31 protein-coding genes, 1 other RNA gene and 5 pseudogenes (2 of these 37 only partly in view) are annotated in these 57,671 nt (G+C 64.2%); 10 read left to right on the forward strand and 27 right to left on the reverse strand.

The window, feature by feature from the left end:
- The 5 genes from prfB to rpfC all read left to right on the forward strand — a co-directional run.
- The gene (gene prfB, locus XdyCFBP7245_RS09680) for a peptide chain release factor 2 (protein WP_104615478.1) occupies window positions 1–450 on the forward strand (it extends 676 nt beyond the left edge of the window). Within the gene, window positions 1–450 belong to an annotated coding region that runs on past the window's edge; the region does not span the whole gene.
- 196 nt (window positions 451–646) lie between these two features.
- Complete coding sequence (lysS, locus tag XdyCFBP7245_RS09685) at window positions 647–2,164, forward strand: lysine--tRNA ligase (RefSeq protein WP_104615479.1); 1,518 nt, start codon at window positions 647–649, stop codon at window positions 2,162–2,164.
- Between the two features lie 139 nt (window positions 2,165–2,303).
- Entirely contained in the window at window positions 2,304–3,440 is a 1,137-nt protein-coding gene (gene rpfG, locus XdyCFBP7245_RS09690; RefSeq protein WP_055846510.1) for a cyclic di-GMP phosphodiesterase response regulator RpfG, read from the forward strand.
- A 10-nt stretch (window positions 3,441–3,450) separates the two neighbouring features.
- A complete protein-coding gene (locus XdyCFBP7245_RS09695; RefSeq protein WP_170068597.1) occupies window positions 3,451–4,068 on the forward strand; it encodes an RpfH protein in 618 nt (205 codons plus the stop codon).
- Window positions 4,069–4,075: 7 nt separating this feature from the next.
- The gene (gene rpfC / locus XdyCFBP7245_RS09700; protein ID WP_104615481.1) at window positions 4,076–6,256 is read left to right on the forward strand and encodes a sensor histidine kinase RpfC; all 2,181 of its coding nucleotides are present in this window, start codon (window positions 4,076–4,078) and stop codon (window positions 6,254–6,256) included.
- A gap of 11 nt (window positions 6,257–6,267) precedes the next feature.
- Here rpfC and rpfF read toward each other — a convergent pair whose 3' ends face one another.
- The gene (gene rpfF, locus XdyCFBP7245_RS09705; protein WP_104615482.1) at window positions 6,268–7,137 is read right to left on the reverse strand and encodes a diffusible signal factor synthase RpfF; all 870 of its coding nucleotides are present in this window, start codon (window positions 7,135–7,137) and stop codon (window positions 6,268–6,270) included.
- Between the two features lie 176 nt (window positions 7,138–7,313).
- Complete coding sequence (gene rpfB / locus XdyCFBP7245_RS09710) at window positions 7,314–8,996, reverse strand: fatty acyl-CoA ligase RpfB (RefSeq protein ID WP_104615483.1); 1,683 nt, start codon at window positions 8,994–8,996, stop codon at window positions 7,314–7,316.
- A gap of 97 nt (window positions 8,997–9,093) precedes the next feature.
- On the opposite strand from rpfB, the gene XdyCFBP7245_RS09715 reads away from it, so the two are divergent.
- On the forward strand, window positions 9,094–9,543 hold the full coding sequence (locus tag XdyCFBP7245_RS09715; RefSeq protein ID WP_104615484.1) for a Cif family virulence factor: 450 nt from the start codon (window positions 9,094–9,096) through the stop codon (window positions 9,541–9,543).
- Between the two features lie 226 nt (window positions 9,544–9,769).
- Here the strand turns inward: XdyCFBP7245_RS09715 and acnA are convergent, their stop codons facing one another.
- Complete coding sequence (gene acnA / locus XdyCFBP7245_RS09720; protein WP_104615485.1) at window positions 9,770–12,538, reverse strand: aconitate hydratase AcnA; 2,769 nt, start codon at window positions 12,536–12,538, stop codon at window positions 9,770–9,772.
- 147 nt (window positions 12,539–12,685) lie between these two features.
- Here acnA and XdyCFBP7245_RS09725 point away from each other — a divergent pair, with 147 nt between their 5' ends.
- From XdyCFBP7245_RS09725 to XdyCFBP7245_RS09740, 4 genes are all read left to right on the forward strand, one after another.
- Window positions 12,686–12,934: an AbrB/MazE/SpoVT family DNA-binding domain-containing protein gene (locus tag XdyCFBP7245_RS09725; RefSeq protein WP_016903180.1), complete on the forward strand. Its 249-nt coding sequence runs from the start codon at window positions 12,686–12,688 to the stop codon at window positions 12,932–12,934.
- Window positions 12,931–13,341 carry a type II toxin-antitoxin system VapC family toxin gene (locus tag XdyCFBP7245_RS09730; RefSeq protein ID WP_104615486.1) on the forward strand — a complete coding sequence of 137 codons (411 nt, stop codon included), beginning with the start codon at window positions 12,931–12,933 and terminating at the stop codon, window positions 13,339–13,341. Before XdyCFBP7245_RS09725 ends, XdyCFBP7245_RS09730 begins: the two co-directional genes overlap by 4 nt.
- A 65-nt stretch (window positions 13,342–13,406) precedes the next feature.
- Complete coding sequence (acnB, locus tag XdyCFBP7245_RS09735; RefSeq protein WP_104615487.1) at window positions 13,407–15,998, forward strand: bifunctional aconitate hydratase 2/2-methylisocitrate dehydratase; 2,592 nt, start codon at window positions 13,407–13,409, stop codon at window positions 15,996–15,998.
- Window positions 15,999–16,190: 192 nt separating this feature from the next.
- A complete protein-coding gene (locus tag XdyCFBP7245_RS09740) occupies window positions 16,191–17,006 on the forward strand; it encodes an alpha/beta fold hydrolase (protein ID WP_104615488.1) in 816 nt (271 codons plus the stop codon).
- A 487-nt stretch (window positions 17,007–17,493) separates the two neighbouring features.
- Here XdyCFBP7245_RS09740 and XdyCFBP7245_RS09745 read toward each other — a convergent pair whose 3' ends face one another.
- From XdyCFBP7245_RS09745 to XdyCFBP7245_RS09855, 24 genes and pseudogenes are all read right to left on the reverse strand, one after another.
- Entirely contained in the window at window positions 17,494–19,863 is a 2,370-nt protein-coding gene (locus XdyCFBP7245_RS09745) for an EAL domain-containing protein (RefSeq protein ID WP_104615489.1), read from the reverse strand.
- 6 nt (window positions 19,864–19,869) lie between these two features.
- Window positions 19,870–20,946 (reverse strand): protein-glutamate methylesterase/protein-glutamine glutaminase, encoded by a 1,077-nt coding sequence (locus XdyCFBP7245_RS09750; RefSeq protein WP_104615490.1) that lies wholly within the window; start codon window positions 20,944–20,946, stop codon window positions 19,870–19,872.
- Window positions 20,943–21,539: a chemoreceptor glutamine deamidase CheD gene (gene cheD / locus XdyCFBP7245_RS09755; RefSeq protein WP_005993860.1), complete on the reverse strand. Its 597-nt coding sequence runs from the start codon at window positions 21,537–21,539 to the stop codon at window positions 20,943–20,945. Before cheD ends, XdyCFBP7245_RS09750 begins: the two co-directional genes overlap by 4 nt.
- Window positions 21,536–22,402: a CheR family methyltransferase gene (locus XdyCFBP7245_RS09760; RefSeq protein WP_104615491.1), complete on the reverse strand. Its 867-nt coding sequence runs from the start codon at window positions 22,400–22,402 to the stop codon at window positions 21,536–21,538. The genes cheD and XdyCFBP7245_RS09760 overlap by 4 nt, the downstream gene beginning before the upstream one ends.
- Before the next feature lie 219 nt (window positions 22,403–22,621).
- Window positions 22,622–22,698: non-coding RNA, sX9 sRNA (locus XdyCFBP7245_RS09765), on the reverse strand.
- Window positions 22,699–22,751: 53 nt separating this feature from the next.
- Entirely contained in the window at window positions 22,752–25,127 is a 2,376-nt protein-coding gene (locus tag XdyCFBP7245_RS09770) for a methyl-accepting chemotaxis protein (protein ID WP_170068595.1), read from the reverse strand.
- 82 nt (window positions 25,128–25,209) lie between these two features.
- Entirely contained in the window at window positions 25,210–25,593 is a 384-nt protein-coding gene (locus XdyCFBP7245_RS09775; protein WP_005993867.1) for a hypothetical protein, read from the reverse strand.
- A gap of 313 nt (window positions 25,594–25,906) precedes the next feature.
- Entirely contained in the window at window positions 25,907–26,392 is a 486-nt protein-coding gene (locus XdyCFBP7245_RS09780; protein ID WP_005993869.1) for a chemotaxis protein CheW, read from the reverse strand.
- 121 nt (window positions 26,393–26,513) lie between these two features.
- Window positions 26,514–27,302 (reverse strand): flagellar brake protein, encoded by a 789-nt coding sequence (locus XdyCFBP7245_RS09785; protein WP_170068596.1) that lies wholly within the window; start codon window positions 27,300–27,302, stop codon window positions 26,514–26,516.
- 1,042 nt (window positions 27,303–28,344) lie between these two features.
- Window positions 28,345–30,874, reverse strand: a pseudogene (locus tag XdyCFBP7245_RS24745) (methyl-accepting chemotaxis protein).
- Window positions 30,875–31,327: 453 nt separating this feature from the next.
- Window positions 31,328–33,592 (reverse strand): methyl-accepting chemotaxis protein, encoded by a 2,265-nt coding sequence (locus tag XdyCFBP7245_RS09795; protein ID WP_104615493.1) that lies wholly within the window; start codon window positions 33,590–33,592, stop codon window positions 31,328–31,330.
- 634 nt (window positions 33,593–34,226) lie between these two features.
- A pseudogene (locus XdyCFBP7245_RS09800) lies at window positions 34,227–36,697 on the reverse strand (methyl-accepting chemotaxis protein).
- A gap of 107 nt (window positions 36,698–36,804) precedes the next feature.
- Window positions 36,805–37,470 (reverse strand): methyl-accepting chemotaxis protein (locus tag XdyCFBP7245_RS09805; protein WP_244907794.1); only part of this gene is annotated, 666 nt, incomplete at its 5' end.
- Window position 37,471: 1 nt separating this feature from the next.
- Window positions 37,472–38,708, reverse strand: a pseudogene (locus XdyCFBP7245_RS09810) (MCP four helix bundle domain-containing protein); the annotation flags it as partial.
- A gap of 850 nt (window positions 38,709–39,558) precedes the next feature.
- Window positions 39,559–41,829 (reverse strand): methyl-accepting chemotaxis protein, encoded by a 2,271-nt coding sequence (locus tag XdyCFBP7245_RS09815; RefSeq protein ID WP_104615496.1) that lies wholly within the window; start codon window positions 41,827–41,829, stop codon window positions 39,559–39,561.
- A gap of 476 nt (window positions 41,830–42,305) precedes the next feature.
- Complete coding sequence (locus XdyCFBP7245_RS09820) at window positions 42,306–44,561, reverse strand: methyl-accepting chemotaxis protein (RefSeq protein WP_104615497.1); 2,256 nt, start codon at window positions 44,559–44,561, stop codon at window positions 42,306–42,308.
- Between the two features lie 202 nt (window positions 44,562–44,763).
- Window positions 44,764–45,927, reverse strand: a pseudogene (locus XdyCFBP7245_RS24895) (methyl-accepting chemotaxis protein); the annotation flags it as partial.
- A 711-nt stretch (window positions 45,928–46,638) separates the two neighbouring features.
- Window positions 46,639–47,244, reverse strand: a pseudogene (locus XdyCFBP7245_RS24900) (hypothetical protein); the annotation flags it as partial.
- Window positions 47,126–47,887, reverse strand: a complete 762-nt coding sequence (locus XdyCFBP7245_RS09830) for a transporter (protein WP_104615499.1) — start codon at window positions 47,885–47,887, stop codon at window positions 47,126–47,128. The pseudogene XdyCFBP7245_RS24900 and the gene XdyCFBP7245_RS09830, both read right to left, overlap by 119 nt.
- 417 nt (window positions 47,888–48,304) lie before the next feature.
- Window positions 48,305–51,088 carry a methyl-accepting chemotaxis protein gene (locus XdyCFBP7245_RS09835; RefSeq protein WP_104615500.1) on the reverse strand — a complete coding sequence of 928 codons (2,784 nt, stop codon included), beginning with the start codon at window positions 51,086–51,088 and terminating at the stop codon, window positions 48,305–48,307.
- A 188-nt stretch (window positions 51,089–51,276) separates the two neighbouring features.
- Entirely contained in the window at window positions 51,277–53,442 is a 2,166-nt protein-coding gene (locus XdyCFBP7245_RS09840; RefSeq protein ID WP_104615501.1) for a methyl-accepting chemotaxis protein, read from the reverse strand.
- A gap of 307 nt (window positions 53,443–53,749) precedes the next feature.
- Complete coding sequence (locus XdyCFBP7245_RS09845; protein WP_104615502.1) at window positions 53,750–54,283, reverse strand: hypothetical protein; 534 nt, start codon at window positions 54,281–54,283, stop codon at window positions 53,750–53,752.
- 296 nt (window positions 54,284–54,579) lie between these two features.
- Window positions 54,580–56,850, reverse strand: a complete 2,271-nt coding sequence (locus XdyCFBP7245_RS09850; RefSeq protein WP_104615503.1) for a methyl-accepting chemotaxis protein — start codon at window positions 56,848–56,850, stop codon at window positions 54,580–54,582.
- Window positions 56,851–57,234: 384 nt separating this feature from the next.
- A protein-coding gene (locus tag XdyCFBP7245_RS09855) for a methyl-accepting chemotaxis protein (protein WP_104615504.1) crosses the window boundary here: on the reverse strand, window positions 57,235–57,671 show its final stretch. The gene runs 1,834 nt beyond the window's last position; 437 of the gene's 2,271 nt are visible here — the last part of the coding sequence; the start codon falls outside the window, past its right edge; its stop codon occupies window positions 57,235–57,237.

Below are 57,671 nucleotides of genomic sequence, written 5' to 3' on the forward strand. Positions count from 1 at the left end.
GTGGACGACAACATCGAGATCGACATCAACCCGGCCGACCTGCGCACCGACGTGTACCGCTCGTCCGGCGCCGGTGGTCAGCACGTCAACAAGACCGAATCGGCGGTGCGTATCACGCATATCCCGACCAATACGGTGGTTGCGTGCCAGACCGGTCGCAGCCAGCACCAGAACCGCGACAACGCGATGAAGATGCTGGCCGCCAAGTTGTACGAACTGGAAGTGCAAAAGCGCAACGTCGAACGCGACGCACTGGAAGCCACCAAGTCCGACATCGGTTGGGGCAGCCAGATCCGCAATTACGTGCTCGACCAGAGCCGCATCAAGGATCTGCGCACCGGCATCGAGCGCAGCGACACGCAGAAAGTGCTGGACGGCGACCTGGACGAATTCGTCGAGGCCAGCCTGAAGGCCGGTCTGGCGGCAGGCTCCAAACGCCTGGACGCCTGACCGCCGCGCGAGGTCGCAGCGGATGCGACGACCTTGCACGACGCTACGCATGCACCGCAGCGCGACCCCGCGTTGCGGCAGCAAAAAGACCTCAGGCGACCCTCGCGCGACACCGTCAATGTCAGAGAACCCGGCGCTGCCGGTGTCTCACTCCCCACCGGGCACGCGCCCGACCTCTAGCAGACCGATTCCCGCCATGACCGAACAGACCCCCGCGCCACACCTTCCCGTCGACGAGAACAGCCTCATCGCCGAGCGTCGCGCGAAACTGGGCGCGTTGCGCGGCCAGGGCATCGCGTATCCCAACGACTTCGTGCGCGAGCACTTCGCCGGCGATCTGCAAGCCGAATTCGCCGATGCCGACAGCTGGACCCCCGAAGCGCTCGAAGCCAGCGGTCGCACCGTCAAAATGGCTGGCCGCCTGATGGCCAAGCGGGTGATGGGCAAGGCCAGCTTTGCGCAGATCCAGGACGAATCCGGGCGCGTGCAGCTGTTCCTGCAGGGCAATGTGCTCGGCGATGCCTATACCGCGTTCAAGGGCTGGGACGTCGGCGACATCGTGGCGGTGGAGGGCGGGCTGACCCGCACCAAGACCGGCGAGCTGTCGGTCAAGGCCAGCGCGCTGCGGCTGTTGACCAAGTCGCTGCGCCCGTTGCCGGACAAGTGGCACGGCCTGTCGGACGTGGAGCAGCGCTACCGCCAGCGCTACGTGGACCTGATCGTCACCCCGGAGGCGCGCGAGGTCTTCATCAAGCGCTCCAAGATCATCCGTGCGATACGCGCCTGGCTGGATGCGCGGCGTTTCCTGGAAGTGGAAACGCCGATGATGCATTACATCCCCGGCGGCGCCACCGCCAAGCCGTTCACCACCCACCACAATGCGCTGGATCTGGATCTGTACCTGCGCGTGGCGCCGGAGCTGTATCTCAAGCGGCTGGTGGTCGGTGGCCTGGAACGGGTCTACGAGATCAACCGCAACTTCCGCAACGAAGGCGTGTCGACCCGGCATAACCCCGAGTTCACCATGCTCGAGCTCTACGAGGCCTATGCCACGTACCACGAGATCATGGATCTGACCGAGCAGGTCATCCGCGACACCGCGCAGTCGGTGCTGGGCACCACCCAGGTGGACTGGGATGGCGCGGCCATCGATCTGGCGCCGGCTTTCCGTCGCTGGCGCATGGATGAGGCCGTCCGTCACTACAATCCGGAAATCACGGCGGCCGATTGCACCGACCGCGCCGCGCTGCTGCGCCATTGCGAGCGGCTGAAGATCCGCACCAAGCCGTCCTACGGCTGGGGCAAGCTGCTGCTGGAAATCTTCGAAGCCACCGTCGAGCACACCTTGGTGCAGCCGACCTTCATCACCGACCATCCGGTCGAGGTCTCGCCGCTGGCGCGCTCCAGCGACACCGAGCCGGGGTATACCGACCGCTTCGAGCTGTTCATCAACGGCAAGGAGATGGCCAATGGCTTCTCCGAGCTCAACGACCCCGAAGACCAGGCCGCGCGGTTCCAGGCGCAGGTGCAGGCCAAGGACGGCGGCGACGACGAAGCGATGCACTACGACGCCGATTACATCCGTGCGTTGGAGTATGGAATGGCGCCGACCGGCGGCCTGGGCATCGGTATCGACCGTCTGGTAATGCTGCTGACCGGCAGCACCTCGATCCGTGATGTCCTGCTGTTTCCTTACATGCGTCCGGAAGCCTGACTTTTTTTGTGCGAACGCGTGCTCACAGCACAGATACTGCATATGCTAGAGCACAGCTCCGGACAGCGTCCTGTCCGGGGGAGTCGACACAGGGGTCGGCGTCACGCTTTTCCGTTCTCGGGATAGAGGAGCAACGGCTATGCAGGATGTTTTAGGGAATCCGGACGGCATGGTGTCGGCGGATACATGGGGAAGCTGGGCGGAAAAGGCGGATCTGGGATTGAACATCGTCATTGTCGATGACCAGATGTCCGCGCGGACGATGCTGCGCCATGTCATCGAAGACATCGCGCCGGAGCTGAAGGTCTACGACTTCGGCGACCCGCTCGACGCGTTGGCATGGTGCGAAGCCGGGCGCGTGGATCTATTGCTGCTCGACTACCGCATGCCCGGGATGGATGGCCTGGAGTTCGCGCGGCGCCTGCGCCGGCTGCCGAGCCATCGCGATATTCCGATCATTCTGATCACCATCGTCGGCGACGAGCCGATCCGCCAGGCGGCGCTGGAAGCGGGGGTGATCGACTTCCTGGTCAAGCCGATCCGCCCGCGCGAGTTGCGGGCACGCTGCTCCAATCTGTTGCAGTTGCGTCAGCAGAGCGAAAGCGTCAAGCAACGCGCGCTGTCGCTGGAACAACGTCTGCTGGCCAGCATGAACGAGGTCGAAGAGCGCGAGCGCGAAACCTTGTCGCGGCTGGCGCGCGCCATCGAATACCGCGATTCGGGTACCAGCGCGTTCCTGGAGCGCATGTCGCATGTGGCCGGCCTGATCGCCGAACAGCTGGGCCTGTCGGAAGAAGAAGTGCGCATCATCGAGATGGCCGCACCGCTGCACGACATGGGCAAGATCGCCATTCCCGATTCGGTGCTGCTCAAGCCGGGCAAGCTCACCGACGACGAAATGAGCGTGATGAAGCGCCACCCGCGGATCGGCTACGAGCTGCTCAGCGGCAGCCAGAACCGCTTCATCCAGGTGGGCGCCTTGATCGCGCTGCGTCACCACGAGCGCTACGACGGCACCGGGTATCCGGACGGCCTGGTCGGCGAGGCGATTCCGCTGGAAGCGCGCATTGTGGCGGTGGCCGACGTGTTCGACGCCCTGCTGTCGCCGCGTCCGTACAAGGAAGCGTGGACGATGGACGCCGCACTGGCCTATCTCTACGCGCAACGCGGCCGCCTGTTCGACCCACGCTGCGTGGATGCGCTGCTGCGCGGCCGCGCGCAGCTGGACCAGATCTGCGGGGAATTCTCCACCGCATCGGCGCGACCCGGGGTGTGAGGTGATGGCGGTGCTCAGCCAGTTGCGTGCTCGACTTGCCCGTCGCGCCGACAGCGAGCATGGTCAGGCCCTGGTGCGCATCACGCTGATTGCGCTGATCCTGGTCTACACGCTGATCTGTGCTCCCAGGTGGCAGGTCTCCGGGCGCCAGTTGCAGCGGCTGTTCTGCCTGATCGCGATCGGTCAGGCGACAGCCTTGCTGATCTTTTGCTGGATTGTGGCAAGTCCGCAGCGCTCGCATCTGCGGCGTACGCTTGGGATGCTCGCCGACTACGGCTTGATCGGGCTGGCAATGACCTGGATGGGCGCACCGATGGCTAGTCTGTACGTCGTGTTGCTCTGGATCACAATCGGCAATGGGCTGCGCTTCGGCAGCGAGGCGCTACATACCGCTGTTGCCATGGCTACGCTCAGCTTCGGCACGACGCTTGCGAACAGTAATTATTGGCAGGGCCAGCTTGGTCTGGGGATCGCGCTTCTGGGTGCGTTGATCGTGGTTCCTATGTCATTGTTGCGTACGCTGCGCGAGCGGGATCAGGCAATGACCGGGTCGACGCCCGCAGCAGGTATCGACGCTGCATTGCAGCACGGAAGGATCCCAACCCCACCGACGCCGCCGCGCGTCTGAGGCGTCTATGAAGTCTCCATTGCCATGGTTGAAGCGGCGCCTGTCAGGGCGAGCAGATTCGGAACACGCACAGAATCTGATCCGCATCATCATCACCACACTGTTCATTTCGTACCTGGGATGGCGCTATCAGCACACCCACGGCGATACGTTGATGGCCACCTGGTTGATCCTGGTCTGCGAGTTGCTGGTCTCGTTGGGGCTGATGGTGGCGATCCTGCTGCGTCCGCAGGTGTCGCATACGCGCCGGCTGATCGGCATGCTGCTCGACTACACCTGCACCGGCGCTATCATGGCCATACAGGGCGAGCCAGCCTCGCCGCTCTATGCGGTGTGCATGTGGGTGACCATCGGCAACGGTCTGCGCTACGGCAGCAACTATCTACGTGCGGCGACCGCAATGGGCAGCCTGTGTTTTCTCAGCGCTATCCTGATTTCACCTTACTGGAAAGCCAATCCCTATCTGAGTTGGGGTTTGTTGTTGGGCTTGATTGCGGTGCCGCTGTATTTCGACTCGCTGTTGCGTGCCATGACCCGTGCGGTGCGCGAAGCACGGCATGCCAACCAGGCCAAGAGCCGTTTCTTGGCCAATATGAGTCATGAGTTCCGCACGCCGCTCAACGGGCTGTCGGGCATGACCGAAGTGCTGGCGACCACGCGCCTGGACGCCGAGCAGAAGGAGTGCCTCAACACCATCCAGGCATCTGCGCGCAGCCTGCTGTCGCTGGTGGAAGAGGTGCTGGATATTTCGGCGATCGAGGCCGGCAAGATCCGTATTGATCGCCGCGACTTCTCGCTGCGCGAAATAATCGGCTCGGTCAACATGATCTTGCAGCCGCAGGCCAAGGGTCGCCGGCTGGAGTACGGCACGCAGGTGGCCGACGACGTGCCGGACCTGCTCAAGGGCGACACCGGTCATCTGCGTCAGGTGCTGCTCAATCTGGTCGGCAATGCGGTCAAGTTCACCGAGCACGGGCATGTGTTGCTACGTGTCACGCGCGTGTCCGGTAGTGCCGACGAGTCCGTCCGGCTACGCTTCGATGTCGAAGACACCGGCATCGGCGTACCGATGGACATGCGCGCGCGGCTGTTCGAGGCCTTCGAGCAGGCCGATGTCGGGTTGTCGCGTCGTTACGAGGGCACCGGCCTGGGCACCACGATCGCCAAGGGCCTGGTGGAAGCGATGGGCGGCAGTATTGGATTCAAGGAAAATCAACCAGGTGGCAGCGTGTTCTGGTTCGAGCTACCGATGGCGATCGGCGAGCCACTGAAATCTTCGCCCGCACGGGTGCAGACCGGAGCGCTGGTGGATGCGCACGACGAGTTGGAATCCTCCAACGTCATCGCGTTTTCCAACCCGTTCTTGCGTCATCGCGCGCGCGTGCGCAGCATGCGCATGCTGGTGGCCGACGACCACGAGGCCAACCGTATGGTGCTACAGCGGTTGCTGGAGAAGGCCGGGCATAAGGTGCTGTGCGTCAACGGCGCCGAGCAGGTGCTCGATGCGATGGCCGAAGAGGATTTCGACGCGGTGATTGTGGATCTGCACATGCCGGGCATGAATGGCCTGGACATGCTCAAGCAATTACGGGTGATGCATGCCAGCGGCATGCGCTACACGCCGGTGGTGGTGCTCAGCGCCGACGTGACGCCCGAAGCGATTCGCGCTTGCGAACAGGCCGGGGCGCGTGCGTTTCTTGCCAAGCCGGTCGTGGCGGCCAAGTTGCTCGACACCCTAGCCGACCTGGCTGTGAGCACCCGGCCGTTGGCGACGCCGGCAACCACGGTGCAGGTGGCGACAAGTTCCGAAGGCGTGCTCGATTCCAGCGTGCTGGACGAACTGGCCGCGCTGGGCATGGGCGAGGAATTCGAACGGCAGTTTGTGCGCCAGTGTCTGGAAGATGCACAGAACTGCGTGGGTCACATTGAACGCGATGGCATGCGCTCGGATTGGGAACAACTGCGCGAGAGCGCGCATGCCTTGCGCGGCGTGGCCAGCAACCTGGGTCTGGCGCAGGTTGCCAGCAGCGGTGGCGAGCTGATGCGCATGGCCGACTGGCAGCTGCAGGCAGAATGGCGGCTGCAGCTGTCTGCAGTGCGCGAGCAATTGAACGCGGGAAAGGATGCACTCAACGCTCGCGTGCAGGGCGTCAAGGACGGCGAGTGCTCCCCCCGTAGTAACGAATAGACCGCCGCGCATCAGCCCGCGTCTAGCCCTGAGCGACGCGACTGCGCGCGCACTAGGCGGTCCATGGTACGCAGTGATTTCTCGCCGAGTTGCATGGCGGTGTCCACCCAGATTTCGGTGATGCGCATCATCTCCTCAAGCGGCACGGCGGTAGTCATTTCGCGCACCTGTTGCATCGCTGCCCACGCATTTGGCTTGCGCTTGCTCTCGCGGATCACATGTTCCACCGCAGCCACGCCTTGGCCACGCGGTACCACGCGATCGACCAGCCCCATGCCGAGCAGCTGTTCGGCCGAATACAGGTTGCCCTCGAGCATGATCTTTTGCGCCAGTTGCGCACTGATGCGCTGGCACATGAAAGAGTAGGCCCCCATGCCCGGGAACAGGTCGAACAGCACTTCGGGCAGCCCCATCATCACCCCTTCCTCGGCAATGATGGTATGGCAGCTCAGTGCCGCTTCGAACCCGCCGCCAAGCGCATTGCCCTGGACCAGCGCAATGCTGTGCGCATGCGCCCCCAGACCGACATGAAAGGCATGCACACCGCGGACGCAGCGTTGGGCGTAGTCGAGCAGGCGTACGCGGTCGCCTTCGCGAATCAGTTGGCCAAACAGTGACAGGTCGCCACCGAGGTTGAACACGTTGCTGTCCGATGCCAGCACCACGTGCGGCGCCAGTACACCGGCGGTGTTCAAGCGTTGTCCCAGGTTGGTTTGGTAGCCGGTGATGTCGTCGACCAAACGTGTCGAGAAACAGGCCCGCCCCGGGTTGATGGCCAAGTCGGCATGCATATGGATCCAATACACGTCACGCTGCGGTTCTTCGATGATGCGTAGGGTCGAGCCGATGTCGGTGCGGATGAAGGGTTGAACTGCAGACATGGTGGTTCTCCGAGAGACCGTCCGGCCGGCCGCCTTGCGGACGGAGATAAGGGTGAACGCCTGAGCGTGCGCCGACATCGGATTCTATGCGTGCAAAAGCAAGCGCCCGCAAGGCCTTGCGGCATTGCGGGCGTCATGACGACTGAACGTCTTCAACTCTGCCGTCGCGCGGTGGGCTAGGCCTTCGGCGCATCCCGCAGTTCGCGGCGCAGGATCTTGCCGACGTTGGTTTTGGGCAATTCCTTGCGGAATTCGATCACGCGCGGCTGCTTGTAGCCGGTCAGATTGGTGCGGCAGTGCGCCTTCACGTCGTCGGCGGTGAGGGCTGGGTCCTTCTTGACGATCACGACCTTGACGATTTCGCCGGACTTTTCGTCCGGTACGCCGACCGCCGCCACTTCCAGCACGCCGGGCATGGTGGCGATCACGTCTTCGATTTCGTTCGGGTAGACGTTGAAGCCGGACACCAGAATCATGTCCTTCTTGCGGTCGACGATATAGACGAAGCCTAGCTCGTCCATCCGCGCGATGTCGCCGGTGTGCAGCCAGCCATCCGCGTCCATTACCTTGGCGGTTTCGGCGGGCTGCTTCCAATAGCCCTTCATCACCTGCGGGCCCTTAATGCACAACTCGCCAATCTCGCCGATCGCCAGCTCCGCACCGGCGTCGTCCTTGACGCAGGCATCGGTGGCAGGAATCGGCAGGCCGATCGAGCCGTTGTAGTCTTTCAGGTCCATCGGGTTGATGCAGGCGGCCGGCGAGGTTTCGGTCAGACCGTAGGCCTCGACCAGGGTCAGGCCGGTGACTTTTTTCCAGCGCTCGGCCACCGATCGCTGCACGGCCATGCCGCCGCCCAGGGTCATCTTGAGCGAGGAAAAATCGATCTGGTCGAACCCGGGCGTGTTGAGCAGGCCGTTGAACAGCGTGTTGACGCCGGTAAATGCAGTAAAGCGGGTCTTCTTCAATTCCTTGACGAAACCGGGCATGTCGCGCGGATTGCTGATCAGGTGATTGCAACCGCCGATCTTCATGAAGACCAGGCCGTTCGCCGTCAGCGCGAAGATGTGATACAGCGGCAGTGCGGTGATCACGACCTCGGCGCCTTCTTCCAGCTTGCCGGTGCCGGACAGCCACTGGTGCGCCTGCTGCATGTTGGCGACCAGATTGCGGTGGGTCAGCATCGCGCCCTTGGCAACGCCCGTGGTGCCGCCGGTGTACTGCAAAAACGCGATGTCGTCCGGTTCGATCTGCAGCGTCGGCACGCTGTGCTTGCGGCCCAGCGCCAGTGCATCGCGGAAGCGGATGGCACCGTTGATGCGGTAGTCGGGCACCAGCTTCTTGACGTATTTGACGACAAAATTGACCAGCACCGCCTTGGGAAAGCCGAGCATGTCGCCCAGCCCGGTGGTGATCACCTGCTTGACCGGCGTGTCGGCGATGACCTGCTGCACGGTGGTGCCGAAGTTGTCGATGACCACCAGCACGCTGGCGCCTGAGTCGATCAGCTGGTGCTTCAACTCACGCGGGGTGTAGAGCGGGTTGACGTTGACCACGGTCAGGCCGGCACGCAGGATGCCGAACGTCGCAATCGGATACTGCAGGCAGTTGGGCATCATCAAGGCGACGCGGTCGCCTTTCTTCAATTGCAGCTCGCCGAGCAGATAGGCAGCGAACTGTTCGACCAGTTGGTCCGCTTCGCGATAGGTGATGGTCTTGCCGAAGCTGTGATACGCGGGACGATCGGCAAAGCGCGCGACGGATGTCGCGAAGACTTCGGCAACGGTGCGGAACTGCTCCAGATCGATTTCGGCGGCAACGCCGGCCGGATAACTTTGCAACCAAGGACGTGCCTGATTCATCTGCCCCCCTCCAGGGAATTTAGTACGTGACGCGGTGTGTTCCACGGCACTACAACACCTGGCAGCATAACGTCATGGATGGAAAAGGCGAAGCGTGATGCACGGCAGCATTCGGCAGTGGAAGTGGCGCTGGTGGCTGGTCATTTGTGCGGTGCTCCTGGCCGCTTGCGCGCGCGATGTGCCGGAGCAGCGCCTGCGTGCGACCTTGCAAGACATGCATGCGGCGATTGAAGCGCGCGATATCGGCGATGCGATGGCGCCGGTATCCGCCGATTTCGTTGGCGAAAACGGTCTGGACGCGGCCGGGTTGCGACGCTTGATGCAGCTGCAGATGCTGGGCAATCGACAGATCGGCGTCACCGTGGGCCCGTTGGAGGTAGAGCTGCGCGGGCAGACGGCGACCGTTCGCTTCACGGCCTTGCTCACCGGTGGCAGTGGCGGCTGGGTGCCCGAGCAGGCGCAGACCTATCAGGTGATCACCGGCTGGCGGCTGCAGCACGGCGATTGGACGCTGTACCACGCGCAATGGGAACCGGCGGGGCAGTGAGGGCGGTTGGGTGCCGCGCATGCGGACCACAACGCCACCAACCACGAGAAACGAGCCGCAACATGAGGCGACGACGCAGTAGACGAATGCGTTGCTGCCTGCCAAGCACGAGCAGTGCATCGGCAGCCCGCGGCATGCGTCTGGCTCCGGTCACACCGGCACCGGACCCAGACACGACATTCCCGCCAATCGGCGGGAATGTCGGTCCAGCGTAAGACGCCAAGGATCAGGCCGTCTTGCGTGCAGCCAGCTGGCGCAGCACGTACTGCAACAGGCCGCCGTGCTTGAAGTACTCCACTTCCTTCGGCGTCAGCAACAGCACCTTGACCTGGAACTGCTTGACGCTGCCATCGGACTTCCTGGCATCGACGGTGGCACGACGGCTGGCGCCATCCTGCAGGCCGGTGATGTCCAAGACCTCGGAGCCATCCAGACCCAGCGTCTGCGCGTTTTCGTTTTCCAGGAACTGCAGCGGCAGCACGCCCATGCCGACCAGGTTGGAGCGATGGATGCGCTCGAAGCTCTCTGCGATCACCGCCTTGACCCCCAGCAGGTTGGTGCCCTTGGCCGCCCAGTCGCGCGAGGAGCCGGTGCCGTATTCCTTGCCGGCCAGCACCACCAACGGCACGCCATCGGCCTTGTACTTCACCGCCGCGTCGTAGATCGCCAGCTTTTCCGGCTGACCGCCAGCTGCTGGGTAATACAGCGTGTTGCCGCCTTCTTCGCCACCGAACATCAGGTTCTTGATGCGGATGTTGGCGAAGGTGCCGCGGACCATCACATCGTCATTGCCGCGGCGGCTGCCGTAGCTGTTGAAGTCGGCTGGTTGTACGCCGCGTTCCTGCAGGAAGCGTCCTGCAGGCGAATCCTTCTTGATGTTGCCGGCCGGCGAGATGTGGTCGGTGGTGATCGAGTCGCCGAACAGGCCCATGATGCGCGCGCCGTGCACGTCCTCCACATGGCCGACCTGCATGGTCATGCCATCGAAGTAGGGCGGGTTCTTGATGTAGGTGGATGCGGCATCCCATTCGTACAACGCGCCATCGGGAGAGGCGATGGTGTTCCAGCGCGAATCGCCCTTGAACACATCGGCGTAGTTCTGCTTGAACATCTCCGGGCCAACGGTCGCGGCGATGGTGTCGCCGATTTCCTTGTTGCTCGGCCAGATGTCGCGCAGGTACACCGGCTGACCGTCGCTACCGGTGCCCAGCGGCTCGGTGGTGAGGTCGATGTCGGTGGTGCCGGCGATCGCATAGGCGACGACCAGCGGCGGGGAGGCCAGATAATTCATTTTGACTTCGGGATGCACGCGGCCTTCGAAGTTGCGGTTGCCCGACAACACCGATGCGACAACCAGATCGTCCTTGGCGATCGCGGCGGATACATCTTCCGGCAGCGGGCCGGAGTTGCCGATGCAGGTGGTGCAGCCGTAGCCGACCACGTAAAAGCCGAGCGTTTCCAGGTCGGCCAGCACGCCGGCCTTGCTCAGATAATCGGTAACCACACGCGAGCCCGGCCCAAGCGAGGTCTTGACCCACGGCTGCGCCTTCAAGCCCTTGGCGGCCGCGTTGCGTGCCAGCAGGCCGGCACCGAGCATCACCGCCGGGTTGGAGGTGTTGGTGCACGAGGTGATGGCAGCGATGACCACCGAGCCATCGCGCAGCTGCCAGCCGGCGCCGCTGTCGGCCGCGCCTTCGGCATGGGCCGCCTTGGCGCCGACTGCGGTTCCGCCACCGCCTTCGTTCTTCAGGCGATCTTCCTGCTTGATGTCGCCCAGCCGCTTGCTGCGCGCCTCGGCGAATGGCTTGAGGCTTTCGCGGTAGTTGGACTGCATGTCTTCCAGCAGCACGCGGTCCTGCGGACGCTTGGGGCCGGCCAGCGACGGCTTGACCTCACCCATGTCCAGTTCCAGCGTGGCGCTGTACTGCGCCGGCGGGGTGGTGGCGTCGTGCCACAGGCCCTGCGCCTTTGCGTAGGCCTCCACCAGCGCAATCTGCTCCTCGCTGCGGCCGGATAGGCGCAGGTAAGTCAGCGATTCTTCGTCGACCGGGAAGATGCCGCAGGTGGCGCCGTATTCCGGTGCCATGTTGCCGATGGTGGCGCGGTCGGCCAGCGGCAGGTGCTGCAGGCCCTCGCCGAAGAACTCGACGAACTTGCCCACCACGCCTGCCTTGCGCAGCATCTGGGTGACGGTGAGCACCAGATCGGTGGCGGTGGCGCCTTCGGGCAGTTTGCCCGTGAGCCTGAAGCCCACCACCTGGGGAATCAGCATCGACGAGGGCTGGCCCAGCATCGCGGCCTCGGCCTCGATCCCGCCGACGCCCCAGCCCAGCACGCCAATGCCATTGATCATGGTGGTGTGGCTGTCGGTACCGAACACGGTGTCGGGATAGGCGACCAGGGTGCCGTCCTTGTCCGCGCTCATCACCACGCGGGCGAGATTTTCCAGGTTGACCTGGTGGACGATGCCGGTATTGGGCGGCACCACCTTGAAGTTCTCGAACGCCTTCTGGCCCCAGCGCAGGAAGCCGTAGCGTTCCTGGTTACGCTGGAATTCGATCTTGCCATTGAGGTCGAGCGCGTCGGGCTTGCCGAACACGTCCACCTGCACCGAGTGGTCGATGACCAGCTCGGAGGGAATCTGCGGGTTGATCTGGTCAGCGTCGCCGCCCAGCTTGACCACCGCATCGCGCATCGCGGCCAGGTCGACCACGCAGGGCACGCCGGTGAAATCCTGCAGCACCACGCGCGCGGGCATGAAGGCGATTTCGATATCAGGCTCGGCCTTGGGGTCCCATTTTGCCACTGCCTCGATGTGGTCCTTGCCGACGGTCACACCGCCGTCCTCGTGCCGGAGCAGATTCTCCAGCAGGATCTTCATCGAGTAGGGCAGGTGGGCAATATCGAAGCGCTCGCCCAGTTTGGGCAGGCTGTAATAGTCGTAGCGCTTGCCGTGGACCTCGAACGAGGCGCGGGTGGAAAAGGAATCGCTCATGCATCACTCCTATGGCGTCGAAGGCTTTAGGTAGGCGCTTATTCTGAGCGATTCAGTGTGTACGCACGGTGTGTCCGAGTCGATCTGCCTGCTTGAGTACGACCGTCCAAGTACGTATCATGCATGCATACTTTCTGGAGCATGCTCATGGAAGCCACCGTTGCCGAACGCGGACAGATCACGCTGCCCAAGGCCGTGCGCGATGCCCTGGGCCTGACCAAGGGCACCACCCTCAAGATCGAACTCGATGGTGGGCGCATCATCTTGCGTAAAGATGTCAGCGAAGCGCTGCGCAAGGTGCGCGGCAAGTTCAAGCTGGTCGATGGCCTGACCAGTACCGACGAGGCCATGCGCGCCATCCGTGGCCGCGCGCCCGGGGACCCGTTCGACCCATGATCGCCCTGGATTCCTCGGTGCTGCTGGATATCCTCATCGGCGACCCGGTGTACGGCGAGGTGTCGGAAATCTGCATCGGCGATGCATTGGCGCGCGACGAGGTCGTGGTCTGCGATGCGGTGGTGGCTGAAGTGCTGGCCATGCTGGACACCCAGGTCGACCTGATGGAAACCCTGGGCTCGATCGGGGTGCGCTACGAAGCCACACAGGAAGCGGCGGCGGTGCGCGCCGGCCATATGAACAAGCGCTTCCGTGCACGTGGCGGCAAGCGCGAGCGGGTGGTGGCGGATTTTCTGATCGGCGCCCACGCGATGCTCCAGTGCGACGGGTTGATCACCCGCGACGAGGGCTTCTTCCGCGACTACTTCAAGGGTTTGAAGATCACCGTCCCCAAGCCCGTTGCCTGATCCACGCCTTCTGATCCACGTCTGACGTTTTTACACATTCACTGCTGTCCTTTTGGAGAACCCGCATGTTGGAAGCCTACCGCCACCACGTTGCAGAGCGCGCCGCGCTCGGTATCCCGCCGCTGCCGCTGACCGCGCAGCAGACCGCCGAGGTCATCGAGCTGTTGAAGGCTCCGCCCGCCGGCGAAGACGCCTTTTTGGTCGAGCTGCTCAGCCAGCGCGTGCCGGCCGGCGTCGACGACGCCGCCAAGGTCAAGGCCTCGTACCTGGCCGCAGTTGCGTTTGGCACCGAAAAAACGGCACTGATCAGCCCCACGCGTGCGACCGAGCTGTTGGGCACCATGCTGGGCGGCTACAACATCCAGCCGCTGATCGACCTGCTGGACAACGCCGAGCTGGGCGCCACCGCCGCCGAAGCGCTCAAGCACACCTTGCTGGTGTTCGATGCGTTCCACGACGTGCAGGAAAAGGCCGACGCCGGCAACGCGCATGCCAAGGCCGTGCTGCAAAGCTGGGCCGATGCCGAGTGGTTCACCAGCAAGCCGGAAGTGCCGCAGAGCATGACCGTCACCGTGTTCAAGGTGCCGGGCGAAACCAACACCGACGACCTGTCGCCGGCGCCGGATGCGACCACCCGCCCCGACATCCCGCTGCACGCGTTGGCGATGCTGAAGAACACCCGCGAAGGCGCGGCGTTCGTGCCGGAAGAAGACGGCAAGCGTGGCCCGATCCAGGCCATTGCCGACCTCAAGGACAAGGGCCATCTGGTGGCCTATGTGGGCGACGTGGTCGGGACCGGTTCTTCGCGCAAGTCGGCGACCAACTCGGTGCTGTGGTGGACCGGCGAAGACATTCCGTACATCCCCAACAAGCGCTTCGGCGGCGTGTGCCTGGGCAGCAAGATCGCCCCGATCTTCTACAACACCATGGAAGATGCCGGCGCGCTGCCGATCGAGCTGGACGTGTCGCAGATGGAGCACGGCGACGTGGTCGAGCTGCGTCCGTATGACGGCAAGGCGCTGAAGAACGGGCAGGTGATTGCCGAGTTCGCGATGAAGTCGGACGTGCTGTTCGACGAAGTACGCGCCGGTGGCCGCATCCCGCTGATCGTGGGCCGTGGTCTCACCGCCAAGGCGCGCGAGTTCCTGGGCCTGCCGGCCTCGGAACTGTTCCGCCTGCCGATGGACCCGCCGGACACCGGCAAGGGCTTCTCGCTGGCGCAGAAGATGGTCGGCCGCGCCTGCGGTCTGCCGGAAGGCCAGGGCATGCGCCCGGGCACCTATTGCGAGCCGAAGATGACCTCGGTGGGCTCGCAGGACACCACCGGGCCGATGACCCGCGACGAGCTGAAGGACCTGGCCTGCCTGGGCTTTTCGGCCGACCTGGTGATGCAGTCGTTCTGCCACACCGCGGCTTACCCCAAGCCGGTCGACGTCAAGACCCACCATACGCTGCCGGAGTTCATCTCCACCCGTGGCGGCGTGTCGCTGCGTCCGGGCGACGGCGTGATCCACAGCTGGCTCAATCGCATGCTGCTGCCCGACACCGTGGGCACCGGCGGCGACTCGCACACCCGTTTCCCGATCGGTATCTCGTTCCCGGCCGGCTCCGGCCTGGTGGCGTTTGCCGCCGCCACCGGCGTGATGCCGCTGGATATGCCCGAGAGCGTGCTGGTGCGCTTCAAGGGTGAGATGCAGCCGGGCGTGACCCTGCGCGATCTGGTCAACGCGATCCCGCTGTACGCGATCAAGGACGGTCTGCTGACCGTGGCCAAGCAGGGCAAGAAGAACATCTTCTCCGGCCGCATCCTGGAAATCGAAGGCTTGCCGAACCTGAAGGTGGAGCAGGCGTTCGAGTTGTCCGACGCCTCGGCCGAGCGTTCGGCGGCCGGTTGCACCGTGCACCTGGACAAGGCGCCGATCATCGAATACCTGACCAGCAACATCACGCTGCTGCGCTGGATGATCGCCGAAGGCTATGCCGACGCGCGCACCCTGGGCCGCCGGATCAAGAAGATGGAAGAGTGGCTGGCCGACCCGCAGCTGCTGCAGCCCGATGCCGATGCCGAATACGCGGCGGTCATCGAGATCGACCTGGCCGACATCCATGAGCCGATCGTGGCGTGCCCGAACGACCCGGACGACGTCAAGACGCTGTCCGAGGTTTCCGGTGCGGCGATCGACGAGGTATTCATCGGCTCGTGCATGACCAACATCGGTCACTTCCGTGCCGCGGCCAAGCTGCTGGAAGGCAAGCGCGACATCCCGACCCGTCTGTGGGTGGCACCGCCGACCAAGATGGACGCCTCCGAGCTGACCAAGGAAGGCCATTACGGCACCTTCGGTGCGGCGGGTGCGCGCATGGAAATGCCGGGCTGCTCGCTGTGCATGGGCAACCAGGCGCAGGCCCGCGAGGGCGCCACGGTGTTCTCCACCTCCACGCGTAACTTCCCCAACCGTCTGGGCCGCAACACCAATGTGTACCTGGGCTCGGCGGAACTGGCGGCGATCTGCTCGCGCCTGGGCCGGATTCCGACCAAGGACGAGTACATGGCCGATGTGGGCGTGATCAAGACCAGTGGCGAGCAGATCTACCGCTACATGAACTTCGATCAAATCCAGGAATATCAGGACGTGGCGGACACCGTCGCGGCCTGATCCAGCGGATCAGGTGCACCCCAAAACGCCCGGCAGTGCCGGGCGTTTTTCGTTTATCGGGCAATGACTTCGCGTCGTTTGGAGCGTGATGGCGTCAAAACAAATCGCAGTTAAACCATTTGTCGCACCGCAACAAAATTCTGAAGTGCAGAGGTCTAGAGTTCGGCCGCCCTCCCATTTATGTCGATGCCGATGCCCTCTTTCACGATCGCAGGTCAAACACTCCATTACACGCAGCACGGTCACGGGTTTCCGATCCTGCTCGGCCACAGCTACCTGTGGGACGCAGCAATGTGGGAGCCGCAGATTCAGGCGCTGTCGCAGCACTACCAGGTGATCGTTCCTGAGCTGTGGGGTCACGGGCAATCGGGTGAATTGCCGCAAGGCACTCAGGGAATCGACGATCTTGCCCGGCAGATGCTTGGTCTGCTGGACGCGCTTGCGCTGCCGCAGTGCGCGGTGGTGGGTCTGTCGGTGGGCGGTATGTGGGGCGCCGAGCTTGCTTTGATGGCGCCGGAGCGCGTGCGCAGCCTGGTGTTGATGGATACCTTCCTGGGCGCCGAGCCGCGGGCCACGCGTGCGCGTTACTTCGGCATGCTGGATGCGATCGAGGCGGCCGGGCAGGTGACGCCTGCGCTGATCGAGGCGATCGTGCCGATCTTCTTCCGCCCCGGCATCGATCTGACCTCGGCATTGCCGGCCGCGTTCGCGCAGCGCCTGGCGGCGATGACCGCCGAGCAGCTACGCACATCGATCGTGCCGCTTGGCCGGTTGGTCTTCGGCCGTGCCGACCGATTGGATGCCCTGTCTGGGCTGGATCCCGCCAATACCTTCCTGCTCGGTGGCGATGCAGATATTGCGCGGCCGCCGGAAGAGTTGTGGATGATGGCCGAAGCGATCTGCTGCGATTACGAGCTGGTGCCCGATGCCGGGCATATCGCCTCGCTGGAAAACCCGGCGTTCGTCAACGCGCAGTTGCTCGGGTGGTTCAAACGCACCTTGTCGTGAGCTTGGAGCGGGCAGGGAGCGCGTGGAATGACGCGCGTGCCTTTACTCCCCAGCCCGCTTCGATGGGGTGAGATGGCTTATCGCTGCTTCCTTCTCCCGTCGGGAGCTTCAGATGTGTTTCCTTCTCCCGTCGGGAGAAGGTGCCCGCAGGGCGGATGAGGGTAGGGTTTCGGCGGGATTTGTGGGTGGCCGTACCCTCACCCCAACCCCTCTCCCGGTGGGAGAGGGGCTTTTAAGCGCTGCAGCCGTCTGGATGTTGCGTGGTTACGGTTGCGTGCCTAGCTAGGCTTCCAGTGCCGGCAGCTGTTTTCCTTCTCCCATCGGGAGAAGGTGCCCGTAGGGCGGATGAGGGTAGGTTTCGGCGGGATTTGTGGGTGGCCGTACCCTCACCCCAACCCCTCTCCCGGTGGGAGAGGGGCTTGTAAGCGCTACAGCCGTCTACGCGCTGCGGTCGCCTAAGGCCTGCGGTCGTCTGGATGTTGCGTGGTTACGGTTGCGCGCTTAGCCAGGCTTCCAGTGCCGGGGCCGGGAGGGGCCGCGAGAACAGGTAGCCCTGCAGGACTTCGCAGCCCAGGTCGGCCAGGAACAGGCGCTGTGCTTCGTTTTCGACGCCTTCGGCGACGACGTGCTTGCGCAAGTGTTCGCCGATGCGCAGCACCGAGGTGGTGAGGGCGCGTGCGTCTTCGCTGTGTTCGATATCGCGTACGAAGCTCATGTCCAGTTTGAGTTCGTCGATCGGCAGGCGGTGCAAATGGCTCAGGCTGGAATAACCGGTGCCGAAGTCGTCCAGCGATAACGAAATGCCGGCTTCGCGGATGGCGTGCAGGTTTTCCAGCACGCCTGGCTGTCCGGACAGCATCACGCTTTCGGTCAATTCCAGGGTCAGGTCGGACGCTTGCACGCCGGTGTCGGCGATCAACCGAAGCAGGTCGGGGAGCATGCGCGGGCTTTCGAAGCCGCTGGCCGACAGATTGACCGAGACGCGCGTGACCGGCACGCCGCGCAGACGCCAGTCGGCCACCTGTTCGCAGGCGCGCCGCAGAACCCAGGCGTTGAGCTGCGGCATCATGCCTTGCTCTTCGGCGACCGGCAGAAACCGTGCGGGCGAAATGGCGCCCAGCTGCGGATGATTCCAGCGCAGCAACGCTTCCACGCCGTAGAGCGCGTGCGGCGCGGCGCTATGCAGTTGCGGCTGGTAGTGCAGCTGCAGTTGGTCGCGGCCAATGGCCTGGCGCAGTTCCGCTTCCAGCGCCACGCGCTCTTGCGCCATGCGATTCATGTCGGAGCTGAAGAAGCGGAACCGTCCGCCGCCTTCCTTCTTGGCGCGATTCATCGCAAGGTCGGCATGCCGCAGCAGGATGTTGATGTCGCGCCCGTCTTCGGGAAACATCGCCACGCCGATGCTGGCCGAGGGATGCACGGTCATATGGCCCACCGACAGGGGGCCGGCGATGGTGCCAAGCAGACGCTCGGCCGCGGCGCTGGCCTGCTCGGCGCTGCACTGCGGCAGGGCCAGTGCGAATTCGTCGCCGGCCACGCGCGCCAGCATGGCGGTGGCCGCGAGCTGGTCGCCGATGCGCAGCGCGATGTCGCGCAGCAGGCCGTCGCCGGCCGAATGGCCCTGACTGTCGTTGATCAGCTTGAAGCGGTCGATGTTGATGAACATCAACGTGACCGGCTCGGCGGCGTATTCGGCCTGGGTCAGCGCCTGCTCGGCGCGCGCGCTGAACATGATGCGGTTGGGCAGGCCGGTCAGCGCGTCGTAGAACGCGAGTTGATGCACGCGTTGACGGATCTGCTCGCGCTCCAGTGCCAGCGTGCACAGCTGCTGGCACAGTTCGGTCAGCCGTACGTGCCAGGCATCGGCACGTTGCGGCTTGCGGTAATACAGCGCGAAGGTGCCGAGCACGCGCGAGCTATTGGCGCGGATCGGGGTGCTCCAGCAGGCGCGCAGACCCATCGGGATCAATAGGTCGCGGTAGCCGGTGAACAACGGGTCGGTGGCGATGTCTTCCACCATCACCGCACGGCCGCGCCAGGCCGCGGTACCGCAGGCGCCTGCACTGGGGCCGATCTTCAGACCGTTGACGGCGTCGGCATACTCGGGCGGCAGACTCGGCGCGGCCAGCGAATGCAGGCAGCCCTGGGGATCGGCGCTCATGACGGTCGCCAACACCTCCGGTGCGATGCGTTCGACCTCGGTGCAGATCAGCGTCATCACCTCGATCAGCGGGCGCTCCTGCACCAGCGCTTCCAGCACGCGGTGCTGCAGCACTTCGTGCATCTTGGTGTCGGTGATGTCGGTCAGCACCGCCACGTAATGCGATGGATTATGTCCGGCGTCGTAGATCGGGTTGAAATTGAGCGAGATCCACAACGGCGAGCCGTCCTTGCGATAGACCAGCAAGTCGGCACGGGTCTGCTGCAAGGCATCGGCGCGATCGCGGATGCGTGCAATCTGGCCCTGATCGCTCTGCGCGCGGGTCAACACATCCGACGGGCGCTGGCCGACCACCTCGGCTTCGGTGTAGCCGAACATGCGCTGGAAGCCATCGTTGGCGTAGAGCAGGCGCGATTGCAGATCGCAGATGAGGATGGCACTGCTGCTGCCATCCAGCGCTTCGGCCAGCAGGCGCGAACGACGCTCGTCCGGCGCTTCGCCGGGTTTGGCCATACCGGCGGTGAGCGGGGCGGGCCTGATCTGCCCGGCCGTGCGCGCCTGGTCGAATGGGCCGACCGATGACGTATCGCCGACCAGCTCCGCTGTCGCCCATGCATCCGTCGCCGTGCTCGCGACGGTGTCCGGTGCGCCGGCGTGCGGCGGCAGATCGGTCGGATGCGGGGGCGGGGCGCGCATGTGCGATCAGCGCGCTTGTGCCGACAGTGCGATCAGGCGTTCGGCGACACGGTCCAGCGGTACCACTTCCTGGGCGGCGCCCAGCTTGTAAGCGGCACCGGGCATGCCCCAGACCACGCTGCTGGCTTCGTCCTGCACCAGCGTGGGCGCGCCGGCCTGCAGCATTTCCAGCAGGCCGCGCGCACCATCGTCGCCCATGCCGGTGAGAATGGCGCCGACCGCGTTGGGGCCGGCGTTGGCGGCAACCGAGCGGAACAGCACATCCACGGCCGGCTTGTGGCGGTTGACCGGCGGGCCATCGTCGATACGGCAGCGCCAACGCGCACCGTCGCGAATGATGCGCAGGTGCTGGCCGCCCGGCGGCAGATAGGCGTGGCCGGGCAGGATCGCTTCGCCGTCGCTGGCCTCGCGCACCGACATCGCCGAGTGGCGATTGAGGCGCTCGGCGAATGCGGTGCTGAAGCTGGCCGGCAGATGCTGGGTCATCACCACCGCCGGTGCATCGGCGGGCATGTGTTCGAGCACCACGCGCAGGGCTTCGGTGCCGCCGGCGGAGGCGCCGATGGCGATCAGCCGGTCGGTGGTGCGGAAGCGCAGCGCGCTGCCGGCTACCGGCGCGGCCTGCATGTCCAGGGTCACCTTAGGCGTGCTGGGGCGATGCAACGCGCTGACCTTGGCCTTGGCGGCCATCTTGACCTTGCTGACGATTTCTTCGGCATAGCCTTCCAGCCCACGCACGACGTCGATCTTGGGCTTGGACACGAAGTCCACCGCACCCAGCGACAGAGCCTGCAAGGTGGTGTCTGCGCCGCGCTCGGTGAGCGATGAGATCATCACCACCGGCGTCGGGCGCAGACGCATCAGGTTTTCCAGAAACACCAGGCCGTCCATGCGCGGCATTTCCACGTCCAGCGTGATCACGTCCGGGTTGAGGCGTTTGATCTTCTCGCGCGCCAGGATCGGGTCGGCGGCCGAGCCGATGACTTCGATACCGGGATCGCGCGAGAGGATCTCGGTGAGCATCTGACGGACCACCGCCGAGTCGTCGACGATCAGTACACGAACGGGAGTTTCCAGCGTCATTCGAACAACTCCACTCCACCGGTGACCGGTGCTTTGGACAGACGGGCGCGCACGGCCGATTCTGTGGCGGCGACTTCGGCTTCGTGCGCATGCGGCAAGCGCTGCACGACTACCCGGCCGGTCGTCGGAAAGAACCACACCTTGCGCGGATGGATGCCGCACAAATCTTCGGCAATGATGGGGATGTGTTCGGCCTGCAGGTACTGGCGCACGAACTCGGCGTTGCGGGTGCCGACCGGGTTGCTGGTGAAGCCCTTGAGCACGTTGGCGCCGCCGAAGACCTTGGCTTCGATGCGTTTGCGATGCGCGCCGCGCTTGAGCATGTCGTTGATCAGCAACTCCATCGCATAACTGCCGTAGCGCGCCGGTGCACCGTCGCCGACCTGACCTTCGGGCAGCAGAAAGTGATTCATGCCGCCGATCTTGAGCACCGGGTCGCGCAAGCAGGCCGCAACGCACGATCCCAAGGTGGTCGTCAACGCGGTGTCGTCGTCCACCACCAGATACTGGGTAGGCAGCAGCTTGGCGGTGATGGTCTGGAACCGCGAATCGCGGTAGCGCATCACGTCGTCGACTTGCACGGCGGTACTCATGCAGATGCCCCCGTACGCGGGGCACGCCGATACAGCGTGCGCCCGCACGGCTGGATCAGATCGGCCGCGTGCAGGTAATTCTCCGAATGCCCGGTATAGAGCAGACCGTCGTCGCCCATGTGACTGACCAGACGCGACAGGATGCCGCGCTGGGTCGGTTTGTCGAAATAGATCATCACGTTGCGGCAGAACAGCGCCGCGTACGGGCCGCCGACGTCGTAACGCGGTGACAGCAGATTCAACTGGCGGTATTCGATGAGTTGGCGCAGCGCCGGGATGACCCGGCACTTGCCTTCGTTGGCGCCGCTGCCGCGCTGGAAATACTTGCGCTTGATCGCCGCATCCAGCGAGGCGACGCGGTCGATGGCGTAGACGCCGCGCGAGGCGGTTTCCAGCACCTGGGTGTCGACGTCGGTGGCGACGATGCTTACCGGCGGGGTCAGCGTGCCGAATGCTTCGCAGGCGGTGATGGCGATGGAGTAGGGCTCCTCGCCGGTGGAGGCGGCGCACGACCAGATCTTCAGGGGCGCCTGCGAGGCGCGCTTCTGCAATTCTTCGCGCAGTTTGTCGAAGTGATGCGGCTCGCGGAAGAACGAGGTCAGGTTGGTGGTCAGTGCGTTGGTGAACGCCTGCCATTCTTCTTCGTCGTTGCCGGCTTCCAGCTGGTCGATGTACTCGCGAAACGAGCGCAGCCCGAGCACGCGCAGGCGGCGCGACAGGCGGCCGTACACCATGTCGCGCTTGGCCGGTGCCAGCGAGATGCCGACGCGCTGGTAAATCAGGTCGCAAACGCGCTTGAAGTCGCGGTCGCCGAAATCGAATTCGCGCGTGTCTGAAGCGGGAGTCGTAGTCGTCATATCCATACACGTCGGGAGCTATAACGTGGTATCGGCCATGTGGCCGTCCAACTGAAGCACCAATCCATCGCTATCTGCGGCAGGGTTCGCTATCGCATCAGCGCTGCAGTGCGGCGGCGTGCATGGGCAAAGCGGCGGGGTGAAGGCTGCCTGTCGTTGCGAGAGGCAGAAACACAACGCCCCGGCAGTGCCGGGGCGTTGTGGGTGACAGCGGTGACTTGGAGCGGTTACCAGAACGTAGCGAGCAGTCGCCAGGTAGGTGCGGACGGCGCGGAGGAGGCGGAGTGTCCGGCGTGGTACCTGCCGCACCGGCCGCGCCCACCTGGCGCCTGCACAGCCCTTCTGTTGGCTGCTCTTAGAACTCTTGCCAGTTACCGTCGGCCAGTGCGGCCTGCGGCTTGGCAGCACGCGCTGGGCCTGCGGCTGTCCGCACGGCCGGCTTGGCCGCGGTCTTGACCGCCACCGGACGCGAGGGAACCGGGCGCAAATGCGCTTGCGCAATCGCGGCCGATTCGTCCAGCTTGAACACCGACACCGCTTCGGCCAGCTGGCCGGCCTGCTCTTCCATCGAGCGGGCGGCGGCAGTGGCTTCTTCCACCAGCGCGGCGTTCTGCTGCGTGGTTTCGTCCATCTGGGTGATGGTCTGATTGACCTGCTCGATGCCGGCCGACTGTTCCTGCGAGGCCGCAGAAATCTCGCCCATGATGTCGGTCACGCGCTGCACGCTGGCCACGATCTCGGCCATGGTCGCACCGGCCTTGCGCACCAGCGCCGAGCCTTCGGCCACCTTGTGCACGGAGTCGTCGATCAATCCCTTGATCTCCTTGGCCGCACCGGCCGACCGCTGTGCCAGCGTGCGCACTTCGGAGGCGACCACTGCGAAGCCACGGCCCTGTTCGCCGGCACGTGCCGCTTCCACCGCGGCGTTCAGCGCCAGGATGTTGGTCTGGAACGCAATGCCGTCGATGACCGAGATGATGTCGGCGATCTTCTTGGACGAGGCTTCGATGCCGGACATGGTGGTGACCACCTGCGACACCACTTCGCCGCCCTGCGAGGCCACACCAGTGGCGCCGATGGCCAGCTGATTGGCCTGACGTGCGCTTTCGGCGTTCTGCTTGACGGTAGAGGTGAGCTCTTCCATCGAGGCAGCGGTTTCTTCCAGATTGGCGGCCTGCTGTTCGGTGCGGTGCGACAGATCGCTATTGCCCGAGGCGATTTCGCCGGCGGCCGAGTTGATCGCACTGGACGAGAGCTTGATGCGACCGACGATATCGGCCAGTTGCTCGGCGGTGGCATTGGCATCGTCGCGCATCTGCGCGAACACACCGCTGAACTGCCCTTGCATGCGCACGGTCAGGTCGCCGCGCGACAGCGCAGACAACAACGCAGAGATCTGCTCCAGGCTGCCGGCGTTGGCATCCAGCAAGCCGTTGAGCTGCTGCGCCAACTGCAGGAAGAAGCCCTGCTTGCCGTCGGTTTCGACGCGGCCGCTCATGTCGCCGCTGGCAGCGGCGCGCACGATGCGGGCGACTTCTTCTTCGACCTGGACTTCGATGGTGCGGTCGCGCCATTCGCAGACTTCGCCGGTGGTTTCGCCTTGCTCGTTCTTGATGCCGGTGACGGTCTGCGCCAGCACCACTTCGCCGAAGCGCTCTTCGAAGCTGGTGACGCCGTCGCGTTCAAGCGCAGCGATGGCCTTGCGCACGGTCGCATCCGACAGGCCCAGGTAGCTGATATGCTGGCCGATGACCTTGCTTGCATCGAACTCGGGCGATGCCAGGCGGATGCTGCTTTCGTACTGCGCAACGATCTTCTTGAACGCGTCGTTGGCGTAGATCATCACGCGATCGGGATCGGTGATGAAGGTGCCGGTGGACGACTTGTCCAGCGCGGTGCGGATGCGCAGGTTCTCGTCGGCGATCTTCTGGTCGCGTTCGATACGCTCCTTCAGGTCGCGCTGCATGCGCTGCATGGAGCGCATCAGTTCGCCCACTTCGTCCTTGCCGTGCGCGTTGATCTGGCCATCCAGCTTGCCGCCGGCGATCTCGGTGGCGGTGCTCACCGCGCCGCGCATGCTGCGCACGATGGAACGGGCGAACAGGAACGCCAGACCCAGGCCACCGGCAATGCCGATCAGCAACACCACCAGGGTCAGCGAGACCGAGGTTGCGTGGACCTTTTCGGCCTTGGTCTTGGCGGCCTGTGCCAGCAGATTATCCTCGGCGATCAACGCAGCCAGCGAATCCTTTGCCTTGTTGTGCAGGGTGCGGGTCTCGCCGACAAAGGTGTCGATGGCATCGTCGGGGAGATTGAGCTCAATCATTTCATCGACGCTGGCGTACGAGGCCGAGGCCTTCTTCCAGTCGGCCACGAACACGTCGAAGAGTTTTTTCTGTTGCGGGCTTTCGATCAGGCGGGGGTAGCCCTTGATCGTTGCTTCGATTTCGCCGTTGAGCCGCTTGGCGCGAACCTTGGCTTCCTGTTTGACCGCATCGCTGGCACGCACCAGATTTTGATAAGACGCATTCCGGTATTCGCCGAGCATGCCGCGCAGATCGCCGGCTTCGCGCACGCTGGACATGGTGTTGCCGGCCAGGTCGCGCGTCACGTTGTTGAGCGAGGCCAGGCCCGAATACGCGATGATTCCCTGCACCAGCATGATCAGCAGCACGATGCCGAACGCCAGCATCAGCCGCGGCATCAATTTCAGATTATTGATCCATTGCATTGACACGATTTCCCCGTAAAAGTCAGTCCGCATAATCCAGACAGCAGATCGCCACGCATGGGCGTGGCGATCTGCGGTGCGATTACTTGATGGTGGCGAGCTTCAGGCTGGCCGGGGAGCTGACTTCGATTTCGGCGCGCGAGCTGTCGCGCTGGATCTTGCCCAGGACGCAGACGTCCTTACCTTCCAGTGATTCCGGGGCAAAGCTGAACTTGCCGCGGTTGGCGCCGTCGATACGGGCCGAGAAGGTGTGGCGCGGGAACATGCCGCCCATGTACAGGAAGGTGGGTTCGCCTTCCGAGCTTTGCGCGTACTTGGCCTTTTCGACCTTGCCGCAGACCATGCCGTCCTTGCCGACGAAGCGGGTCGCCATCTCCGGCGGAATCATTTCCTGCGATTGAGCCGACAGCGTGGGAGCAACGATCACCAGAGCAGCGACGGGGAGGAGCGAGAGCAGAAACTTCATTGGGGATTCTCCAGAATCAAAAGTCGAACGGTGACCCGCTTGTGTACGCGGGCTTCTATTCAGCTATCGGCTAACTGGGGTTCAACTTGAATCCAAAAAGTGTGAATTGCATCTCACTTCTATTAGGCGGTGCGTCTCGTGTCAGGACGCTCCCCACACCTGATGGTGGTATGCGCGTTGTGCATAAATCATTACGGCCGTCAGATGGCTGCCGGGTATGCAGGCGTCGCGATGCACACCTGCTGCATCGCCGCGCTTGCCCACCACCGCATCCCTCTGACGACCGCAGGCCGCCGCACCCAACCACCTTGAATCAGGCGGCTTCTTCAGCCAGCTGCTGCTGACCCAGCTCGGTGCTGTCCAGCAAGGTTTCGATATCCAGCAGGATCAGCATGCGATCGTCCTGGGTGCCGATGCCGGAGATGAAGCGGGTGTCCACCGAAGCGCCGAACTCGGGCGTCGGGCGGATCTGATCGTCGTTGAGCGGGATCACGTCCGAGACGCTGTCCACCACGATGCCGACCACGCGGTCTTCGACGTTGAGCACGATCATCACGGTGAAAGCGTCGTAGCGCGCTTCTTTCAGGCGCAGCTTCAGGCGCAGGTCGATCACCGGCACGATGGTGCCGCGCAGGTTGATCACACCCTTGATGTAGTCGGGCGCGTCGGGCAGACGGGTGACCGAATCGTAGCCGCGGATTTCCTGCACTTTCAGGATGTCCACGCCGTAGTGCTCTTCGCCCAAAGCGAAGCTGAGGAATTCACCACCGGTGCCGGTGGCAGTGCTTTTGTCGTTCATGAAAACTCCAGGCGTTGCGGCTGAGTGTCAGGTTGCGGCACTAGGTTGAAAAGGCTGCCATAGCAACATCGGCGCGGCGCTGTGCAACTTTAGGTATGGGGCTGTTGTGGTGCGGGCGGGTTCAGAACACGCCGCTCTTGCGCGCGTTGCGTTGGCGGTCGACCCGAAAGATGTAGCGCTGGATGGTTTCGTCGGCGCCACGCGGCAGATCGCTGAACTGCAGGCCGACGCGGAAGCCTTCGCTGCCATTGGGCAGGGTCTGCTTGTCTTGGCTGCACACCGTGAGCGGCAGGGCGATCGGTGCGACGTCGGGCAGGTGCAGCGTGCAGTCGCGATAGGTGCGGTGCGGCTCCAGCAAGGGCATGCCGGCGGTGAGCGACACCGCCAGGCCGCCGCTGCTGATGTCGATCACGCGCAGCTGCAGGTTGAGATTGCCGCCCTGGGCTTCGTCCTGGCGGATGATGCACACGGGCGAGTCGGTGATCGGCGTTTCCAGCCGGTACGATTCGCGGCGTTGCATGTGGTACATCGCGTCCGGCAGCTCGGTGCGGAAGGCGACGTGGATGTCGCGCTCGATGCGTTCGGCCTTTTCCAGCCGGAAGCGCACGTTGACCCGCTCCAGTTGCGCGTAGCAGAGCAGGTACTTGGCATCTTCGATGGCGCGGTTGGAGGTGTCGTTGTGGCTGCCGTCCAGAATCACGCAATCGTCGTCTTCATCGATTTCGAGCACGGCGGTAGGCACGGCCATGTCGCGGCCGGCCACATGCATGGTCACCACGGCGCGTTGATCGAGCAGCTGGCGCAGCAAGCCACGGATCTGCCGTTTGTTGCGCAGCAGATAGCGTTCGTCACCTTCTGCAAGGTGATCGTCGTGGTCCAGCTCTGACTCTGAGGTATCGCCTTGGGACATGGGCACAAGCACAGTGGTAGCGGGAAAGCGCCCGGAGGGTTGTCCCGGCGTCGCCTTGATATCGGCGGCAAACCCAAATCTTTAACAGCGGCTGACAAAACTCGTACGCCTGGCGCTGCTAATGACCTGTCGCGATGGAGCTTTCGACGCAGCAACCATCAAGGTTCTGGCGCGCGATGTCTTCGTTCTTCGGCAAGACAACCAGCCACCTGCCTGGTGCGGGGCCCTGGCCGATTGCGGGATCGATGGCGGCATGGATGCCGCCAAGGACGGGTTCACGGCGTGTCCCGCGAGCGCTGAGGGCACCGCGCCCTCGAGGTCTTTGCGTCTGCTGCAGGGCCCTTGCCCGCTCACCATCACAGGACACGCTGCAAGTACGTCCTTGTAAGCTCCGTGGCGGCATCCATGCCGCCAAGGGTCCTGCGACGGTGAGCGGGCAAGGACCAGTCGAGACGGTCGGTGCACAGCGTCTCAACAGAGCAGTTGGCAACTGTCCGGTCCGGTTCCTCGCTCTTCAACAAACCACCAGCGAACTCTCTGGTGCGGTGTCCTCGCCGATTGCGGGACCGTTGGCGGCATGGATGCCGCCAACGAGCCCCCAAGGATGGGTTCACGGCGTGTCCCGCGAGCGGCGAGGGCGCCGCGCCCTCGATACTGCGAGTTTGCTGCAGGGCCCCCTTGCCCGCCCACCATCGCAGGACACGCTGCAAGTAAGTCCATGTAAGCTCCTTGGCGGCATTCATGCCGCCAAGGGTCCTGCGACGGTGAGCGGACAAGGGCCAGTCGAGACGGTCGGTGCGTAGCGTCTCAACAGAGCAGTTGGCAACTGTCCGGTTCGGTTTCCTCGCTCTTCAACAAACCACCAGCGAAAACAAACCACCAGCGAACTCTCTGGTGCGGTGTCCTCGCCGATTGCGGGACCGTTGGCGGCATCCATGCCGCCATCGCGCCCCCAGGGACGAGTTCACGGCGTGTCCCGCGAGCGGCGAGGGCACCGCGCGCTCGACTCACCCTGCGTGTGCCTCAGCCATCGTTTCTCGCATCAGTGATAGGCGTGGCGTGCGTTGGCCAGCAAGGTGCTCAGGCTGTCCTGCTGTTCGAGGCGGAATACTGCCACCGCGTCCACCAGCTGCGCGGCCTGGTCTTCCATCGAGCGCGCCGCTGCCGTGGCTTCTTCCACCAGGGCGGCGTTCTGCTGGCGATGCCAGTGCGGCGCCGTTGCCGATGCGGGTCACCGAATCTTCGATCAGGTGCTTGATCTCCTTGGCCGCGCCGGCCGAGCGCTGCGCGAGCGTACGCACCTCCGAGGCCACCACGGCAAAGCCGCGGCCCTGTTCGCCGGCACGCGCCGCTTCCACCGCGGCGTTCAAGGCCAGGATATTGGTCTGGAAGGCGATGCCATCGATGACGCTGATGATCTCGGCGATCTTCTTGGACGAGGCGTCGATGTCGGCCATGGTGGTCACCACGCGGCCGACCACATCGCCACCCTTTGCGGCCACGCCGGCGGCATCGAGCACCAGGCGGTTGGCCTGGTCGGCGTTATCGGCGTTCTGCTTGACGGTGGCGGTGAGCTCTTCCATCGAAGCGGCGGTTTCTTCCAGCGCGGCGGCTTGTTGCTCGGTGCGACGCGACAGGTCGCCATTGCCGGTGGCGATTTCGGTGGCGGCCGCGTTGATCGCCAACGACGAATCCTTGATGCGACGCACGATGCCGGCCAGTTGGTCGGCGGTGGCGTTGGCATCGTCGCGGATGGTGGCGAACACGCCTTGCAGCTGGCCGTCCATGCGCACGCTCAGGTCGCCCTGCGACAACGACGACAGCAGCGCGGACACGCGCGACAGGCCGTCGGCGTTGTTGTCCAGCAGCATGTTCAGTTGCTGGGCGAGCTGCAGCAGGAAGCCCTGCTTGCCGGCGGTGTCCACGCGGCCGCTCAGGTCGCCGGCTGCGGCGGCCTGCACGATGCGGGCGACTTCTTCTTCCACCTGCACTTCCTGGGTGCGGTCGGCCCACTCGATGACAAAGCCCATGCGCTCGCCCGCGGCATCCAGCACCGGGCTGACCACCTGACGCACGATGCGGCCGCCAACGGCGATCTGGGCGACGTTGCTGCCGGTGAGCTGTTCGAGCATGCGCTCGTGCTGCTTCGGCGCGGCATGGAATTGATTGACGCTGGTGTCGATCAGCTTGTCCGCATCGAAGCCGGGTGCAGCGTTACGCAACTGTTCCTGCACGCCCTTGAGCAGGCGTTGCAGCGGCCGGTTGACGTAGATGATGCGCTGATGGATGTCGGCGATCATCACGTTGGTGCTGACATCGTCCAGCGCGGTGCGCACACGCAGCGCTTCGCTGGCGATCAGGTGATCGCGCTCCAGCCGTGCGCGCAGGTCGTCGCGCATGGTGCGGGCATTGAGCAGCAGACGGCCGAGCTCATCGTGCCGATCGATTTCGATGGGGTTGTCCAGCCGGCCGGCGGCGACATCGCCGAGCACGCGTTCCACCGCCACCAACGGGCGGGTCACCATCTTGCGCGCGGCGATGAACACCACCGCGATGCACAGCGCCAGCACCGCCAGCGAGAACAGCAGCATGCTGCCCATCAGCTGGTCGAGCGGGCCGTCGATGGCGCTGCGCGGCTGGGTGCCGATCACCGCCCACTGCCACGGCGCATAGCGCTGTGCGGTGACTTCGAACGCCTGCGCATTGCCCTTGGCATCGCGTAGCTGCAGGTTGGCGCTGGGCTGCTTGCCGTCCAGCACCGACTGTAATGCCGCTTGCTGATCGGCCGGCACCAGGGCAGACAACGTCGCCGGCGCGCCCGGCGGTGCGGCGATGATCTGGCCCTGACGGTCGCCAGGCGCCATGTCGGCGATCACGAAGTAGCCGTCCTGTCCCAGCTTGGTGGTGCTGACCTGGGCCTTGAGCGCCGCCAGGCCCTGGGTGTAGTTGCGACCGACGAACAGCGCACCGATCACCTCGCCGGCAGCGTTGCGCAGTGGCGCGTAGTAGGTCATGTACTGGTCGCCGAACAACTGCGCCTGGCCGGTGAAGGGCTTGCCTTCGGACAGCGCGGCGTAGGCCTTGCCCTTGCGATCGAGCAGGGTGCCGATCACGCGCGCGTTCTGCTTGTTGCGCAGCGAGGTGGTGATGCGCACGAAGTCGTCGCCGGTGCGCGCGAAGATGGTCGCAACGCCGCCGGTGGCCTGCGCGAAGCGATCCACCGCGTCGAAATTGAGATTCAGCGCCTGCGTACCGGCGCGCAACGTGGGCGTGTTCTGCGCGCCGATGGTCACGGTGCTGGCGGTATCCAGCTCGCGTGCGCCGCGCGGCAGCATGTCGTCGAAGACGCTGCCCAGGCGCTCGGTGCCTTCGGTCAGGGTGACGTCGTACATCGCCACCGACTGCTGCATCAGCCGCGTGCTCGAACGCAGCTCGGCCTTGACTTGCGATTCGATGTCGCCGGCCGATTGCCGGTAGATGGTCAGGGCGAGTAGCCCGAGCGATAACGCGATGACCAGGGTGAGCAATGCGGACAGCCGCGTGCCGACGGAAAGTCGGTTGAAAAAATGCATAAGAGTGGCCTTGCCCGGGGGAGGGCGTTACGGATGCGTGAGTGCGATAACGGCCGTCTATGCGCGAAATTGATCATTTCTGTAGAAATCGGCACAACAGGGGCGATTTATTCAGTCCCGGCTCATTGGAAGCGGTTTCAGTTGTGTGGTCATGGGATGAGCGAATGTAAGTTCTGCGTGAATTCAAGGCAGTTGAACGTCGAGCGCGCAATCGCCCGGGTGCTCCCGAGTTTTGCGAACGCAGGGCAAAAAAAGGGCCGCATCCCCTCGCAAGGGAAGCGGCCCACAAGATCCGCGCAGCGCGGACTCGAACGACTCTCGAATTTTCTGTGTTGCTGATGCGGGTGTTGCCCGGCGCGTGGATCACGCACCGCGTGGTTGTCTGTCGCAACGCGATTGCTGCGTTTCACTGCATGCGTTGATGGATGTCAGCAGTGCTTGCTGCGGCTGAGTTCAGAACTCCTGCCAGTCACCAGCGCCGTTGGCCGATGCCACTGCCGCGGTCTGCATCGCGCCACGTCGCGGTGCGGCAGGTGCGGTGGGGCGTACAACCGGGCGCGGCGCGGTGCGGGCATTGGCCGGTGCGCTGGCAATGGCCGACAGACGGCGTGCCACCGGCGCGTGTTCGGCCACCTTGAACACTGCAACGGCTTCGGTGAGCTGCTGCGCCTGTTCTTCCATGGCGCGGGCGGCGGCGGTGGCTTCTTCCACCAGTGCGGCATTTTGCTGGGTGGTTTCGTCCATCTGGGTCACGGTCTGGTTGACCTGCTCGATGCCGGCGTACTGCTCCTGCGAGGCCGACGAAATCTCGCTCATGATGTTGGTGACACGCTGCACGCTGGCCACGATGTCGGCCATGGTGGTACCGGCCTGGTCGACCAGGCTTGCGCCTTGCGCCACCTTTTCCACCGAGTCGTCGATGAGGTGCTTGATCTCTTTTGCCGCGCCGGCCGACCGCTGCGCTAGCGTACGCACCTCGGACGCCACCACCGCAAAACCGCGGCCCTGTTCGCCGGCACGCGCCGCTTCCACCGCGGCATTCAACGCCAGGATGTTGGTCTGGAAGGCGATGCCGTCGATGACGCTGATGATCTCGGCGATCTTCTTCGAGGAGGCCTGGATGTCGGACATGGTGGCGACCACGCTCGCCACGACAGCGCCGCCCTGGGATGCCACTGCAGCGGCGCCGATGGCGAGCTGATTGGCCTGGCTGGCGTGTTCGGCATTCTGCTTGACGGTGGAGGTGAGTTCTTCCATCGAGGCGGCGGTTTCTTCCAGATTGGCGGCCTGTTGTTCGGTGCGCTGCGACAGATCCTGATTGCCGGTGGCGATCTCGCCGGAGGCCAGGCCGATCGCACCGGCCGCTTCCTGGATGCGGCCCACGATGTTGGCCAGCTGCTCGGCGGTGGCATTGGCGTCGTCGCGCATTTGTGCGAACACGCCCTGATACTGGCCGGTCATGCGTGCGGTGAGGTCGCCGGCGGCGATCGACTGCAACAGGCCGGACAGCGACTGCAGGTTGCCATCGGCAGTGGCCATCAAGGTGTTGAGGCTTTCCACCATGATGCGGAAGTCGAACTGGAACTGCTCGGCATTGCCGCGCGCGGTGAAGTCGCCATTGGCGGCGGCCTGGGCAAGATTCTTGATCTCGTGATTCATCGTGGACAAGTTGTGCTTGACCTGATTCATCGCCGTGGTAATCGCGGCTTTTTCGCCAGGCAATTGCGGCATGTCTTCGCTCAGATCGCCGATGGCGTAGCGCTCCACCAGGTGGATGGTCTGCATCTTGACCTTGATGTGCGCGGCGACCAGCTCGTTGGTGTCCTTGGCCATGCGGCCGAAGTCGCCGGGGAACGCGCCGGCATCCATGCGGAAACTGATCTGGCCTGCATCGTGGCGTTTGGCCATGTCCAGCTGCGCGCTGATCAGGTTGCGTACCTGCTCCTGCATCTTGTCCATCGCCTGCAACAGGCGCCCGGTTTCGTCGTTGCTGTTGGTGCGCACATCGTTATCGAGATTGCCGTTGGCAATGGATTCGGCGGCACGGGTGGCCTGCGCTAGCGGGCGCACCAGGCTGCGGGTGATGGCCCAACCCAGCAGGCCACTGATGCACACCACCGCCAGGCCGCCGCTGATCAACATCGCGCGGCCGCGCGCCATCGCCGTGGTGGCTACAGAGTTGGCTTCCTGGGCGCGCTGGCGTTGCAGCGCCGTATAGTCCAGCAGTGCGTCCTGCCACACCTGCGTGGCCGGCGCCGCACGCTGCAACAGCAATGGCATGGCCTCATCGGTTTTGCCTGCAAGCCCCAGATCGATCACCTGCTGGTTGAGCGCGCTGGCGCTCTTGTTGCTCTGATCGATCTTGTCGCGCATGGCCTGTCCCGTCTGTGTCGCCGAGAAGGCGTAAAGCTGCTCGCGTGCTTTGTCGTAGGTGCTGCGCTGTTCTTCGATGATGGCGGCGAAGCGACGATTCTCTTCAGCGGTGGTCGGCAGCACGAGATTGCGTAGCTGCACGGCGATCACCGAGACGGCGTCATTCATCTCTTGCAGATGCTGGACGATGACCATGTTGCGATTGGTCAGCGTATCCAGGCTCTGACGCGCTTGCGCCAGCGTATAAAGGCCAGCGGCCACCAGGGCGCACGACAGCAGGATCAGCGTGCCGAATGCGAAAGTCAGCCGTTTGCCGACGTTGTACCGTTGAAGAAGAGCGATCATGTTGAGTCTCAAGGCGATGGGCGGGAAGGGGAGATGCGCATCGGGCGGTCGCGTCGTCCATACGTCGAGCGCTGCCGGGGCGGGCATGCATCCGGCCGATCCATCGGTGTGCGTGACCGGTGGTCACGCTGCACTCGATTGCAAGGCAGGTCTGCATGCTTGTGTCCGGTAACGGCGCTGGTGGCTACAGCTGAACTCGCAAGGCCTAGCGCATATGGGCGGCCGTCACCGAGGTGACGCCCGTGTGCACAGATGAGCCCAAAACCCTGCTGGATGGGCGAGCAAGGCATCGTCGGCGGCTTGGGATTTCACTGTTCCATCACGCGTTCAAGCGTGATGGACGTGTGCAGACCAAGAGGATTGCCGGGTGGACGCACCGGCTTGGGAAGCGACTTGGTGTAGCGCCAGATCCGGGTAGACAGGTGCGCGACGACACCGCGCCCAGGTCGCACCCTGTGATACCCCGTGGCATCGCGATTGCCGCGTTGCCGTCAGAACACCCCGGCCAGCCGCCTCGTCAGCAGATCGACAAGACGGCAGCAATGACAGGCGTGGCATCGCAGGCGATCGCCTCGCCCTCGATCACTTGTGTCTACACAGCCTACAAAAGCGCGACGATCGCGCCCGGCAGCGATCAGGCCGCCCGGCCAAGGCGAGGCGAGGTCACGGCCTTCACCTGAAACACCGACACCGCATCGCGCAACTGCTGCGCCTGTTCTTCCATCGCGCGCGCGGCGGCAGTGGCTTCTTCCACCAGCGCGGCGTTCTGCTGGGTGGCCTGATCCATCTGCGTCACGGTCTGGCCGACTTGTTCGATGCCTTGCGACTGCTGCAGCGAGGCTTCGCTGATCTCGTGCATGATCGTGGCCACGCTCTGCACCGAGTCGACGATGTCCTGCATGGTGCGACCGGCCTGGCCCACCAGCTGATTGCCGTGTTCGACCCGGCTGACCGAGTCGTCGATCAGGTGCTTGATCTCTTTTGCCGCACCGGCCGACCGCTGCGCCAACGTGCGCACTTCCGAAGCCACCACCGCAAATCCGCGGCCCTGTTCGCCGGCACGCGCCGCTTCCACTGCCGCGTTCAAGGCCAGGATATTGGTCTGGAAGGCGATACCGTCGATCACGCCGATGATGTCGGCGATCTTTCTGGAGGCTGCCTGGATGCCGGCCATGGTGCCGACCACCTGGCCGACCACCTCGCCACCTTGCGAGGCAACGGTGGCGGCGCCGACCACCAGCTGACTGGCGCGCTTTGCGTGTTCGGCGTTGTTGCGCACGGTGGAGGTGAGTTCTTCCATCGAGGCGGCGGTTTCTTCCAGATTGGCCGCTTGTTGCTCGGTCCGCTGCGACAGGTCCTGATTGCCGGAGGCAATCTCGCTGGCCGCATCGTTGATGGCATCGGTGGAGCGTTGGATGCGCCCGACGATATCGGCCAGCTGCGTCACCGTGGCATTGGCATCGTCGCGCATACGTGCGAATACGCCGTGGAAATCGCCCTGCATGCGGGTGGTGAGATCGCCCGCGGCAATCGCCTGCAGCACCGTGGACAGCGTTGCAGGTTGGCGTCTGCAGTGGACATCAGCTGATTGAGGCTGTCCACCATCGCGCGGAAGTCGTACTGGAAGCGTTGCGCGTCGCCGCGCACGCTGAAGTCGCCATTGGCGGCGGCCTGCGCCAGCAATTTGATTTCGCTGTTCATCGCCGACAGGTTGGCCTTGACGGTATCCATGGTGTCGGTGAGCACGGCTTTTTCGCCGGGCAGGCGTTGCATGTCCTGGCTCAGATCGCCGATGGCGTAGCGCGACATGATCTGCGCCAGCTGCATCTTGACCGCGATATGCGAGCCGACCAGCGCGTTGGTATCGCGCACCATGGTGGCGTAGGCACCGGGGAAGCTCTCGGCCTGCATGCGGTAGCTGATCTGGCCGGCGTCGTGGCGCTGTGCCATCTCGCTCTGCGCGGCCAGCACGCGCTGCACCTGTTCCTGCATCTGGCGCATGTTGTCGAGCAGCTGCCCGGTTTCATCGCGGCTGGGCGGCACGATGCGTTCGTCCAGCTCGCCTTGCGCGATGTTGGCGGCCACCGTCGCGGCGCGGCGCACGTTGCGGGTGAGGTTGGACAAGGTGTACCAGCCCAACGCGGCGATCAGCAGCGCGAGCAGCGACAGGCCGGCAACGGCTTGGTACATCGCGTTGTGCGCATCCACCAGGTGGCGTTCGGATTGCCGCTGCAAGGCTTGCAGCGAGATGCTGCTCAGGTCCTGCATGGTCTGGCCAAGCGCATCGAGTGCGGCATTCCACTGCGTGTCGGCCTGCGCATCGCTGCCTTCCAGCGCCGTGCCAAGCGATTTCAATGCGTCGTTGGCGCGCGTGGCCTCGGCGTTGGCGGCATCGGCCAGGGCAGGGTCGGGCTGTTCCAGCAGGCCCATCGCCTTGTCCAGCTCATGCCGGAAACGCAGGTGATTGCGCTGTAACTGATTGAGTTGTTCGCGCAGCATGGCGCGGTCGCCACCGGCCTGCGACGGATCGTTGGCCGCATCCAGGCGGGTCAGCGATTCGGTGGCGTCGGGGCTATAGATCAAGGTCGCCACTACCAGGTGGTAGCTTTCGATATACGGGGTGTAGACCAGTTGGCTGTCGTCGCGCAGTGCATCCAGCGCAGCGAAGGCTTGTTCGCTCACGCCGCTATAGCCGCTGGCTGCCGTGGTGGCGACGTGGCGCTGCTGTAAGGCGAGCAATTGTTTCTGGCTGCGTTCGAAGCCGGGCATGGCCGCAGTGGAGGCGAGCAGTTGCTGCAGATCGCGTTGCGCGCGTTGCGCTGCGGCGTCGGCGGCACTGCCAGCGTCGACGTGGGCGGCATGCAGATCGGTAATCAGGCCCAGCATCTGCCCAAGCGGGGCGTAGCTGCGTAATTCGTTGCTGCTGATGGTGACGCTTTCATTGAGCTTGCCGCTGTAGAGCAGTACCGGGATCACCAGCCCAACCAACGCCAGCACACCGATCGCACCGAGTTTTTTGGCAATGGCCAGATCGTCCCAGCGGCTGGTCCAGCGACGCGGGGCGGGTGAAGCGGTCTGTGGCAACAGCGCGGGAACAGTGGTCATCGGTGCGTCTCATAGGCGTACGCAGGCTATCGGCTTATCCCTGTCATGCCTTGAGCCGGCCGGCATCGCTGCCGACCGGCTCCGTTCAGACAGTTCGGTCCGCTTGCTCAGAACTCCTGCCAGCTGGTGTCGTTGCTGGAGGCGGTGACCACCGCGCGTGGCTTGGAGGCCGGCGTACGCCCAGCTGCAGCGACCTTCGCTTTAATCGCCGAACTCACTACCGGCCGCGACGGCACAGCGCGCACGGCCGGAGCCGCGTAGGTCGCGTCGGTCTTGAACACCGCAACCGCTTCGGTCAGGCCGACTGCCTGTTCTTCCAGCGCACGCGCGGCAGCAGTGGCTTCTTCCACCAGCGCGGCGTTTTGCTGGGTGGTTTCGTCCATCTGGGTGATGGTCTGGTTGACCTGTTCGATACCGGCCGATTGCTCCTGCGAGGCGGCGGAAATCTCGCCCATGATGTCGGTGACGCGCTGCACGCTGGCAACCACCTCGCTCATGGTCTTGCCGGCGGTGTGCACCAGCGCGGAGCCTTCGGCGACGCGGTGCACGGAGTCGTCGATGAGGTCCTTGATCTCCTTGGCCGCACCCGACGAACGTTGGGCCAGCGTCCGCACTTCCGAGGCCACCACCGCAAATCCGCGGCCCTGCTCACCGGCACGTGCCGCTTCTACCGCTGCATTCAAGGCCAGGATATTGGTCTGGAAGGCGATGCCGTCGATGACGCTGATGATGTCGGCGATCTTCTTGGACGAGGCTTCGATGCCGGCCATGGTNCGGCGATGGACTGCAGCAGACCGGACAGCGATTGCAGGTTGCCATCGGCGGTGGACATCAAGGTATTGAGGCTTTCCACCATCACCCGGAAGTCGTATTGGAACCGCGCGGCGTCGCCACGGGCGCTGAAGTCGCCATTGGCGGCGGACTGCGCCAGTTGTTTGATCTCGCCATTCATCGCGCCCAGGTTGGCCTTGACCTGTGACATGGTGTCGGTGAACACGGCCTTTTCGCCGGGCAGCTTGCTCATGTCGTCGCTGAGATCGCCGACGGCATAGCGCCCCATGATGCGTGCCAGATCGGTCTGCACGGCCACGTGCGAGGCGACCAGCAGGTTGGTGTCGTTGGCCATGCGGCCGTAGTCGCCCGGGAATGCGGACGCATCGATGCGGAAGCTGATTTGCCCATCGTCGTGGCGCTTGGCCATGTCGGTCTGTGCGGCGATCAGGTTGCGCAGCTGTTCTTGCATCTTGCGCATCGCATTGAGCAGGCGGCCGCTTTCGTCATTTGCCTGCGTGTCCACATCGTTGTCCAGCTTGCCGCCGGCGATCGATTCGGCGGCGCGGGTGGCGCGGCTGAGTGGTTGGGTCAGGCTGCGGGTGATGGCAAGCGCCAGCAGGCTGCTGATCAGCAGCACCGCCACGCCCCCGCCAATCAACAGCGCCCTGCCGCGGCTCATCGCAGCGACGGCCTGCTCGTAGCTCTGTTGGGTCTGTTTTTCCTGTAGTGCAACGTTGTCGTCGATCCTTGCCTGCCAGGCGAGCATGGCAGGCCGCGCTTTTTCGCTCATCAGCGTCTGCGCTTCGTCGTTTTTGTTTTGCATTGCCAGGGCAATGACCTGGTCGTTCAGACCTCTGGCAATCGCGCGCGCCGCGTCGATCTCGGCGCGCACCTTGCGCCCGGCAACCGAGGGTGGAAAGGCGTCCAGCCTTTTGCGTTCGTGTGCATACAGTTCGCGCTTCTGCTTGACCGTCTCAGCGGCTTGGTCGTTGAGTTCCTGAGTGGTGACCATGGCCAGCGTCCCCATCGCAATGAAGATGTCGGCATTGGCCGAGCGCATGTTGTTGCTGATTTGAATCTTGATCAGGTTGTTATTGACGATGGAATCCAGTTGCTTACGCGCTTCGACCATCGTACCGAGGCCGGAGGCGACCAGCAGGCCGGACAGCAGAATCAGGATCCCAAAGGCCACGCCCAACCGGCGGCCGACGTTATAGCGTTGCAAGAATGCGTTCATTGACGGGTTTCCGAAGGCGTGCGTGGCAGGAAATATTGCTTGCGACGCAAGCCATGACGCTCTCGCCATGCTCTTGCCGCTATGCAAGATAACGGCGTAGGTATCAAGGTCTGAATGCCGGCTATGCGAAAAAAATATGACTGCAGTCACGCAGATGAAAAAAAGAGACATGTTTTGGCTGTCTCATTCGATAAGAGACATCTTAATCAGTAAAAAATGCCCGAATCCCATGCCGCAAGCGAGCTAGACCGCTGATTTTTCGAGGTTGTCTGCGGTGTCTTTTGGTTGTCTCCATCCTGGCTTGTCGTGTCCGGTAACGCTGAGGGCAGCGCCATCTGCGCCATGCGCTTGTCGGTGGACGCTTGCCACCCGTTGCGCGCACCCGTGCGGCAAGCGCGGCCGTGGGTCATTCCTGATCAGGCCTAGTCGTACGTCGTAAGGCTGGCCGCGAGGCGTATCCGCATCCGTTCGAGCGCCGATAGCGCGTGCTGCGGTATCGATGCGTACTGGGGTGGGCACGCCGCGTGGGACATCGAGCGCAAGCTGGAGCAAGTGCACATCAACGCGTGCGCATGCAGTGATCGCGTGGGCCTGCAAGCGATTCTTAGGGGCGACCAGGTGTTAGCCCCGGTGCGCGAAGGATCGCACTGAAAAATGCTGTGCGTTAGCGCAAAGCTCTAGCGCATGCAGCTGGCCGATAACGGGCGAGAGCACGCGTCAATCGGATCTATGACTCACTAGCCCCACTGTAGTGAGGCAGAGTCTAGCGACCAGAACCAACAAAAAAAGCCGCGCTCCCCAAAGAGCGCGGCTTCGACAGCATCGGCCGCCATGCGACCGATCACGTGGTTTAGAACTCGGCCCAGTCCGATTCGTTGGACGGTGCCGACGCTACTGCGGCGCGCGCGGCAGGCCTTGTAGCAGAAGGCTTGGCAAGCGTCTTGGTAGCTGGCTTGCTTGGCGCGGTGGGCCGTTTGGCGGCGAGTTGGTGCACGACCGGCGTGGCGCGGGTGTGGGATTCCAGTTCGGCCGACAGACGGAACACCGCAACCGCCTCGGTCAGGCCCACCGCCTGTTCTTCCAGCGCACGTGCGGCAGCGGTGGCTTCTTCCACCAGCGCGGCGTTTTGCTGGGTGGTTTCGTCCATCTGGGTGATGGTCTGGTTGACCTGTTCGATACCGGCCGATTGCTCCTGCGAGGCGGCGGAAATCTCGCCCATGATGTCGGTGACGCGCTGCACGCTGGCAACCACCTCGCTCATGGTCTTGCCGGCGGTGTGCACCAGCGCGGAGCCTTCGGCGACGCGGTGCACGGAGTCGTCGATGAGGTCCTTGATCTCCTTGGCCGCACCCGACGAACGTTGGGCCAGCGTCCGCACTTCCGAGGCCACCACCGCAAATCCGCGGCCCTGCTCACCGGCACGTGCCGCTTCCACCGCCGCATTCAAGGCCAGAATATTGGTCTGGAAGGCGATGCCGTCGATCACGCTGATGATGTCGGCGATCTTCTTGGACGAGGCTTCGATGCCGGCCATGGTGTCGACCACCTTGCCGACCACTTCGCCGCCTTGCACCGCCACGCTGGCGGCGCCGATGGCGAGCTGGTTGGCCTGGCGTGCGCCTTCGGCGTTTTGCTTGACGGTGGAGGTGAGTTCTTCCATCGAGGCGGCGGTTTCTTCCAGGTTGGCGGCCTGCTGTTCGGTACGCTGCGACAAGTCCTGGTTACCGGCGGCGATTTCGCTGGCGGCGCCCTTGATCGAGATGGCCGAGGTCTTGATGCTGCCCACGATCTCGGCCAACTGGGTAGCGGTGGCATTGGCGTCGTCGCGCATCTGTGCGAACACGCCGCGGAACTCGCCGCTCATGCGTGCGGTGAGGTCGCCGGCGGCGATCGACTGCAGCAGACCGGACAGCGATTGCAGGTTGCCATCGGCGGTGGACATCAAGGTATTGAGGCTGTCCACCATCACCCGGAAGTCGTACTGGAACCGCGCGGCGTCGCCACGGGCGCTGAAGTCGCCATTGGCGGCGGACTGCGCCAGCTGTTTGATCTCGGCGTTCATCGCAGACAGGCTTTGTTTGACCTGGCGTATCGCGGCGGTGATGTTGGCTTTCTCGCCCGGCAGTTCCGGCATGTCTTCGCTCAGGTCGCCGATGGCATAGCGTTCCACCAGACGGATTGTCTCCATTTTGACCTTGATATGGCCGGCAACCAATTCGTTTGTGTCCCTGGCCATGCGGCCGAAGTCGCCGGGAAACGCATCGGTATCCATACGGAAGCTGATCTGGCCTTCGTCGTGGCGCTTGGCCATCTCGGTTTGTGCGGCGATCAGGCTGCGCAACTGCTCTTGCATCTTGCGCATCGCATTGAGCAGGCGGCCGCTTTCGTCGGAGGCTTGCGTGTCCACATCGTTATCGAGCTTGCCGCCGGCAATCGATTCGGCGGCGCGCGTGGCGCGGCTGAGCGGCTGGGTCAGGCTACGGGTGATCTGCAGGCCCAACGCGCCACTGAGCAGCACGACCAGCAGAGAGCCGCCGATCAGCATCTTGCGCGAATCGTCCATCGATTTCAGCGCGATCGTCGAAGCGTCCGCGGCCAGCTTGTCCTGCAGCACGATGTTTTCGGCAATCTTGTCCTGCCATTGCTGCATAGCTGGACTCGCCTTGTTGAACAGCAGCGGTATGGCATCGCTATCCTTTCCGGCAATCGACAATTGCATGACTTGCTCATTCAGAGCCTTCGCCGCCATGCGGAGATTGTCGATCTGCGTACGTATTGCCTGGTCCTGCGGCGATGCGGGCAGGGCATACAGGGCGTCGCGGGCCTTGCCGTAATCAACGCGCGCCGACTTGATTGCGGCGACAAACTCGTTATTCCGTTCATCGGCATAAGGAAGCGCCAGATTGCGCACTTGCGTGCCAATGACGAAGTTGGCGTTCATCATGTCGTTGGACAGGCGAATCTTGGTCATGTTCTGGTGCACGATGTCGTCCACCAACGCATGCGCCGAACTCAGGCCGCGATAGCCGATGAAGGCGATGATGCCAGACAGTACGATCAGCACCGCGAATGCGGCCGCCAGGCGAGGGCCGACGTTGTAGCGTTGCAGAAGTGCGTTCATACCGATTCCCAGCAATGTGAGCGAAGGTGCTACGTCGTGAATGGGCCGTGGTAGTTGCCATGACCTTGTTAACGCAGTAGCGGCGCGGGAACGTCGAAGCTGAATACCTATTTAGAGAAAAAAGCATAATCACGGTCACGAATGTGAGCTGACGGGACAGTAAGTGTCTTGCCAACTCGCCAAGACGGATCCAAGCGAGCTCCGATGGCTGTCATCACCAAGCGAGCCCTGCCGGAACCCTTGATGCAGCAGAAAAATCGCGATGTCCTACGGAGGACTCGCAGTTATCTGGTCGATCATTGGGCGTGCTTTGCGATAGATCGGCAGGGCACTGCCTCGCCATGCGTTTTGATCCGAAAGCGAAGTGCCAGGTTGATCGGAAAGCAAAGTGCCAGGCATAAAAAAACCGCGCCCATTGAGGGGCGCGGCTGCATGACGGACTGGGCGGCAACGCTGCCAGCGTTGCCGCCGCTGGCTCAGAACTCGGCCCAGTCAGACTCGTTGGATGCGGCAACGGCCGCGGCCGGGCGGGTGGCGGGCTTGCGTACGGCCTTGGCCGGAGCGCTGGCCTTGGCAGGCACGCGCGCCGCGGCCTGCGGGCGCAGCACCGGCGTGGCGCGGGTCTGGGATTCCAGTTCGGCCGACAGACGGAACAGCGCCACCGCTTCGGTGAGCTGCTGCGCCTGATCTTCCATCGAGCGTGCGGCAGCGGTGGCTTCTTCCACCAGCGCGGCGTTCTGCTGGGTGGCTTCATCCATGTGGGTGACGGTCTGGTTGACCTGTTCGATGCCGGCCGACTGTTCCTGCGAGGCGGCGGAGATCTCGCTCATGATGTCGGTCACGCGCTGCACCGAGGACACGATCTCGCTCATGGTGGTGCCGGCTTGATGCACCAATGCCGAGCCTTCGGCCACCTTGCTGACCGAGTCGTCGATCAGGCTCTTGATTTCCTTGGCGGCGCCGGCAGAGCGCTGCGCCAGCGTGCGCACTTCCGAGGCGACCACGGCAAACCCACGGCCTTGTTCGCCGGCACGTGCGGCTTCCACCGCGGCATTCAACGCCAGGATATTGGTCTGGAAGGCGATGCCATCGATGACGCTGATGATCTCGGCGATCTTCTTGGACGAGGTCTCGATGCCGGACATGGTGGTGACCACCTGGCCGACCACGCTGCCGCCATGCGAGGCCACGCCAGCCGCGCCGATCGCCAGCTGATTGGCCTGGCGCGCGTGTTCGGCGTTCTGCTTGACGGTGGAGGTGAGTTCTTCCATCGAGGCAGCGGTTTCTTCCAGATTGGCCGCCTGTTGCTCGGTACGTTGCGACAGATCCTGATTGCCGGCAGCAATCTCGCCGGCGGCGGTATTGATGGTCAGGGTGGAGTGCTTGATGCGGCCGACGATATCGGTCAACCGCTGTGTAGTGGCGTTGGCATCGTCGCGCAGGCGCGCGAACACGCCGTGGAATTGGCCGTCCATGCGTGCGGTCAGGTCGCCATCGGCCACCGCGCCGAGCAACTGCGACAGCTTGCCCAGGTTGCGATCGCTGACTTCCATCATCGAGTTCAAGTCCGCCACCATCACCGCAAAGTCGTACTTGAAGCGTGCCGCGTTGCCGCGGGCGCTGAAGTCGCCCGCCGCTGCCGCCTGCGCCAACTGCTTGATCTCGGTGTTGATCGACAACAGGCTGGCCTTGGCCGCATCCATCGCTTCGTGCAGGATCGCGCGGCTTGCCGGCAACCGGCGTGCGTCCTGGGTCAGGTCGCCCTGCGCGTACTGGTTGAGGATGCGCACCGAATCGGTGATGGCGTCCAGGTGTTCGAAAATCATCGTGTTGATGCCGCCGGCCAGGGTGCCGTAGACGCCGGGGAAATCTTCCGGCATGCGGTGGGTGATGTCTTCGGCCGCATGCAGATGCGACATGCGTGCGGTCTCGTCGGAGAAGCGGCGCAGCATCTGGGTCATGCGGCCGGTGGCCTCGAGCATCTGGCCGATTTCGTCGTTGCTGGTCTTGCTGACCTGCATGCTCAGATCGCCACGCGACACCGCCTGGATGGCGCCCAATGCCTTGGACAGCGGGTTGGTGATGCTGCGTGCGATCAGCCAGCCGAAGGTGATCGACAGCGCAGCCATCAACAAGGTGCCCAGCAGCAGCACTGCGCTGGTGAACTTGAACGAGGTTGCGCTGGCCGCGACCATGTCGCCCAACGCCTTGGACTGCTGCGCATACATCTTGTCGACCGAGGCGAACAGTTCCTTGCGGATCTCGCCGGACTGCTTGCGCGAAAACTCCATGGCCGCAGCGCGGTCGGGGTCTGCGTACAACGTGCGCAGTTTCACATTGGCGGCGAAGTAGCGCGTGCTGGCATCGGCCAGCTTGGCGTATTCGGCTTTTAGCGGAGAATCCGGGCCGATCTTGGCGTCCAGCGTCTTTTGCGTTTCCGCATACTTGGCCTGGATTTCGTCCATGCGCTTGAAGAAATACGCATAGCGTTCCGGGTCGTCCAGATTGACGAACTGACCCACTTCATAGACGCGGAATTCGCCGGCGAAACCACGCAGTTCCGACAACTTGCTCAACACCGGCACCACATCTTCATTGATGAGGGCGGTCTGCTGCTGCATCTGCCTCATGCGCGAAAAACCCAAGCCGCCGAGCAGGGCGGTGAGCACGGCACTGAGGCAGAACGCAAACATCAGCTTGCGGCGAATGGGCCAATCGTTGAACTTGTTCATCATGTAACTCCGGGGGCGTACATCGCGATGTTGTCCTGCACGCTAGCGGCCCGGAGCGATGATTCTTGATATTGCAAGAATGAATCAAGCAGTCCTGCAACTGGGCGCAATGCGGGGATTGCCACTGAAAAACTGCTGATCTGTTCTCATCTAGCTAAAACACCACGATCCAGCGCCGTGGTTGCAACGGCGCAGAGATGGTTTAAAAGTCCTGCCACTGGCTTTCGTTACCGAACGCGGCCGTGGGCACACTGGCCGCTTTACGGCGCACGGGTGGCGCTTGCTTGGGCGCGATGGATGCCGGCTTGGCCGGGCGTGCCAATGCCGCGACCTGAGGCGTATCGGCAAGCGTAAAGCGCGCGACCGCCTGCGCCAGTTGTCCGGCCTGATCTTCCATGGTGCGTGCGGCCGCCGTGGCTTCTTCCACCAATGCGGCGTTCTGCTGGGTGGCCTCGTCCATCTGGGTGATGGTGCGATTGACCTGCTCGATGCCGGACGATTGTTCCTGCGAGGCCGCGGCAATCTCACCCATGATGTCGGTGACGCGCTGCACGCTGGCGACGATGTCGGCCATGGTGGTGCCGGCCTGGTGGACCAGCTGCGAGCCCTCGGCCACCTTGCTGACCGAATCGTCGATGAGGTGCTTGATCTCCTTCGCCGCACCGGCCGACCGCTGCGCCAAGGTGCGCACTTCCGAGGCCACCACCGCAAACCCGCGGCCCTGCTCGCCGGCACGCGCCGCTTCCACCGCCGCGTTCAACGCCAGGATATTTGTCTGGAAGGCGATGCCATCGATGACGCTGATGATCTCGGCGATCTTCTTCGACGACACCTCGATGCCCGACATGGTGGTGACCACCTTGGCCACCACCGCGCCGCCTTGCGAGGCGACACCGGCTGCACCGATGGCGAGCTGGTTGGCCTGACGCGCGCTCTCTGCGTTCTGCTTGACGGTGGAGGTGAGTTCTTCCATCGAGGCAGCCGTTTCTTCCAGATTGGCGGCCTGTTGTTCGGTGCGTTGCGACAGATCGCTATTGCCGGCGGCGATCTCGCTGGAGGCGGTATGGATGCTGCCGGCGGCCTGCTGGATGCGTCCGATCACCTGCGCCAGCTCCTCGGCGGTGGTGTTGGCATCGTCGCGCATGGAGGCGAACACGCCGTGGAAGTCGCCGTGCATGCGTGTGCTCAGGTCGCCCTCGGCCAGTGCGCTCAGCAGACGCGACACCTCACTGATGCTCACTGCATTGGCATCGAGCAGGGCATTGAGTTGTTGCGCCAGTTGCAGGAAAAAGCCTTGTTTTCCAGTACTGTCGATGCGCTTGGACAGATCGCCTGCAGCAGCGCTGCGCACCACATCGGCCACGTCCACTTCTGCCCGCGCTTCGGCGGTGCGGTCGCGCCACTCGCAGACAAAGCCCAGATGCGCGCCGCCTTCGTCGCGGATGGCCGAGACATTCTGCGCGATGCAGGTGGCGCGGTACCGCACTTCGCGTTGTGCTGCGCCCTGGCGGTCGAGCCGCTGGTAGATTTCCGCGTCCTGCGCATTGCCCACTTCCAGCAGCGACACCGGTTGCCCGACAAGGTTGGCGCTGCGATCGAACGCCGGCGCGCAGGCCTGGATATCGTCTGCGTAGGCGTGCAGCAAGGACTGCAGTGCGGTGTTTGTATAGATGATGGTCAGGTCCGGGTCGGCGATGTACATGCCGGTGGATGCGTTATCCAGTGCGGTGCGAATGCGCAGGTTTTCCGCGGCGATGCTGCGCTCGCGCTCCAGGCGTTCGCGCAGGTCGCGCTGCATGCGCGACAGCGCCGCCATCAGGCTGTGCGTATGTTTTGCGGCAACCGGGATGGGCTGGTCCAGGCGGCCTTCGGCAATGTGCTGTGCAGCGGCCATGGCCAGCTGCGGTTCGCCGCCCAGCAGGCCGAACACCGAGCGCAGGATCCAGCCGGCGGCCAATGCCAGGCACACGAATGCAAGCACGACGGCGCCGCCTTGCTGCCACATCACGCGGTGGCTGTATTGCTCGGCCTGGCTGCGGTTGGCCTCGTTCAAGGCCAGGATGCGCTTGCTGATCGCACCCATGCGGGTTTCGAGCTGGCCGAACTTGTCGGTGAAATCGCGGTACGCCGCAGCGCTGTCGGCATGCGTTTCGGCCAGCGTCATGACCTGTTCGGCGGAGGCGATGTAGGCCTGCAGCGCGGGTGCTACCGCTTCCAGCTCGCTGCGTAATGCCGGGTCCAGCGGCAACTTGCGGTTGGCTTGCACCGCATCGCGAAATTCACCGGCATGCTCGCCCAGCGATGCGCGCGCGGCGGCAATGCCGGCATCGTCCTGGCGCGATGCGGCGAGCAGCCCGGCAGTGACGTCGCCGCGCAAGGCGTCGTGCATCATGTCGGCCTGCATGTGGTTGCGCAGCGCGTCGGAAGAAATGACCTGCGCGGCGATGGCTTCCAGCAGCCCGCGCTGCCCGCTGTAGCCGACACCGCCCAGGGTGAGCAACGCCAGTGCAGCCACCAGCACCAGAACGCCCAACATATGCATGATCTTCATTGCGCGGTCCGTGTCAGAAGCGGAAAGACAGACCGACGCCGAGGGCGTGGTCGGGTGAGCGGTCGTTGAGGCCGCGGCTATAGACCGCGTCCAGTTGCACATCGTTGCTGAGCAGCCAGGCCGAGCCGACATCGAGCAAGGCCACGCTGCCGCCGTCATCGCTCTTGGCGATCTGCGGCAATGCCACTTCGACGAAGGAGCGCACGCGGTCGTTCCAGGCTTTTCCGAGCACCGCGCCCAGGATGCCTGCGGTGTAGCGATGGCCTTCGCCGTCGTCGTCCCAGATCACGCCGGGCATCACGCCGGCAGAGATGCTCTCGCTGAGTTCCCATTCGGCCACCAGCCGGAGCGAGGGGCGCGCTCCGTGACCGCGCAGGGCGCGTGCGCCGCTGGGCAGATCCACATGCAGCAGCCAGGCCAACGAGGTCTTGCCGCTGTCGGAGCTTGCCAGATGATGCTTGATGCCGAGCGCGAAGTCGGACATGCCGCTGATGCTGGAGTCGCCCGGCAGGTCGATGCGTTGCCAGCCATCGGTTTCCAGCCGCAATTCCCAGGTCTGGCCCAGTCCGTAGCGGAACAGCGTTGGCGTGGAATAGCCATCGACCGACGCATCGCGTTCCCATGCGGCGCTGGTTTCCACCTGCAACCGATGATTGCCGACGGTGAGGCTGGACTCGACAAAATCGGGCCGGTCGGTGGCGATGGGGTCTTCGGCGCGGGCATGGCCGGCGACGCACAACAGCGCAAGACAGCTGGCGAGAACGGATGACTTCATGGCAACCCCTGCAACGATCCAACCTCGGATGCATGCGTCTGCGCGTGCTGTCTGCACCTGCGCATGCGGTGTGTGAGCGGCTGTTGCGGTAGTGCACAGGCAGCCGTTGTCACCCAAGCTAACGGCAACGCCAGATAAATCTTTAAGCATTGCCGATGGGTGGCGCCAGGCGGGGCAGGGCGTGTGTGCAGCGCCGGGCCGACAGCAGCGCTTGCGTCTGCTTGAAGCGGCCATCATGCACGTGGGTGTTGTGGTTGCGGCAACGCTATCAAACAGGTTCGATGCGCTTGAAAGGCGTAGCGCGCAATTGCCAGGGCCCACGTGCGTGGCGACACTGCGCACGCTGGTGCGAGGCGCAGTGCTCAGTGCAGGCAGCACTGCGCCTTGCACAGGCGCCGTCGCTGGATCATGCCCGCTTTAGAAGTCCTGCCATTGGCTCTCGTTGCCGGACGTGTTGGCCGACGGCTTGGCCGACTGGCGCGCAGGTGCAGCGATACGCGTGCTGCCGGTGGGTGCGCGCTTGGACGCGGGCAGGGCACGCACAACCGGCCTGGCGGTAAGCGCAGCGCTCGCGGCCACGTGGCTGAGTTTGAACACAGCGACCGCCTCGGTGAGCTGGCCGGCCTGTTCTTCCATCGCACGCGCGGCGGCGGTGGCTTCTTCCACCAGCGCGGCGTTCTGTTGGGTGGCCTCGTCCATCTGGGTGACGGTGAGGTTGACCTGCTCGATGCCGGACGATTGTTCCTGCGACGCCGCCGAGATTTCGCCCATGATGTCGGTGACGCGCTGCACGCTGGCCACGATTTCGCTCATGGTGGTGCCGGCCTGCTGCACCAGCGACGAGCCTTGCGCCACCTTGCTCACCGAGTCGTCGATCAGGTGTTTGATTTCTTTTGCCGCACCGGCGGAGCGCTGCGCAAGCGTGCGCACTTCCGATGCCACCACCGCAAACCCGCGGCCTTGCTCGCCGGCACGTGCGGCTTCCACCGCGGCGTTCAAGGCCAGGATATTGGTCTGGAAGGCGATGCCGTCGATGACGCTGATGATCTCGGCGATCTTCTTGGACGAGGTTTCGATACCTGACATGGTGGTGACCACCTGCGCCACCACCGCGCCGCCATGCGAGGCGACATCGGCCGCGCCGATCGCCAGCTGGTTGGCCTGACGCGCGTGTTCGGCGTTCTGCTTGACGGTGGAGGTGAGCTCTTCCATCGAGGCGGCGGTTTCTTCCAGATTGGCGGCCTGTTGTTCGGTGCGCTGCGACAGGTCGTGATTGCCGGCAGCGATCTCGCTGGCGGCCGCATTGATCTGCGTGGCCGAGGTCTGGATGCCGGAGACAATGCCGGTGAGCTGCGCCACGGTGGCGTTGGCGTCATCGCGCATGCGTGCGAACACGCCAGCGAACTGTCCATCCATGCGCACGGTGAGGTCGCCTTCGGCCAGCGCGCTGAGCAGGCTGGAAATACGCTCCAGGCCTTGCGAGGTGGTTTCCAGCAAGCCGTTGAGCTGGCGGCCGAATTCAAGATAGAACCCGTGCTTGTCGTCCAGCGCCAGACGCTGGCCGAAATCGCCCATCAACGCCGATTGCACCAGCGCTGCCACTTCTTTTTGCGTGCTGACTTCGGTGCTCACATTGCGCCACAGCAGCATGCTGCCGCTGCGATGACCATCGGCCGCGTAGAGCGGGCTCATGGTCAGATCCAGGGTCACCGGGCCGAAGCTGTAGCGCTCCGACGTGGTGGACTGCAAGTGCTGCAGGCTCTGCGCACGCGCCTTGCCCTCGCTGTCGGTACCGAACACATAGTCCAGCGGCTTGCCGACGACCGCATCGGCACTGAAGCCGGTTTGGCCCTTGGCATGGAAGGCCGGCTCGCCGTGCTTGAACGAGGTGTGCAGCGCCTTGGTAATGAACACCGCGTTGTGTTGTTCGTCGGCCAGCAACACTTCCATTTCGGAATGCTCCAGCGCAGTGCGGATGCGCAGGTTTTCGTTGGCGATGGCGGTGTCGCGTTCGATCCGCGCACGCAGGTCGTCCTGCATGCGCTGCATGGCACCCATCAACCGGCCCACTTCGTCCCGACGTTGAATGGCGATGTGGTTGTCGAGCTTGCCCGAGGCGATCGCATCGGCCACGCCGACCGCCGATTCCAGCGGGCGCACCACCTGGCGGCGCAGCAGCAGGAACAACGCACCGCTGAGCACGACTGCCGAGGCCAGGCCCACCAGCAGGATCGTCCACAGCAGACGATGCGCCTGCTGCATGATGGCCGCATGCGGCACCACCACGCCCAGCGCAAAACGCTCCTGCGCTTTGCCGATCTGCAACGGCACATAGGCGCTGACGCTGCCTGCTGCGTCCGGGGTGAAGTCGATGTAATCCTTGCCGGCACTGGTGGCCTGCAGCAACGCACGATACCCCTCGCCGGTGGCTGGTTGGCCGATCCGTGCGACATCGCGCGAGGCCAGAATCACGCCTGCAGGCGAGATCAACTCCACATAGCCGCCATCCATGGGGCGTAACGCACTCAAGCGTTTCTGCAACGCGGCCAGGGCGAAATCGACCGACACCACGCCGAGATACTTGCCGTTGTCCATGATCGGCGTGGACAAGGTGGTCATCAGCACCGGCTTGCCCCCGATCACATAATCGTAGGGGCCGGCCACGATCTGGCGGCCCAATGCGCGCGGTTTCAGGTTCCAGTCGCCGTCGCCGGGTTTTTCGTAGCCAACCAGCGGCTCGCGAATCAGGGTCTGGCCGTTATAGGCCCAATAGGTCATGAAACGGCCGGTGCTGTCGTGCCCCTTGGCACCGACGTAGGCGTCGTCCTTGCCATCGAAGGCTTGCGGCTCCCACAACGTGCCCATGCCCACCCATTCCGGGTGGTCCTGCAATTGATCGTGCACGATGGCGGCCGCTGCGTCGCGGCTGATTCCGCCATGGGCGCGTTGTGCCAACAGGGCACTGGCCACCGACTGTCCGGCGACGAACGCCTGCCCCAACTCATTGCCGACCTGCTCGGCCTGAAAGCGCGCCACGCTCTGCATGGTGGTTTGCGCCGAGGCGATCAAGGCACGGCTGCTCTGCCAGTAGCTGATAGCCGCGGTCAGGCCGAAGCACAGCGAGGCGATGACCGCGGTGCCGAACATCAGGCGGTACGCAAGGCGGCCGTCGAAACGTGAGTGCGAGGAGAGCGAGGTCATGGGCGTGGCTGCAAAAGAAGGGAGAGGAACCCGCTGGGGCGCGGGAGTGCAGGTAAGACGCGCAATAGACTCACTGGGCGGCGATCATCAGCGCGGGCGCTGTTCGGTGCGGCATGTACCTCCCGAACGCGGCAGCTGTGGGGGCCGTAGCGGCCTCGCGGCCGCTGACGGCGTCTTGCTGGCTGCTTTTAGTAAGCGGCCATCGCTACGCGCTTGGGCGCGCGTGCGCCTGCATTGCCAAACTGCGCGGGCGATGCGGCCACCACCCGGAACATCGACACCGCATCGTCCAGCTGCTGCGCCTGCTGCTGCATCGCGTTGGCGGCAGCGGTGGCTTCTTCCACCAGCGCGGCGTTCTGCTGGGTGCTCTCGTCCATCTGGGTGACGGTGAGATTGACCTGTTCGATGCCGGCCGACTGTTCCTGCGAGGCGGCGGAGATCTCGCTCATGATGTCGGTCACGCGCTGCACCGAGGACACGATGTCGGCCATGGTCTTGCCGGCCTGATCCACCAGTGCCGACCCCTGCGCCACCTTGCCGACCGAGTCGTCGATCAGATGCTTGATCTCTTTTGCCGCAGCGGCCGAGCGCTGTGCCAGCGTGCGCACTTCCGATGCCACCACCGCGAAACCGCGTCCTTGCTCACCGGCCCGTGCGGCTTCCACCGCGGCGTTCAAGGCCAGGATATTGGTCTGGAAGGCGATGCCATCGATGACGCTGATGATCTCGGCAATCTTCTTGGACGAGGTCTGGATGCCGGACATGGTGTCCACCACCTGGCCGCCCTGCGAGGCGACGCCGGCCGCGCCGATCGCCAACTGGTTGGCCTGACGTGCGCTTTCGGCATTCTGTTTGACGGTGGAGGTGAGCTCTTCCATCGAGGCGGCGGTTTCTTCCAGATTGGCCGCCTGCTGTTCGGTGCGCTGCGACAGATCGTTGTTGCCGGCGGCGATTTCGCTAGCCGAGCCGGTGATGGAGCCTGCCGCCTGCTGGATGCGCCCGACGATGCCGGCCAGCTGCGTGGCAGTGGTGTTGGCGTCGTCCCGCATGCGGGCGAACACGCCATGGAATTCGCCGTCCATGCGCGCGGTGAGGTCGCCTTCGGCCAGTGCCGCCAGCAGCTCGGACAACTTGCCCAGATTGCGGTCGCTGACATCCATCATCGCGTTGAGGTCGTTGATCATGCGCGCCGAATCGTGCTTGAAGCGCGCTGCATCGCCACGCTGGCTGAAATCGCCATTGGCCGCCGCCTGCGCCAGGCGCTTGATCTCGGTGTTGATGGCCAGCAGGCTGGCCTTGGCCGCGTCCATCGCTTCGTGCAATACCGCACGGGTGCCGGGCAGGCGCACGGCATCGCGCGACAGGTCGCCCTGTGCGTATTCGTTGAGGATGCCGATGGCATCGACGATGGCATCCAGGTGCTCGAAGATCATGGTGTTGATGCCGCTGGCCAATTCGCCATAGACCCCGGGGAAATCGCTCGGCATGCGGTGGGTGACGTCTTCGCCGGCATGCATGTGCATCATCACCTTGGTCTGCGCGGAGAAGCGCACCAGGGTGTGCACCATGTCGTCGGTGGCCTTGAGCATCTGGCCGATTTCATCGTTGCCATGCTCGGCAGTGCGCACGCTCAGATCGCCACGCGCCACGCCCTTGATCGCCGCCAATGCGCGCGCCACCGGCTCCAGGATCGAGTTGCCGATCATCCAGCCGACCAGCAGGTTGAGCAGCATCAGCATGCCACCGGCCAGGGTCACGATGCCGGTGAAGGCCAGCGCTTGCGACTGGGTGTCGTCCAGATACACACCGGTACCGATCACCCAGCCCCACGGCTTGTACAGCGCCGCATACGAGGTTTTCTGCACCGGGTCTTTTTGCCCGGGCTTGGCCCAGGTGTAGTCGACATAACCGCCGCCAGCCTGCGCGGCGGTCACGAACGCGGGGAAGATCCGCTTGCCGTCCGGGCTGAGTACGTCGGTCAAGGGCTTGCCGTTGAGGTCCGGGCGGGTGGGATGCATGAGCATCACCGGCGCCTGGTCGGTGACGTAGATGTAGTCCACGCCGCCGCGTGCGCGCATGGTGGACAAGGTACTCAGTGCGCCCTTCTTGGCGGCTTCCACGTTTATTTCGCCCTTTTCGGCGCGCTCGGCGTAGCCGTTGACCACCGCCATCGCCATTTCGATCTGGCTCTTGAGCCCATCACGACGCGTATCGGTGAGATCGACGTACTGCATGCGTGCCGCGACGACGGCAAGGATGACGATGCCCAATGCAACGAGCGCGGTCTGGGCGAAGAATTTGCGCTTGAGCGGCACATTGGCCAACGTCTTTGCGAGCGAGCTCTTGAACGTCATGACAGGTATCCAGCGAGAGGATTTTGACCGGGATAATTCGAATAGCGACCCGGTACTAGAAATGTTGAGCATTGCGTGACGTCGGTGGTGCGACTGCTGCATGCAACCTGGCGACGGCCGGGTAGCACGACAGCGACTACGGGGTCACACAAACATCCGCTGACGCTGAGGATGACGCGCAAAAACATGCAGGCACGGCACAGCGCGCACGAATCGCCGCAAGGCAGATCACGCGAAGCGGTAAAGCGTGTTGTGGGAGGGATGGCGGTGGCCGTGCTGCGGCCTGCCGGCACACACTGCAAGGCGCTTAGCGGCGCTGTGGCGTGCCGACCTTGGCCACCGATGCCTGCAGGTTCTGCAGCTCGGTCCAGAGCACCTGGTGGGTATCGCCGGGTTGGCCAAGCGACAAGGCTTGCGCTTGGTACAGGTCACCTGCATGCAGGGCGCGATTGGCCAGACGCTGTTGCTCCAGATACTGGCCCAGCTGCTGCTGCACCACTGCAAACTGGCGCGCCTGCTCACCCTGCGGCGCGGTGGCCTGGAAATACCCGGCATGCCGGGCGATGCGTTGACGCAGGTTGCCCATGCGCTCGTCATAGGCCTGCACGCGGGCCGCATCGTGCGCGACGGCAAGCTGTGCCCGCTGGTCGTCGCGCAGTTGCACCAGGTCGATGGCCAGCGACTGCAACGCGCTCACCGGCACGCTGTCCAGCAGCACCGAGACCGGTGCGGCCGGTGCGGCAAACGAGGGCGGCAACGACACGCCCGCTGCCAGCACGGCGACGGCGAACGCGGCGCCCAGCATGTTGCGGGCAGAGCGGATGGAATTGGCGGTATGCATGCGGACGTCCTCGACATGGCGCGGGCGCTTGCGCCCTCATTGCTATGTGTATCGGCCGCGGAGGCTTGCGCTTGATCGCCTTTCGACCAACGGCAAGGCCGGTGGATGCATCGTTGGCCTGGTAAGGCGCCCGGTGATGCAGGGGTGTCGCGTCCGGATAGCAGAACGCCCCGGTGGGTTGCCGGGGCGTTCTGGGGCTTTGGGTGATGCAGCGTGAGGAGGACTGGAGCCGTGACGCTGAGCCGTCCCCTCACTGGAATCCACCTCCGTGCGGGAGGTGGGTGAGCGTCGTGCGCTTAAAACGCGCGCCAGTTCGCCTGGCTATCGGGGGCCGTTGCCAGGGCTGGGCGCGAGACGATCGTGGGCTTGATCGCCGGTTTCGCTTTCGCAGATCCAACGTGGCGGGGCGCACCCGTCGAGGCGACGGATGTCAGCCGCTGCGGGGCAGGGCGGGTGGTCGTTGCCGGCTGCCTCGCGCCGGGATGGAGTTTGAAGATCGCCACCGCATCGGACAACTGGCCGGCCTGTTCTTCCATCGCCTGTGCGGCGGCGGTGGCTTCTTCCACCAGCGCGGCGTTCTGCTGAGTGGCCTGGTCCATCTGCGTGACGGTGAGGTTGACCTGCTCGATGCCGGCCGACTGCTCCTGCGACGCGGCGGAGATTTCGCCCATGATGTCGGTCACGCGCTGCACGCTGGCCACGACCTCGGTCATGGTGGTGCCGGCCTGGTCCACCAGCCGCGAACCTTCGGCGACCTTGCTCACCGAGTCGTCTATCAACTCCTTGATTTCCTTCGCCGCGCCGGCCGAGCGTTGTGCCAGGGTGCGTACTTCGCTGGCCACCACCGCAAAGCCGCGGCCCTGGTCGCCGGCACGCGCCGCTTCCACTGCCGCATTCAAGGCCAGGATATTGGTCTGGAAGGCGATGCCGTCGATGACGCTGATGATGTCGGCGATTTTTTTCGAAGATGCCTGGATGTCGGCCATGGTGGCGACGACCTTGCTGACCACTTCGCCGCCTTGCGAGGCCACGTTGGCGGCACCGATGGCGAGTTGATTGGCCTGGCGTGCGCCTTCGGCGTTCTGCTTGACGGTGGAGGTGAGCTCCTCCATCGAGGCGGCGGTCTCTTCCAGATTGGCCGCTTGCTGCTCGGTGCGTTGCGACAGGTCGTTGTTGCCGGCAGCGATTTCGCCGGCAGCGGTGTTGATCGCGCTGGTGGCCAGCTGGATACGCCCGACGATGCCGGACAACTGCTCGGTGGTGGCATTGGCGTTGTCGCGCATCTGCGCGAACACGCCATGGAACTGGCCGTGCATGCGCTCGGTCAGGTCGCCGGCGGCAATGGCCTGCAGCACCTTGGACAACGCACCGAGGTTGCCGTCGGCAGTGGCCATCAACTGGTTGAGGCTTTCCACCATCGCCAGAAAATCATGCTGAAACCGCTGCGTATCGCCACGCACGCTGAAGTCGCCATTGGCGGCAGCTTGGGCAAGCAACTGGATCTGGCTGTTCATTGCCGAGAGGTTGCGCTTGACCGCATCCATGGTGTCGCTGAGCACGGCCTTCTCGCCGGGCAGGCGGTCCATGTCCTGGCTCAGGTCGCCGATGGCGTAGCGCGACATGATCTGCGCCAGTTTCATCTTCACTTCGATATGCGATGCGACCAGTGCATTGGTGTCGCGCACCATGGTGCCGTATTCGCCGGGAAACGCCGCCTGATCCATGCGGAAGCTGATCTGGCCGGCGTCGTGCCGGCGCGCCATCTCCTGCTGCGCAGCGGCCACGGCTTTGAGTTGATCCTGCATGCCGCGCATGCTGGTCAACAATTGGCCGGGCTCGTCGCCCGGCTGCGGGCCGATCGGGTTATCCAGCTTGCCGTACGCGATCGCCTCGGCCACCTGGGTGGCCTGTTGCAGCGGGCGCACCAGGCTGCGCGAAATCAGCCACGCCAATGCAGCGGCCAGGCCGGCCGACAACAGGCCGAAGGCGATCAAGGCGCGATTGGCCAGCGCCACGCTGCTCAGGATCGTGTCCGCACCGGCGGCGTTCTGCTGGTTCTGCAATTCCACCGCCGCGGCGATCGCCTTGGAGCGGCGTTCCAGCAGCGGTTGCGCTTGGCCATTCAACAGCTGCTTGGCGCCGTCGAGATTGCCATCGCGCACCATCCCGAGCAGACGGTTGTTGGTGGCACGGGTCGCGGTGAGGCTGTCCTGGATGGCTTGACGCGCGCGCATGCCGTCGGCGTTGGCCGGCAACTGTTCCAGCGCAGCCCAGAGCTGTGCGTAATGCGCACGATTGGCCTTGAGCTGCGCATCGACGGCGGGCAGTTGCTGCGGGGTGGCCAGCATGAAGTCGCGCAGGTAGCGCTCGCCCAGCATGTTGCTTTCGCGCATCTGGTTGAGCAACGCGGCCTTGCGGTTGTTGACCTCGATGATGATCGAGACCTGGTGTTTGACGGTCTTGAATTCGTACAGGGCCAGGGTGGTGGAGCCGGCCAACAAAACGATCAGCAACGCGAATGCCAACGCCAGGCGTCGCCCGACGGTCAGGGAGTGCAGGAATTTCATGGTGTTCTCTAAGGGAGGGTGGGAAATAGGTACACCGGTAGCGTTCGCTCGCCGGGTTTCTGAAGCCACTCGGGTTTGCCTGGCACGCTTGCGTTCAGCGCGGTCGACGCGAGCACGACGCAGTGGCGCGATGCGTAGTGCGGCTGGCGCGTGCAACGTGATGACGCAGGCACAGGGGTTTGCAAGCCATTGCACGCCTTGCATCGCGATCGACGCTGCGGCGCTCTCGGCGACGGAGTTGGCCGTGGCGGCATCGCGTGCCGGTACTGGCTGCGCGCGACGACCACCGACCGCACGCGCCCCGCATAAACGCGCAAGCCCCGGCATCGCTGCCAGGGCTTGGTGGTGCTGGCTGCGTAACCGCAGCCGATCTCGCGCAAGACCTCAGAACTCGTGCCAGCTGGTGTCCCCACCGGAGGCGGCTGCCAGCGCCGGGCGTGTCGCGGTTTTGGGCTTGCCCGCCGGTGCGGCGCTGGCAGCAGTGCGCTTGGCTGCAGGCGTCTTGAGCGGCTTGCGCGCTGTCGGGGAAGGGCGCGCCGCTGCCATCGCCGTTGCAGCGGTGGGCTGCAGTTTGAAGATCGTGACCGCATCGGACAGTTGGCCGGCCTGTTCTTCCATCGCACGTGCGGCGGCGGTGGCTTCTTCCACCAGCGCGGCATTCTGCTGAGTGGCCTCGTCCATCTGCGTCACGGTGAGGTTGACCTGCTCGATGCCGCTGGATTGCTCCTGCGATGCGGCGGAGATCTCGCCCATGATGTCGGTGACACGCTGCACGCTGGCAACGATATCGGCCATGGTCTTGCCGGCCTGGTCCACCAGCA

The organism is Xanthomonas dyei (assembly GCF_002939865.1).
Taxonomy (GTDB): Bacteria; Pseudomonadota; Gammaproteobacteria; order Xanthomonadales; family Xanthomonadaceae; genus Xanthomonas; species Xanthomonas dyei.

Bases quoted from the DNA above. Each gene is read 5' to 3' on its own strand.
- lysS (WP_104615479.1), top strand. From the start codon at position 647: ATGACCGAACAGACCCCCGCGCCACACCTTCCCGTCGACGAGAACAGC.
- rpfG (WP_055846510.1), top strand. From the start codon at position 2,304: ATGCAGGATGTTTTAGGGAATCCGGACGGCATGGTGTCGGCGGATACA.
- rpfC (WP_104615481.1), top strand. From the start codon at position 4,076: ATGAAGTCTCCATTGCCATGGTTGAAGCGGCGCCTGTCAGGGCGAGCA.
- rpfF (WP_104615482.1), bottom strand. From the start codon at position 7,137: ATGTCTGCAGTTCAACCCTTCATCCGCACCGACATCGGCTCGACCCTA.
- rpfB (WP_104615483.1), bottom strand. From the start codon at position 8,996: ATGAATCAGGCACGTCCTTGGTTGCAAAGTTATCCGGCCGGCGTTGCC.
- XdyCFBP7245_RS09715 (WP_104615484.1), top strand. From the start codon at position 9,094: ATGCACGGCAGCATTCGGCAGTGGAAGTGGCGCTGGTGGCTGGTCATT.
- acnA (WP_104615485.1), bottom strand. From the start codon at position 12,538: ATGAGCGATTCCTTTTCCACCCGCGCCTCGTTCGAGGTCCACGGCAAG.
- XdyCFBP7245_RS09725 (WP_016903180.1), top strand. From the start codon at position 12,686: ATGGAAGCCACCGTTGCCGAACGCGGACAGATCACGCTGCCCAAGGCC.
- XdyCFBP7245_RS09730 (WP_104615486.1), top strand. From the start codon at position 12,931: ATGATCGCCCTGGATTCCTCGGTGCTGCTGGATATCCTCATCGGCGAC.
- acnB (WP_104615487.1), top strand. From the start codon at position 13,407: ATGTTGGAAGCCTACCGCCACCACGTTGCAGAGCGCGCCGCGCTCGGT.
- XdyCFBP7245_RS09740 (WP_104615488.1), top strand. From the start codon at position 16,191: ATGCCCTCTTTCACGATCGCAGGTCAAACACTCCATTACACGCAGCAC.
- XdyCFBP7245_RS09745 (WP_104615489.1), bottom strand. From the start codon at position 19,863: ATGCGCGCCCCGCCCCCGCATCCGACCGATCTGCCGCCGCACGCCGGC.
- XdyCFBP7245_RS09750 (WP_104615490.1), bottom strand. From the start codon at position 20,946: ATGACGCTGGAAACTCCCGTTCGTGTACTGATCGTCGACGACTCGGCG.
- cheD (WP_005993860.1), bottom strand. From the start codon at position 21,539: ATGAGTACCGCCGTGCAAGTCGACGACGTGATGCGCTACCGCGATTCG.
- XdyCFBP7245_RS09760 (WP_104615491.1), bottom strand. From the start codon at position 22,402: ATGGATATGACGACTACGACTCCCGCTTCAGACACGCGCGAATTCGAT.
- XdyCFBP7245_RS09770 (WP_170068595.1), bottom strand. From the start codon at position 25,127: ATGCAATGGATCAATAATCTGAAATTGATGCCGCGGCTGATGCTGGCG.
- XdyCFBP7245_RS09775 (WP_005993867.1), bottom strand. From the start codon at position 25,593: ATGAAGTTTCTGCTCTCGCTCCTCCCCGTCGCTGCTCTGGTGATCGTT.
- XdyCFBP7245_RS09780 (WP_005993869.1), bottom strand. From the start codon at position 26,392: ATGAACGACAAAAGCACTGCCACCGGCACCGGTGGTGAATTCCTCAGC.
- XdyCFBP7245_RS09785 (WP_170068596.1), bottom strand. From the start codon at position 27,302: ATGTCCCAAGGCGATACCTCAGAGTCAGAGCTGGACCACGACGATCAC.
- XdyCFBP7245_RS09795 (WP_104615493.1), bottom strand. From the start codon at position 33,592: ATGATCGCTCTTCTTCAACGGTACAACGTCGGCAAACGGCTGACTTTC.
- XdyCFBP7245_RS09815 (WP_104615496.1), bottom strand. From the start codon at position 41,829: ATGAACGCACTTCTGCAACGCTACAACGTCGGCCCTCGCCTGGCGGCC.
- XdyCFBP7245_RS09820 (WP_104615497.1), bottom strand. From the start codon at position 44,561: ATGAACAAGTTCAACGATTGGCCCATTCGCCGCAAGCTGATGTTTGCG.
- XdyCFBP7245_RS09830 (WP_104615499.1), bottom strand. From the start codon at position 47,887: ATGAAGTCATCCGTTCTCGCCAGCTGTCTTGCGCTGTTGTGCGTCGCC.
- XdyCFBP7245_RS09835 (WP_104615500.1), bottom strand. From the start codon at position 51,088: ATGACCTCGCTCTCCTCGCACTCACGTTTCGACGGCCGCCTTGCGTAC.
- XdyCFBP7245_RS09840 (WP_104615501.1), bottom strand. From the start codon at position 53,442: ATGACGTTCAAGAGCTCGCTCGCAAAGACGTTGGCCAATGTGCCGCTC.
- XdyCFBP7245_RS09845 (WP_104615502.1), bottom strand. From the start codon at position 54,283: ATGCATACCGCCAATTCCATCCGCTCTGCCCGCAACATGCTGGGCGCC.
- XdyCFBP7245_RS09850 (WP_104615503.1), bottom strand. From the start codon at position 56,850: ATGAAATTCCTGCACTCCCTGACCGTCGGGCGACGCCTGGCGTTGGCA.